At 69.2% G+C, this 57671-nt stretch carries 50 protein-coding genes and 2 tRNA genes (2 of these 52 only partly in view); 21 read left to right on the top strand and 31 right to left on the bottom strand.

Annotated features, from left to right (window positions below; translation table 11 throughout):
• Window positions 1–1193, top strand: the 3' portion of a protein-coding gene (locus BJ988_RS01270) for a potassium transporter TrkG (RefSeq protein ID WP_179656314.1). 175 nt of this gene lie to the left of the window's left edge; the window shows 1193 of its 1368 coding nt (coding positions 176–1368); its start codon lies off the left edge, out of view; the stop codon is at window positions 1191–1193.
• Window positions 1186–1866: a potassium channel family protein gene (locus BJ988_RS01265; protein ID WP_246321380.1), complete on the top strand. Its 681-nt coding sequence runs from the start codon at window positions 1186–1188 to the stop codon at window positions 1864–1866. Before BJ988_RS01270 ends, BJ988_RS01265 begins: the two co-directional genes overlap by 8 nt.
• A 17-nt stretch (window positions 1867–1883) precedes the next feature.
• Here the strand turns inward: BJ988_RS01265 and BJ988_RS01260 are convergent, their stop codons facing one another.
• The 6 genes from BJ988_RS01260 to BJ988_RS01235 all read right to left on the bottom strand — a co-directional run bounded on the left by BJ988_RS01260 (window position 1884) and on the right by BJ988_RS01235 (window position 9706).
• Window positions 1884–2570, bottom strand: coding sequence for a response regulator (locus BJ988_RS01260; protein ID WP_179656313.1), 687 nt, complete (start codon window positions 2568–2570; stop codon window positions 1884–1886).
• Window positions 2571–2649: 79 nt separating this feature from the next.
• Window positions 2650–5190, bottom strand: a complete 2541-nt coding sequence (locus BJ988_RS01255; protein WP_343051384.1) for a DUF4118 domain-containing protein — start codon at window positions 5188–5190, stop codon at window positions 2650–2652.
• Window positions 5191–5194: 4 nt separating this feature from the next.
• A complete protein-coding gene (kdpC, locus tag BJ988_RS01250; protein ID WP_179656312.1) occupies window positions 5195–5806 on the bottom strand; it encodes a potassium-transporting ATPase subunit KdpC in 612 nt (203 codons plus the stop codon).
• 2 nt (window positions 5807–5808) lie between these two features.
• Window positions 5809–7881 carry a potassium-transporting ATPase subunit KdpB gene (gene kdpB / locus BJ988_RS01245; RefSeq protein ID WP_179656311.1) on the bottom strand — a complete coding sequence of 691 codons (2073 nt, stop codon included), beginning with the start codon at window positions 7879–7881 and terminating at the stop codon, window positions 5809–5811.
• On the bottom strand, window positions 7878–9542 hold the full coding sequence (kdpA, locus tag BJ988_RS01240) for a potassium-transporting ATPase subunit KdpA (protein ID WP_179656310.1): 1665 nt from the start codon (window positions 9540–9542) through the stop codon (window positions 7878–7880). Before kdpA ends, kdpB begins: the two co-directional genes overlap by 4 nt.
• Complete coding sequence (locus BJ988_RS01235) at window positions 9539–9706, bottom strand: hypothetical protein (RefSeq protein ID WP_179656309.1); 168 nt, start codon at window positions 9704–9706, stop codon at window positions 9539–9541. Before BJ988_RS01235 ends, kdpA begins: the two co-directional genes overlap by 4 nt.
• Before the next feature lie 243 nt (window positions 9707–9949).
• Between BJ988_RS01235 and BJ988_RS01230 the strand changes: the two genes are divergently transcribed.
• Entirely contained in the window at window positions 9950–10498 is a 549-nt protein-coding gene (locus tag BJ988_RS01230) for a hypothetical protein (protein ID WP_179656308.1), read from the top strand.
• Window positions 10499–10504: 6 nt separating this feature from the next.
• Here BJ988_RS01230 and BJ988_RS01225 read toward each other — a convergent pair whose 3' ends face one another.
• Window positions 10505–11335 (bottom strand): acyl-CoA thioesterase, encoded by an 831-nt coding sequence (locus BJ988_RS01225; protein WP_179656307.1) that lies wholly within the window; start codon window positions 11333–11335, stop codon window positions 10505–10507.
• A 136-nt stretch (window positions 11336–11471) separates the two neighbouring features.
• Here BJ988_RS01225 and BJ988_RS01220 point away from each other — a divergent pair, with 136 nt between their 5' ends.
• Complete coding sequence (locus BJ988_RS01220; RefSeq protein WP_179656306.1) at window positions 11472–12686, top strand: acetyl-CoA C-acetyltransferase; 1215 nt, start codon at window positions 11472–11474, stop codon at window positions 12684–12686.
• Between the two features lie 54 nt (window positions 12687–12740).
• On the opposite strand, the gene BJ988_RS01215 is transcribed toward BJ988_RS01220, so the two are convergent.
• Window positions 12741–13199, bottom strand: a complete 459-nt coding sequence (locus BJ988_RS01215) for a MarR family winged helix-turn-helix transcriptional regulator (RefSeq protein WP_425490780.1) — start codon at window positions 13197–13199, stop codon at window positions 12741–12743.
• 239 nt (window positions 13200–13438) lie between these two features.
• Here BJ988_RS01215 and BJ988_RS01210 point away from each other — a divergent pair, with 239 nt between their 5' ends.
• Window positions 13439–14740: an MFS transporter gene (locus BJ988_RS01210; RefSeq protein WP_343051383.1), complete on the top strand. Its 1302-nt coding sequence runs from the start codon at window positions 13439–13441 to the stop codon at window positions 14738–14740.
• A 79-nt stretch (window positions 14741–14819) separates the two neighbouring features.
• Here BJ988_RS01210 and ettA read toward each other — a convergent pair whose 3' ends face one another.
• From ettA to BJ988_RS01180, 6 genes are all read right to left on the bottom strand, one after another.
• Complete coding sequence (gene ettA / locus BJ988_RS01205; protein ID WP_179656303.1) at window positions 14820–16502, bottom strand: energy-dependent translational throttle protein EttA; 1683 nt, start codon at window positions 16500–16502, stop codon at window positions 14820–14822.
• A gap of 81 nt (window positions 16503–16583) precedes the next feature.
• A complete protein-coding gene (locus BJ988_RS01200; RefSeq protein WP_179656302.1) occupies window positions 16584–17111 on the bottom strand; it encodes a single-stranded DNA-binding protein in 528 nt (175 codons plus the stop codon).
• A gap of 148 nt (window positions 17112–17259) precedes the next feature.
• A complete protein-coding gene (locus BJ988_RS01195; protein WP_425490911.1) occupies window positions 17260–18882 on the bottom strand; it encodes a GTP-binding protein in 1623 nt (540 codons plus the stop codon).
• 57 nt (window positions 18883–18939) lie between these two features.
• Entirely contained in the window at window positions 18940–20805 is a 1866-nt protein-coding gene (locus tag BJ988_RS01190; protein WP_179656300.1) for a dynamin family protein, read from the bottom strand.
• Window positions 20802–21968 (bottom strand): PrsW family intramembrane metalloprotease, encoded by a 1167-nt coding sequence (locus BJ988_RS01185; protein ID WP_179656299.1) that lies wholly within the window; start codon window positions 21966–21968, stop codon window positions 20802–20804. The genes BJ988_RS01190 and BJ988_RS01185 overlap by 4 nt, the downstream gene beginning before the upstream one ends.
• 10 nt (window positions 21969–21978) lie before the next feature.
• A complete protein-coding gene (locus BJ988_RS01180; protein WP_179656298.1) occupies window positions 21979–23469 on the bottom strand; it encodes a serine hydrolase domain-containing protein in 1491 nt (496 codons plus the stop codon).
• 119 nt (window positions 23470–23588) lie between these two features.
• Between BJ988_RS01180 and BJ988_RS01175 the strand changes: the two genes are divergently transcribed.
• Entirely contained in the window at window positions 23589–25013 is a 1425-nt protein-coding gene (locus BJ988_RS01175; protein ID WP_179656297.1) for an aminopeptidase P family protein, read from the top strand.
• A 16-nt stretch (window positions 25014–25029) separates the two neighbouring features.
• Window positions 25030–25860, top strand: coding sequence for an N-acetylmuramoyl-L-alanine amidase (locus BJ988_RS01170; protein WP_179656296.1), 831 nt, complete (start codon window positions 25030–25032; stop codon window positions 25858–25860).
• A 2-nt stretch (window positions 25861–25862) separates the two neighbouring features.
• Here BJ988_RS01170 and BJ988_RS01165 read toward each other — a convergent pair whose 3' ends face one another.
• Window positions 25863–27833 carry a chromosomal replication initiator protein DnaA gene (locus BJ988_RS01165; RefSeq protein WP_179656295.1) on the bottom strand — a complete coding sequence of 657 codons (1971 nt, stop codon included), beginning with the start codon at window positions 27831–27833 and terminating at the stop codon, window positions 25863–25865.
• A gap of 225 nt (window positions 27834–28058) precedes the next feature.
• Between BJ988_RS01165 and BJ988_RS01160 the strand changes: the two genes are divergently transcribed.
• Window positions 28059–28135, top strand: a tRNA-Arg gene (locus tag BJ988_RS01160).
• A 22-nt stretch (window positions 28136–28157) separates the two neighbouring features.
• Here the strand turns inward: BJ988_RS01160 and yczE are convergent.
• Entirely contained in the window at window positions 28158–28784 is a 627-nt protein-coding gene (yczE, locus tag BJ988_RS01155) for a membrane protein YczE (RefSeq protein ID WP_343051382.1), read from the bottom strand.
• A 78-nt stretch (window positions 28785–28862) separates the two neighbouring features.
• On the opposite strand from yczE, the gene yczR reads away from it, so the two are divergent.
• Window positions 28863–30293, top strand: a complete 1431-nt coding sequence (gene yczR / locus BJ988_RS01150) for a MocR-like transcription factor YczR (protein ID WP_179656294.1) — start codon at window positions 28863–28865, stop codon at window positions 30291–30293.
• Window positions 30294–30299: 6 nt separating this feature from the next.
• Here the strand turns inward: yczR and BJ988_RS01145 are convergent, their stop codons facing one another.
• Window positions 30300–31361, bottom strand: coding sequence for a DUF1152 domain-containing protein (locus tag BJ988_RS01145; RefSeq protein WP_179656293.1), 1062 nt, complete (start codon window positions 31359–31361; stop codon window positions 30300–30302).
• 66 nt (window positions 31362–31427) lie between these two features.
• Entirely contained in the window at window positions 31428–32723 is a 1296-nt protein-coding gene (locus BJ988_RS01140) for an HNH endonuclease (protein WP_179656292.1), read from the bottom strand.
• 506 nt (window positions 32724–33229) lie between these two features.
• Here BJ988_RS01140 and BJ988_RS01135 point away from each other — a divergent pair.
• Window positions 33230–34855, top strand: coding sequence for a long-chain fatty acid--CoA ligase (locus BJ988_RS01135; protein WP_179656291.1), 1626 nt, complete (start codon window positions 33230–33232; stop codon window positions 34853–34855).
• Window positions 34856–34867: 12 nt separating this feature from the next.
• Here the strand turns inward: BJ988_RS01135 and BJ988_RS01130 are convergent, their stop codons facing one another.
• The 3 genes from BJ988_RS01130 to BJ988_RS01120 form a co-directional block, all read right to left on the bottom strand.
• Complete coding sequence (locus tag BJ988_RS01130) at window positions 34868–37603, bottom strand: BTAD domain-containing putative transcriptional regulator (RefSeq protein ID WP_179656290.1); 2736 nt, start codon at window positions 37601–37603, stop codon at window positions 34868–34870.
• A gap of 134 nt (window positions 37604–37737) precedes the next feature.
• A complete protein-coding gene (locus BJ988_RS01125) occupies window positions 37738–38322 on the bottom strand; it encodes a hypothetical protein (protein WP_179656289.1) in 585 nt (194 codons plus the stop codon).
• A 262-nt stretch (window positions 38323–38584) separates the two neighbouring features.
• Window positions 38585–38965, bottom strand: coding sequence for an MmcQ/YjbR family DNA-binding protein (locus BJ988_RS01120; RefSeq protein ID WP_179656288.1), 381 nt, complete (start codon window positions 38963–38965; stop codon window positions 38585–38587).
• A gap of 76 nt (window positions 38966–39041) precedes the next feature.
• Here BJ988_RS01120 and BJ988_RS01115 point away from each other — a divergent pair, with 76 nt between their 5' ends.
• From BJ988_RS01115 to BJ988_RS01100, 4 genes are all read left to right on the top strand, one after another.
• Complete coding sequence (locus BJ988_RS01115; protein WP_179656287.1) at window positions 39042–39500, top strand: MarR family winged helix-turn-helix transcriptional regulator; 459 nt, start codon at window positions 39042–39044, stop codon at window positions 39498–39500.
• 2 nt (window positions 39501–39502) lie between these two features.
• Window positions 39503–39919 carry a hypothetical protein gene (locus tag BJ988_RS01110; RefSeq protein WP_179656286.1) on the top strand — a complete coding sequence of 139 codons (417 nt, stop codon included), beginning with the start codon at window positions 39503–39505 and terminating at the stop codon, window positions 39917–39919.
• 10 nt (window positions 39920–39929) lie between these two features.
• Window positions 39930–41507, top strand: a complete 1578-nt coding sequence (locus BJ988_RS01105; RefSeq protein ID WP_179656285.1) for a phytoene desaturase family protein — start codon at window positions 39930–39932, stop codon at window positions 41505–41507.
• A 99-nt stretch (window positions 41508–41606) separates the two neighbouring features.
• Window positions 41607–41679 (top strand) — tRNA-Lys (locus BJ988_RS01100).
• A 226-nt stretch (window positions 41680–41905) separates the two neighbouring features.
• On the opposite strand, the gene mftF is transcribed toward BJ988_RS01100, so the two are convergent.
• From mftF to mftA, 7 genes are read right to left on the bottom strand one after another with little or no spacing between them, the layout of a single operon-like run.
• Window positions 41906–43306, bottom strand: coding sequence for a mycofactocin biosynthesis glycosyltransferase MftF (mftF, locus tag BJ988_RS01095; protein WP_179656284.1), 1401 nt, complete (start codon window positions 43304–43306; stop codon window positions 41906–41908).
• On the bottom strand, window positions 43303–44073 hold the full coding sequence (locus BJ988_RS01090) for a mycofactocin-coupled SDR family oxidoreductase (protein WP_343051381.1): 771 nt from the start codon (window positions 44071–44073) through the stop codon (window positions 43303–43305). The genes mftF and BJ988_RS01090 overlap by 4 nt, the downstream gene beginning before the upstream one ends.
• Before the next feature lie 20 nt (window positions 44074–44093).
• Window positions 44094–44765 carry a mycofactocin biosynthesis peptidyl-dipeptidase MftE gene (mftE, locus tag BJ988_RS01085; protein WP_179656282.1) on the bottom strand — a complete coding sequence of 224 codons (672 nt, stop codon included), beginning with the start codon at window positions 44763–44765 and terminating at the stop codon, window positions 44094–44096.
• Window positions 44762–46012, bottom strand: coding sequence for a pre-mycofactocin synthase MftD (gene mftD / locus BJ988_RS01080; RefSeq protein WP_179656281.1), 1251 nt, complete (start codon window positions 46010–46012; stop codon window positions 44762–44764). Before mftD ends, mftE begins: the two co-directional genes overlap by 4 nt.
• A gap of 29 nt (window positions 46013–46041) precedes the next feature.
• Window positions 46042–47253 carry a mycofactocin radical SAM maturase gene (gene mftC, locus BJ988_RS01075; RefSeq protein WP_179656280.1) on the bottom strand — a complete coding sequence of 404 codons (1212 nt, stop codon included), beginning with the start codon at window positions 47251–47253 and terminating at the stop codon, window positions 46042–46044.
• Between the two features lie 10 nt (window positions 47254–47263).
• Window positions 47264–47527, bottom strand: coding sequence for a mycofactocin biosynthesis chaperone MftB (mftB, locus tag BJ988_RS01070; protein WP_343051379.1), 264 nt, complete (start codon window positions 47525–47527; stop codon window positions 47264–47266).
• Between the two features lie 11 nt (window positions 47528–47538).
• Window positions 47539–47637 carry a mycofactocin precursor MftA gene (gene mftA / locus BJ988_RS01065; protein WP_179656278.1) on the bottom strand — a complete coding sequence of 33 codons (99 nt, stop codon included), beginning with the start codon at window positions 47635–47637 and terminating at the stop codon, window positions 47539–47541.
• 126 nt (window positions 47638–47763) lie between these two features.
• Here mftA and mftR point away from each other — a divergent pair, with 126 nt between their 5' ends.
• The 6 genes from mftR (at window position 47764) to BJ988_RS01040 (ending at window position 54031) form a co-directional block, all read left to right on the top strand.
• On the top strand, window positions 47764–48372 hold the full coding sequence (gene mftR / locus BJ988_RS01060) for a mycofactocin system transcriptional regulator (protein WP_343051378.1): 609 nt from the start codon (window positions 47764–47766) through the stop codon (window positions 48370–48372).
• 457 nt (window positions 48373–48829) lie between these two features.
• Window positions 48830–49135, top strand: coding sequence for a hypothetical protein (locus BJ988_RS01055; protein ID WP_179656276.1), 306 nt, complete (start codon window positions 48830–48832; stop codon window positions 49133–49135).
• Window positions 49136–49406: 271 nt separating this feature from the next.
• Entirely contained in the window at window positions 49407–50507 is a 1101-nt protein-coding gene (locus tag BJ988_RS01050) for an ABC transporter substrate-binding protein (protein ID WP_179661272.1), read from the top strand.
• Between the two features lie 40 nt (window positions 50508–50547).
• Complete coding sequence (locus tag BJ988_RS30250) at window positions 50548–51534, top strand: branched-chain amino acid ABC transporter permease (protein ID WP_246321379.1); 987 nt, start codon at window positions 50548–50550, stop codon at window positions 51532–51534.
• Entirely contained in the window at window positions 51522–53324 is a 1803-nt protein-coding gene (locus BJ988_RS30245) for a branched-chain amino acid ABC transporter ATP-binding protein/permease (RefSeq protein WP_343051377.1), read from the top strand. The genes BJ988_RS30250 and BJ988_RS30245 overlap by 13 nt, the downstream gene beginning before the upstream one ends.
• Window positions 53321–54031 carry an ABC transporter ATP-binding protein gene (locus BJ988_RS01040; RefSeq protein WP_179656275.1) on the top strand — a complete coding sequence of 237 codons (711 nt, stop codon included), beginning with the start codon at window positions 53321–53323 and terminating at the stop codon, window positions 54029–54031. Before BJ988_RS30245 ends, BJ988_RS01040 begins: the two co-directional genes overlap by 4 nt.
• Before the next feature lie 82 nt (window positions 54032–54113).
• On the opposite strand, the gene BJ988_RS01035 is transcribed toward BJ988_RS01040, so the two are convergent.
• Window positions 54114–55118, bottom strand: coding sequence for an LLM class flavin-dependent oxidoreductase (locus BJ988_RS01035; RefSeq protein WP_179656274.1), 1005 nt, complete (start codon window positions 55116–55118; stop codon window positions 54114–54116).
• An 83-nt stretch (window positions 55119–55201) separates the two neighbouring features.
• Between BJ988_RS01035 and BJ988_RS01030 the strand changes: the two genes are divergently transcribed.
• On the top strand, window positions 55202–56458 hold the full coding sequence (locus BJ988_RS01030; RefSeq protein WP_179656273.1) for an FAS1-like dehydratase domain-containing protein: 1257 nt from the start codon (window positions 55202–55204) through the stop codon (window positions 56456–56458).
• 177 nt (window positions 56459–56635) lie between these two features.
• Here BJ988_RS01030 and BJ988_RS01025 read toward each other — a convergent pair whose 3' ends face one another.
• Both BJ988_RS01025 and BJ988_RS01020 read right to left on the bottom strand, forming a co-directional pair.
• Window positions 56636–57421: an enoyl-CoA hydratase/isomerase family protein gene (locus BJ988_RS01025; RefSeq protein ID WP_179656272.1), complete on the bottom strand. Its 786-nt coding sequence runs from the start codon at window positions 57419–57421 to the stop codon at window positions 56636–56638.
• 31 nt (window positions 57422–57452) lie between these two features.
• Window positions 57453–57671, bottom strand: partial view of an acyl-CoA dehydrogenase family protein gene (locus tag BJ988_RS01020; protein ID WP_179656271.1) — the final stretch only. It continues 939 nt past the right edge of the window; the window shows 219 of its 1158 coding nt (coding positions 940–1158); its start codon lies off the right edge, out of view — the gene reads right to left on this strand; its stop codon occupies window positions 57453–57455.

Genomic DNA, 57671 nt, shown 5'->3' with positions numbered 1-57671 from the left:
TCACCGCGACCAGCGCCGTCTGCGTCACCGGTCTGGCCGTCGTCGACACCCCTACCTACTGGTCCACCTTCGGCGAGGTCACCATCCTCGGGCTGATCCAGGTCGGCGGGATCGGGATCATGACCCTCGCCTCGATGCTGGCACTGGTCGTCTTCCGCCGGCTCGGGCTGCGGTTCCGCCTCACCGCCGCCGTGGAGCACACCAGCTCCGGCCTCGGTGACGTACGCAGCCTCATCAAGGGAGTCGTCGGCATCAGCCTGGTCATCGAGCTGATCATCGCGATCCCGCTGACGCTGCGGTTCTGGCTGGGCTACGGCGCCACCCTGGAACGGGCTGCCTACGACGGCGTCTTCCACTCGATCTCCGCCTTCAACAACGCCGGCTTCGCGCTGCGTTCGGACTCGCTGATGGGGTACGTCGCGGACCCCTGGATCTGCCTGCCGATCGCCGTCGCGGTGATCGCCGGCGGCCTCGGGTTCCCGGTGTGGCTGGAGCTGCTGCAGCGTACGAAGGTGCGGATGTGGAGCCTGCACACGAAGATGACCGTCACCGGCACCATCGGGCTGCTGATCATCGGCTCGGTGTTCTTCACCGCGGTCGAGTGGAAGAACCCCGACACCCTGGGCGCCCTGGACACCCCGGGAAAGCTGCTGGCCGGCTTCTTCCAGAGCACCATGACGCGTACGGCCGGGTTCAACAGCCTCGACTACGAGCAGATGCACGAAGGTACGCTGCTCGGCGCCGACGTGCTGATGCTCATCGGCGGAGGGTCGGCAGGCACGGCGGGTGGCCTCAAGATCACCACCTTCATGCTCCTCTTCTTCGTCATCGTCGCCGAGGTGCGCGGGCAGCGCGAGGTCGAGGCGTTCGACCGCCGCATCGACCCGCGGGCCATCCGCCAGGCGCTCACAGTCGCGCTGCTCTCCGTCGGCTTCGTGGTCTCCGGAACCATCGCGCTCCTCCATCTGGTCGATGCACCCACCCACCAGGTGCTCTTCGAGGCCGTCTCGGCCTTCGCCACCGTGGGCCTGTCGGCCAACCTCACCTATGACGTCCCCCCGGGCGGTCAGCTGATCCTGATCGCGATGATGTTCGTCGGCAGGATCGGCCCGATCACCCTCGTCTCCGCCTTGGCGCTCCGCGACCGCGAGCGTCTGCACCGCTTCCCGGAAGGACGGCCCCTCATTGGCTAGGACCAGATTGGACAAGAACGGCATCACTCGCGGCGGCGTCGCCGTGCTCGGCCTCGGCCGGTTCGGCAGCGCGCTCGCCCTCGAGCTCGTCGATGAGGGCGAGGAGGTGCTCGCCGCCGACCTGAACCCTCGGGCGGTGCAGGAGCACGCCGGCCGGCTGACCCACGTGGTCGAGGCCGACACCACGAGTGAGGACGCGATGCGCGGGCTCGGTCTCGGCGAGTTCGGCACCGTGGTCGTGAGCATCGGCACCGACATCGAGGCGAGCATCCTGACCGCATCGGTCGCGGTCCACCTCGGCGTACGCAACGTCTGGGCCAAGGCGATCAGCGAGCCCCATGCCCGGATCCTCGCTCAGATCGGGGTGGACAACGTCGTCCGCCCCGAGCACGACATGGGTCAGCGGGTCGCCCACCTCGTCCGTGGGCGGATGCTCGACTACATCGAGTTCGACGACGGGTACGTCTTCGTGAAGACCCGGCCGCCGGCCCTGCTGCACAACCGCAGTCTCACCGGCGTGGGCGTGCGCCAGACCTATGGCGTCACCGTCGTCGGGGTGAAACCGGCGGGCGGCACGTTCACCTACACGACCGCGGAGACAGTCATCCGCCCCGACGACCACATCGTCGTCTCCGGACCCCAGGACAAGGTCGAGGCCTTCGCCCGGCTCTAGTCGACCAGCGGGGCGATCTAAGCGCCCGGATCGAGGGTGTAGCCGACACCCGGCGTGGTGACCAGGTAACGCGGGCGGGAGGGGTCGTCCTCGAGCTTGCGGCGCAGCTGGGCGGCGTAGACCCGCAGATAGTGGGTCTCCTTGGCATAGGTCGGGCCCCACACCTCCTTGAGGATCTGCTCTCGCGGGACCAGCCGGCCGAGGTTGCGGGCGAGGAGCTCCAGGAACGACCACTCGGTCGGGGTGAGGCGGACGTCCTCCCCCGCCTTGTGGACGCGCTTGCGGGCGAAGTCGATCTCCAGGTCGCCGACGTTCACGACGGCGGCCGCGGGCGGTGCCGAGTCCTGGGACCGCCGGACGGCCGCTCGCAGACGGGCCATCAGCTCGTTCATCGCGAACGGCTTGGTCACATAGTCGTCCGCCCCGAGGTCCAGCGCCTCGATCTTGTCGTCGCCGTGCTGGCGAGCGGAGAGCACGACCACCGGCACCTGGGTCCAGCCGCGCAGTCCCTCGATCACCTCCGTGCCGTCCAGGTCCGGGAGACCGAGATCGAGCAGGACGACGTCCGGGTGGGTTGCCGCGGCGGCGGCGAGCGCCGAGCGCCCATCGGCCGCCGTCTCGACCTCCCAGCCGGCGGCACGCAGGTTGATGGCGAGCGCCCGAAGCAGGGCGGGTTCGTCGTCGACGACGAGCACGCGGCTCATCGGTCCACCTCCGTAGCGCAAGCGCCAGAGTACGGACGCGGACCGATGAGAGTTCCGATGCTCGCTCGCTGACGCTCGCTCATCGGCCCACCTCGGCACGCGGCACCGAGACGACCATGGTCAGGCCACCACCAGGGGTGTCCTCGGCGGACAACCTGATCCCGAGCGCCTCGCTCAGTCCCTTGGCCGCGGCGAGGCCGAGCCCCAACCCGTCCGCCGAGGTGTCGTCGAGGCGCTGGAAGGGCTCGAACATCCGCTCCCGCTGCTCCTCGGGAACACCCGGTCCGCGATCGACGACCATCACCTCCACAGTCTCCGGTGTCTCGTGCGCGAGGACGCGTACCGGCTCGCCGGGGCGCGGCCCTTGGCCGCTGGCCCGGACGGCGTTGCTCACCAGGTTGGCGACGACCCGCTCCAGCAACCCTGAGTCGGTGCGTACGAGAGGGGTCCCCTCGTCGACGTCGAACACGATCGATCCCGGAGGCAGGCCGGCGACCGCCAGCGGCAGCGACTCCTCCAGGCTGACGTCCCGCATCGCGGGGCGGACCAGGCCGGCCTCGACCCGGGAGAGGTCGAGGAGGTTTTCGATGAGCGCCTCCAGCTGGTCGGCTGAGGTGGCGGCCGACTCGACGAGCTCCTTACGATCCTGCTCGGCCAGTCGGCCCGTCAGCAGGCCGTCGAGGGAGGCGCGCATCGTCGCCAGCGGCGTACGCAGGTCGTGAGAGACCGCGCGAAGCAGCGAGGTCGAGGTCTTCTCGGCCCGCTCCAACGCCAGCGCACGGTCCGCCTGGTCGCGCAACCGGCGATACTCCAGCACCAGCGAGGTCTGGATGGCGAACGCCTCCAGCACACGCTGGTCCGCCGCTCGGAGCGGGTCGCCGCGCAGCACGATCACGTGGTCGTCGTCGACCCGGACCTGGGTGTCGCCGGATCCAGGCTCCGTCGCCGCGTCCTGGCCGACCTCGGCCAGCGTGTGCCAGCCCGACGCGCTCGCTCGCAGCAGGGCCACCGATTGCTGTCCGAAGCTCTCGCGCACCCGATGGACGATCGCCTCGGCGGTGTCCTGGCCGGTGAGCACCGATCTCGACAGGCCACCGATCGTCGAAGCCTCGGCGCGCGCCCGTGCCGCCTCCTCCGAACGTCGTGCCGCCTGGTCCACGACCCCCGCCACGGACAGCGCGATCGTCAGGAAGACGCCCAGCGCGAGGATGTTGTGCGGGCTCTGGACGGTCAGGTCGTGGTAGGGCTCGGTGAAGAAGAAGTTCAGCACCCCGGCACCGATCAGGGCGGCGACCACCGAGGCCCGCCTGCCTCCGATGAGTGCCACCGCCACGATCGCGCCGGTCATCAGCAGGCTGGCCACCGGGAGCTGAGCGTTACGCTCGGCCGCCGGCACCAGGTAGAGGCCACCGAACAGCGCGAACGGCAGCACGACCGCAGCGGCCCATCCCGCCAACCGCCGCGAACGGCCCAGCGCCGATCGTGGCCGCCGCAGGCGTAGGCCCGCTCCGGCATGCTCGTGGGTCACCAGGTGCACATCGATGCTCCCCGCCGCGGTCGCGATCCGGTCTCCGGTGCTGCCGGTGAACAAGCGTCGTACCCGGCCGTGCCGGGAGACACCGACGATGATCATCGTGGCGTTGGCACCGGCCGCGAAGTCGACGATCGCGGTGGCGGGATCGTCGCCGATGACGGTGTGGAAGGTGCCACCCAGAGACCGGGTGAGGCTCTGGCTCCGCGGAAGGTCACCGGCCGACCGCGTCAGCCCGTCAGCGGAGACGACGTGGACCGCGACCAGCTCGGAGCCCTTGGCCCGCTGGCAGAGCCGAGCCCCACGACGCAGCAGGGTCTCCGACTCGGGCCCACCGGTGACCGCCACCACGATGCGCTCCTTGGTGGGCCACGGATGCGAGATCTGGTGCTCACGCCGGTAGTCGCCGAGGGCGTCGTCGACCCGGTCCGCCAGCCACAGCAGCGCCAGCTCCCGCAGTGCGGTGAGGTTGCCGACCCGGAAGTACGAGGTCAGCGAAGCGTCGATGTTCTCCGGCTTGTAGACGTTGCCATGGGCCATCCTCCGCCGCAGCGCCTGCGGCGCCATGTCGACCAGATGGATCATGTCGGCGGTGCGGACGAGATCGTCGGGGACGGTCTCCCGCTGTCGTACGCCGGTGATCCGCTCGACCTCGTCGTTGAGCGACTCCAGGTGCTGGATGTTGACGGTCGTGATCACGTCGATCCCGGCCGCTCGGAGCTGCTCGATGTCCTGGGCCCGCTTGGTGTGCCGGCTGCCGGGCACGTTGGTGTGCGCGAGCTCGTCGACACAGACCACCTTCGGGTCGCGGGCGACCACCGCCTCCACGTCGAGCTCGGTGAAGGCCGTGCCGCGATAGTCGATCTCCCGGCGCGGGATCACCTCGAGCCCCTCGATCTGGCGCGCGGTGTTGCTGCGGTCGTGGGTCTCGACGAACCCGACCACCACATCCGTCCCCCGCGCCTGACGACGCTGCGCCTCACCGAGCATGGCGTACGTCTTGCCCACGCCCGGCGCGGCTCCGAGATAGACGGTCAGACGGCCCCGCGGTCGCTGCTGGGGCCGTCCGACCGTCGACGTGGTCTGCACGTCCCTATTCAACCTCTCCGCGCACCGCGATGTTGAGCTCGAGCACATTGACACGCGGCTCACCGAGGAACCCGAAGGTGCGGTCGTCGGTGTGCTCGGCCACCAGCGCCGCCACCGCGTCCTCCGAGAGCCCGTTGTCGCGGGCCACCCGGGACACCTGGAGGGCTGCGTAAGCCGGTGAGATGTCCGGGTCGATCCCGGATGCGGAGGCGGTGACGGCGTCGGCGGGAACCTGGTCGACCGAGACGCCTTCACGCGCGGCGACGTCGCGGCGGCGCTCCTTGATCGCGTCGACCAGGCCCGGGTCCTCGGGGCCGAGGTTGGAGCCGGCGGTGGCCAGCGTGTCCCACCCGTCGCCGGCCGCGCTGGGACGCGGGTAGAAGAGTCCCTCGTCGTCGTTGCGCTGCCCGATCAGGGCCGAGCCGACCGCCTCGGCAGGGTCGTGGGTGCGCACGCCGGCCTCGGTGACCAGGGAGCCGTCGGCACGCCAGCCGAAGGCGGTCTGGGCGACGCCGGTGACGACGAGCGGGTAGGCGATCCCGCACAGCAGGGTCGCGGCGATGAGCACGCGGAGCCCGGCGAGGGAGTGACGTAGCAATGCAAAGAGATCAGACATGTTCACAGTCCTGGGATGAGAGAGACGACGAGGTCGAGCAGCTTGATCCCGAGGAACGGCGCGATCAGACCGCCGACCCCGTAGAGCAGCAGGTTGCGGCGCAGCAGAGCCGAGGCCGAGGACGGCCGGTAGCTGACTCCGCGCAGGGCCAGCGGGATCAGCGCGATGATGATCAGCGCGTTGAAGACCACTGCGGAGACGATGGCCGACTCCGGCGAGGACAGCCGCATGATGTTGAGGACGTCCAGTGCGGGGAAGGCCCCGACGAACATCGCCGGCAGGATGGCGAAGTACTTGGCGACGTCGTTGGCCACCGAGAAGGTGGTCAGCGCGCCCCGGGTGATCAGCAGCTGCTTGCCGATCTCGACCACGTCGATCAGCTTGGTCGGGTCGGAGTCGAGGTCGACCATGTTGCCGGCCTCCTTGGCCGCGGTCGTCCCGGTGTTCATCGCGACACCGACGTCGGCCTGTGCAAGCGCGGGCGCGTCGTTGGTGCCGTCCCCGCACATCGCGACCATCCGGCCGCCGCGCTGCTCCTTACGGATCAGCGCCAGCTTGTCCTCCGGGGTGGCCTCGGCGAGGAAGTCGTCGACGCCCGCCTCCTTGGCGATGGCCGCGGCGGTGGCCGCGTTGTCGCCGGTGATCATCACCGTCTTGATGCCCATCGCGCGGAGCTCGTCGAAGCGCTCGCGGATGCCGTCCTTGACGACGTCCTTGAGGTGTACGACGCCCAGCACCCGCGCCGGGTCGCCGTCGCGGCGCTCGGCGATGACGAGCGGCGTGCCGCCGCTCTCGGCGATCTCCCCGACGATCTCGTCGGTCTCCGCGGGCACCTGGCCGCCGTTCTCCTTGACCCAGACAGCCACTGCGGACGCGGCGCCCTTGCGTACGTTCAGGCCAGGGCTGTCCAGTCCGGACATCCGGGTGGTGGCGGAGAACATCACCATCGTGGCCTCGGCCGGTCCGTCCATGGAGCGACCCACGAGCGTGAGGATGCTCCGCCCCTCCGGCGTCTGGTCGGAGAGGCTGGCCAGGACCGCCGCGTTCTCCGCGCCGGTCACCGTCACCCCGACGACCGGGACGATCTCGTACGCCTGCCGGTTTCCGTACGTGATCGTGCCGGTCTTGTCGAGCAGGAGGACGTCCACGTCCCCGGCCGCCTCGACCGCTCGGCCGGACATCGCGAGCACGTTGCGGCGTACGAGCCGGTCCATGCCGGCGATGCCGATCGCGCTCAGCAGAGCGCCGATGGTGGTCGGGATCAGGCAGACCAGCAGTGCGGTGAGGACCAGCCACGACTGGTGCGCTCCCGAGTAGTCGGCCAGGTAGTAGAGGCTCCCGCAGACTGCCACGAAGATGACGGTCAGGCTGCTCAGGAGCACGTTGAGCGCGATCTCGTTGGGGGTACGCTGCCGCTCCGAGCCCTCGACCAGGGCGATCATCCGGTCCACGAAGGAGTGGCCCGGGTCGGAGGTGATCCGGACGACGATCCGGTCCGAGAGGACCAGGGTGCCGCCGGTCACCGCGCTGCGGTCGCCGCCGGACTCGCGGATCACCGGAGCCGACTCGCCGGTCACGGCCGACTCGTCGACGCTGGCGACACCGTCGACGACGTCGCCGTCACCGGGGATCCGCTCGCCCGCCTCGACCACGACGACGTCGCCGACGCGCAGATCGGTGGAGACGACGAGCTCCTCGGCACCATCGGCTCCCCCACGCAGACGGCGGGCCGTGGTCTCGGTCTGGAGGGCACGCAGGCTGGCCGCCTGAGCCTTGCCGCGCCCCTCGGCTACCGACTCGGCCAGGGCACCGAAGACCACGGTGAGCCACAGCCATAAGGTGACCAGCCAGCCCATCGCCGATGGGTCTAGGACCGACATGACGGTCGTGGCAGCCGCACCGATCTCCACCACCAGCATGACCGGGGTGGCCACCAGCTGGCGGGGGTCGAGCTTGCGCAGCGCTACGGGCACCGCCTCGGCGACCTGCTTGGCCGTGAGCACCGAGGCCGCAGCCTCGACATGGCTGTGGTGCTCGGCGTGGTCTTCGGGGGTACGTACGGGGGTCTGGGTCATGACAGGGACTCCACGATCGGGCCCAGCATGAGAGCCGGGACGAAGGTCAGGCCGACCACGACCAGCGCGACGCCGGTCAGCAGGCCGACGAAGAGCGGGCGGTGGGTGGGCAGGGTGCCGGCGTTGGCCGGCAGCCGGTTGGCGGCCGCGAACCGGCCTGCCAGGGCGAGCACCAGGATCATCGGGACGAATCGGCCGAGCAGCATCAGCAGCCCGAGCAGCGTGTTCCAGAACGGGGTGCCCGAGCCGATCCCGGCGAAGGCGGAGCCGTTGTTGTTGGAAGCACTGGTGACGGCGTAGAGCGCCTCGGAGAGGCCGTGCGGTCCGTCGGTCGAGAGGCCGGCCAGCCCTGCCGGCGCGGTGAGCGCGATCGCGGCGCCGACGAGCACCAGGATCGGTGTGGCCAGGATGTAGATCGCGACCAGGACGATCTCGTCGCGGCTGATCTTCTTGCCGAGGTATTCAGGCGTACGTCCCACCATCAGGCCGCACAGGAAGACCGTGACCACGGCGAGCATGAGCATGCCGTAGAGCCCGGAGCCGACGCCGCCAGGAGCGATTTCGCCGAGCATCATCCCGAACAGCGCGACGCCGCCACCTGGAGCGGTCAGGCTCTCGTGCATGCCGTTGACAGCGCCTGTCGAGGTGCCGGTGGTGGCCGCGGCGAAGAGCGCCGTGGCGGCCTCACCGAAACGGGTCTCCTTGCCTTCCATCGCCGCTCCGGCGAGCTGCGGAGCGGTGCCGGGACCGGCCATCTCCGCCCAGGTCAGCAGGGTGATGCCGACGGTGAGCAGCGAAGCCATCGTCGCGAGGACCGCGCCACCTTGGCGCCTGTCCTCCACGATGCGACCGAACGCCCAGGCCATCGAGAAGGGCAGCACGAGGATCGCCCAGATCTCGAGGAGGTTGGTGAACGGGTTGGGGTTCTCGAACGGGTGGGCCGAGTTGGCGTTGTAGAACCCGCCGCCGTTGGTGCCGAGCTCCTTGATCGCCTCCTGACTGGCGACCGGACCACCGGTCAACGGCTGCGCTCCACCGGTCAGCGTGCTCATCTCGTGCAGTGGGTGCAGGTTCTGCACCACCCCGGCCGCGACCAGCACGATCGCGACCACGAAGGCCATCGGCAGGAGAACCCGGAGGGTCGTACGCACCAGGTCGACCCAGAAGTTGCCGATCCTTCCCTGGTTGCGTGACCGGGCCAGCCCGCGGGCGAAAGCCGCGGCGACCGAGAGACCGACCGCGGCGGAGACGAAGTTCTGCACCGCGAGCCCGGCCATCTGGATCAGGTGGCCGGCGGCGGCCTCGCCGGAGTACCACTGCCAGTTGGTGTTGGTCACGAACGAGACCGCGGTGTTCCACGCCCCGTCGCTGGGCAGCGGGTCGAATCCGCCGTCGAGCGGCAGCAGGTTCTGCAGCCGACCGAAACCGAAGAGGAAGAGGATCCCTGCCAACGAGAAGCCGAGCACGGACATCGCGTAGGAGCGCCAGTGCTGGTCGGCGTCGGCGTCCAACTTGAGGGCCTTGTAGGCCACCGTCTCGGCGCGTAGGTGCAGGGGGCTGGTGTAGACGTGGGCGAGGTAACGGCCCAGAAGCGGCACAGTGAGCGTCAGCGCCGCGACCAGGGTGACGATCTGCAGCACCGCGGCGAGCGTGGCGTTCATCGGGTGCAGCCTGCGTCGGCGCTCGGGACGGTTTCCTGATCGGCGACCTGAACGGAGCCAGGTTCGGTGGCCGGAGAACCCAGCCGACGGTTGATCAGCCCGACCAGCAGGGCCAGCCCGGCGAAGCACACGAGCGTGAGAAGGATGTAGATGAGGTCTGACACGCCCCCATTCCAGACCCGCAACGAGCCGGTGCGGCCGCCGTTGACGGATCCTTGACGCCCGCAGGGACGGCCTTGACGCGACCCTGACGTGTTGACCATCGTGGCGGTCGCCGGCTCTGGGCAGCTCGGGCCGGGCCAGGAAACACTGACAAAGGTCCCGTTACTCGACAACCGACGAAAGCACTGGGAGGCTACTGGCCTCAAGCAGAACATTATGTGGACCAGAGCGCTCTCGGAGGACGCATGCGGGCAATTCAGGGGGCCATCGCCGGAGTCGGGCTTGCCCTCGTCGCCGTCATCGCGGTGGCACTGCTCATCGGGAACCCGGGTTCGATGGGATCGAACCCCGCGGGCCAGCAGTCGAAGCAGGCGGCCGGGCCGCCGAGCCGGCTCGGCGACGGGCCGGCCGGTCCCGCCGAGCCCGTCGACGCCGCCAAGGACACCTCGGTGGGCACACTGCCGCCTCCTCCCGACGCCTCGCGCGCAACGCAGCTCATCTCTCGTGACCTGCTCGCGCCGCCCGACGCCGCGCCTGATTCACGGCGTGCCCGGACCCCGGCCGACGGCAAGACGCTGGCCGCGCGGAAGGCGCGTCCGGCGCAGAAGCCCGACGTCTCTGGCCAGGTCCCGGCGTTTCCCGAGGACTTCACGTTCACCCGTGACGGCTGGGAGTGGGACGCGTGGAACGGCACGGATGCTCGCTCCGACGACGGCGACGACTGCCGACGTGACCACCGCCGCGACCGCCAGCATGACTGTGACGATCACGACTGGAGCGGCTGGCGCGACTGAGGTCCGCTACAGCACGCTCTCGACGGCCGCACGCACCTCCGGGCTGGGCTCGACGGACTTCCCCGACTCCAGGTCGTAGAAGACGAGCGTGACCTGCCCGCGGGCGAGGCGGACGTCCCCGTCGGCGATCTCGGACTCGATCGTCATCGACTTGGTGCCCAACCGGGAGACGTAGCTCCACACGTCGTACGGCTCCGAGCGGGCGAGGACCGGGGCGTGGTAGCTGACGTCGGTCTGGGCGACCACGACGGAGGGCCAGTCCTTGAGCTCTTTGTGCGACCTGAGCCGCTTCATCAGCGCCAGCCGCGACTCCTGGAAGTACTCGAAGTACTTCACGTTGTTCACGTGCCCATAGGCGTCGACGTCGGAGAAGCGGACGAAGAGCGGGAAGTGTCCCTCCTCCAGCCGCTTCGGCTCGCCCAGCGCGAGCGGCTTCGGCGGCGTCTTCTCGAGGTAGGGCTCCAGGTTGGCCTTCTCCTCCGGCTTGAGCCGGCGCGGCGACTCGGTGGTGAAGACGTACGGAGCCAGGACCGTGCTCGCTCGCAGGAAGACTTTGCGGGTGCCGTCGGGCTGGTCCCGGAAGATCTCGTAGGCCATGGTGAAGCTCGCCGCGCGGATCTCGGTCACCCACGACTCGACGTAGACCGGCTTGAAGTCGAAGAGCAGCGGCTCGACGTAGGTGACCTGGTGGCTGACGACCACGACACCCTCGGCCAGGCCCTGGGTCTGCGGGCTCCGAGCATGCGTGCGCAGCATGTCCACGCGCGCCTCTTGAAGGTAGTCGACGTAGACGACGTTGTTGACGTGGCCGAGCATGTCGAGGTCGGCCCAACGCATGGGGCATTCATAGAGGTGGCGCACGTGGTCGATCCTTCCAGACGATCTTGGGCACTGGGCCTGGTCACCCAGCACAGTCCGGGCGAGTATGGTGTCGACCACAGTCCTACCTACTCTTCAGTAACCGGGAGTCTTCATGCCTGAGGCAGTCATCGTCGCCGCCGCCCGCACTCCGATCGGGCGAGCCAACAAGGGATCTCTGAAGGACTTCCGTCCCGACGATCTCGCCGCACTCATCACCAAGGAAGCCGTCGGGAAGGTCGAGGGTCTCGACCCCAACGACATCGACGACCTGCTGCTCGGGTGCGGCCTGCCTGGTGGCGAGTCCGGCAACAACATGGGCCGCGTGGTCTCCGTGCTCAACGGCTGGGACAAGGTGCCCGGCGCGACCATCACCCGCTACTGCTCCTCCTCCGTGCAGACCTCGCGGATGGCGCTGCACGCGATCAAGGCCGGCGAGGCCGACATCATCGTCTCGGCCGGTGTCGAGACCGTCTCCCGCTTCGTCAAGGGCACCTCCGACCACCTGCCCGACACCGTCAACCACCTTTTCGACGACGCCCAGTCGCGGACCACCGCGACCGCCGCGTCCAACGAGAAGTGGCATGACCCGCGCGAGGACGGGCTGCTGCCCGACGTCTACATCGCGATGGGTCACACCGCGGAGAACCTCGCCACCTCGCGCGGCATCTCGCGCCAGGAGATGGACGAGTTCGGCGTACGCTCCCAGAACCTCGCCGAGAAGGCCATCGCCGACGGCTTCTGGGCCCGCGAGATCACCCCGGTGACCACGCCTGACGGCACCGTCGTCTCGGCCGATGACGGCCCGCGCGCGGGCGTGACGCTGGAGGCCATCTCCGGCCTCAAGCCGGTCTTCCGCGAGGACGGCACCGTCACCGCCGGCAACTGCTGCGCCCTCAACGACGGCGCCGCCGCGGTCGTGGTCATGTCCGACGCCAAGGCCGCCGAGCTCGGCGTCACCCCGCTGGCCCGGATCGTGTCCACCGGCGTCTCCGGCCTCTCCCCCGAGATCATGGGCCTCGGCCCGGTCGAGGCGACCAAGAACGCGCTCAAGTACGCCGGCATGTCGATCGGCGACATCGACCTGGTCGAGATCAACGAGGCCTTCGCGGCCCAGGTGATCCCGTCCTACCAGGACCTCGGCATCGACATCGACCGCCTCAACATCAACGGCGGCGCCATCGCCGTCGGTCACCCCTTCGGGATGACCGGCGCTCGCCTGCAGAACACCATGCTCAACAGCCTCGACTGGCACGACAAGACCACGGGTCTGATCACCATGTGCGTCGGCGGCGGCCAGGGCATGGCGATGATCCTCGAGCGCATCTGACACACCCCCTCGACTCGGCGCGTCTGCCCCAGGCAGGCGCGCCGAGTCGGCGTTTCAGCGCATCTCGATGCCGGGGCGGTCGCAGATGAGGTAGTCCGAGACGGCGTTCATCACACGCCCCAGGGCCGCGAAGTCCTCGTCGCTGACCAGATCGACGAGGTACTCGCGTACGCCGCTGACGTGGACCGGGGCCGCCTCCCGCAACACCTCGAAGCCGCGGTCACTGAGGGCGGCGACGACACCGCGGCCGTCGTCGGTCGAGTTGCGGCGTTCGACGAGCCCGGACCGTTCCATCCGGGTGATCGTGTGGGTGATCCGGGAGCGCGAGTGTGCCAGCGAGTCGGCGAGCTGGGCCATCCGCATGGCGCCGTCGTTCTCGGAGAGTCGTACGAGGATCTCGTACTCGGACAGCGAGATGTCGAAGCCGGCGCGCAGATCGGCGTCCAGGCGGTCGTCGAGCAGGGTCATCCCCATCATGAGCGCACGCCAGGAGCGCTGCTGCTCTTCGTCCAACCACCGAGTTTCATCACCCACGGGGCATTACGTTAGCCCGGTCTCGGGGCCAAACCATGCACTGGCACCCCAAAAACGGCACGAAATGGTCACCGAAAGTTCGATCGGGACCCGGGACGCCAGACCCGGATGGGTTGGGACCAAGGGCAGAAGCTTACCGGGACCTAGAGCCCGGCCGGCGATGTCGGCGCAGTGAGAAACCATTCGCCACCGGTGCAGGTAAAGGCGAAGATTGGGCAGTGTCCAATCCCCCCGCTCTCGGCCTCCGCGATTTCATAGCCGCACTTCCACGCGAGGGCCGCTGGCTCCTGGCGACGGTCGCGATCCAGCTCCTCGGCCGCGGCATGACGCTGCCGTTCACGATCATCTACCTCCATGAGGTACGCGGCTTCGACCTCGGCCTCGCCGGAAGCCTGATGGGTCTGATCGCCATCGTCGGCCTCGTGGTCACCGGGCCGGCAGGCACCCTGATCGACAAGTACGGTGCCCGCCCGGTGATCCTCGGCGGCCTGGTCTGCGCGATCGCAGGCGACATCGTGCTCGCCTTCGCCGACACCCCGATCCTCGCCGCCGCGGCCCTCGGTCTTCTCGGTGTCCAGGCCGGGGTCTCCTGGCCGGCCGCCAACGCCTTGGTCGCCACGGTGGTCGAGGGCGAGCTCAGACAGCGCTACTACGGGGTGAACTTCGCCCTGATCAACCTCGGCATCGGCGTCGGCGGCGTCATCGGCGGACTCTTCATCGACGTGTCCCGGCCCGAGACGTTCACCTACGCCTTCCTCGGCAACGCCGCCACCTTCGTGCTCCCGGCGCTCGTCCTGCTCGGCCCGCTGCGTCACGTGCACGGCCGCGCCGCGCGCCCCGCTGTCGACGCGCCTGATGCGACCTCCTCGTACGCCAAGATCCTGCGTCGCCCTGAGGTCATGTGGCTGGTGGCGATCGGCATCCTGCTCTCGACACTCGGCTACGGTCAGATCGAGAGCGGGTTCCCGGCCTACTCGCGTCAGATCGCCGAGGTCTCGACCCGGGTCGTCGGGTTCGCGTTCGTGGTCAACTGTGCGGTCATCGTGCTCGCCCAGTTCTGGGTGATGAATCGGGTCAGCGGCCGACGGCGCACCCGGGTCCTCGTCGCCACCGCGGGCATCTGGGGCGTGGCCTGGGTGGTGTTCGGGTCGACCGGCCTGGTGCCGGGCTCCGTGGCGGCCATCGTCGGCGTGATCGCCTTCCAGGGGCTCTTCTTCGCCCTCGGCGAGACGCTGATGCAGTCGGTCTTCCCCGCTCTGACCAACGACATGGCTCCCGACCATCTGCGCGGGCGCTACAACGCGATCAACTCGGCCTCGTTCCAGACCGGGGCGATCATCGGCCCGGTCCTAGCCGGTTTCCTGCTCGAGCACGGCCAGTCGACGGTGTTCATCGCGCTGATGGTGGTCGGCTGCGTCGGCATCGTCGCGGCCTCGATGCGGCTCGAGCGCCGGATCACCCCAGCCGTGAACGGGTTGCGTCCCCCGCTGATCCCCGAGTCGGCTCAGGCCAACGCCTGATCCCGCCGAGTCGGCTCGTCATGACGAGCCGACTCGGCGGGATCTCTGGTCAGAACGCGCCGGCTCGGCGCGGGACGGGTCAGTCGCGGGTGAGGCGACGGTGGGTGACGCGGTGGGGGCGGGCGGCATCCTGGCCGAGACGCTCGATCTTGTTGGCCTCGTAGGACTCGAAGTTGCCCTCGAACCAGAACCACTCGCCCTCCTTCTCCTCCGTGCCCTCCCAGGCGAGGATGTGGGTGGCGATGCGGTCGAGGAACCACCGGTCGTGGGAGGTGACCACGGCACAGCCCGGGTAGTCGAGCAGCGCGTCCTCCAGGGCGGAGAGCGTCTCGACGTCGAGGTCGTTGGTCGGCTCGTCGAGCAGCAGCATGTTGCCGCCCTGCTTCAGGGTCAGCGCGAGGTTGAGGCGGTTGCGCTCACCACCGGAGAGCACGCCGGCCTTCTTCTGCTGGTCGGGACCCTTGAAGCCGAAGGAGGCGACGTAGGCCCGCGAGTTCATCTCGAAGTTGGCGACCTTGATGAAGTCCAGACCGTCGGAGACGACCTCCCAGACGTTCTTGTTGGGGTCGATGCCACCGCGGCTCTGGTCGACATAGGAGATCTTCACCGTCTGGCCGACCTTGAGCTCACCCGCGTCGGGCTGCTCGGAGCCGGTGATCATCCGGAACAGGGTGGTCTTGCCGACACCGTTGGGGCCGACGATGCCGACGATGCCGGCGCGCGGGAGCGAGAAGGAGATGTCGTCCCACAGGGTGCGGCCCTCGAAGCCCTTGACCAGGCCCTTGGCCTCCATCACCACGTCGCCCAGGCGCGGGCCAGGCGGGATGTTGATGTCGGCGGTGTCGATCTTGCGAGCCTTGTCAGCCTCGGCGGCGAGCTCCTCGTAGCGAGCCAGACGCGACTTCGACTTGGTCTGGCGGGCCTTGGCGTTGGAGCGGACCCACTCCAGCTCCTTCTCGAGCATCCGGGCGCGCCTGGCGTCCTTGAGGCCCTCGACCTTGAGGCGGTCCTTCTTCGTCTCCAGGTAGGTGGAGTAGTTGCCCTCGTAGCCGTGGACCGCGCCGCGGTCGACCTCGGCGATCCACTCGGCGACGTTGTCGAGGAAGTACCGGTCGTGGGTGACGGCCAGCACAGCGCCCTTGTAGGACTTGAGGTGACCCTCCAGCCACTGCACCGACTCGGCGTCGAGGTGGTTGGTGGGCTCGTCGAGCAGCAGCAGGTCGGGCTCCTGCAGGAGCAGCTTGCACAGCGCGACCCGGCGCCGCTCACCACCGGAGAGGTTGTCGACGATCGCGTCACCCGGAGGGCAGCGCAGCGCGTCCATCGCCTGCTCCAGCTTGGAGTCGATGTCCCAGGCGTTGATGTCGTCCAGGTAGGTCTGGAGCTCACCGGTCTCGGCCATCAGGGCGTCCTGGTCGGCGTCGGGGTCGCCCATCTCCATGTAGGCGTCCTCGAGGCGCTTCATCTTCGTCTTGATCTCGCCGACGGCCTCCTCGACGTTCTCGAGGACGGTCTTGCCCTCGGTCAGCGGGGGCTCCTGCTGGAGCATCCCGACCGTCGCGTCCTGGTCGCGGACGATGTCGCCGTTGTTGGGGTGGTCGAGCCCGGCCATCAGCTTGAGCAGCGAGGACTTACCCATACCGTTCGGGCCGACGACGCCGATCTTGGCACCGTGCAGGAATGATTGGGTGACGTTGTCGAGAACGACCTTGTCGCCGTGGGCCTTGCGCACATTGCGCAGGGAGAGGATGTAGTCGGCCATGGGGCCCACCCTAATGAGGTTGAGGTGCACCGGTACAACCGGCGCACCCCGCCTCAGGGTCCGGCGCTCACCCGACTCACCTCACGCCGCCACGGTGGTCTCCGTCTCGGCGGGTGCCTCGACATCCTCGGGCGTCGTCGGCTTCTGGTCCCACGGGTCCGCGCCCGGGGCGCGCCAGTCCGAGAGGGGGTCACGCGGGGCATCCTCGTCGCGGGGTTCCGGCGCCGGCGCAGCCGCCGCCGCCAGCGAACGCGGGTTGCGCGACAGGCTGCTCATCCCGCGGTTGAGGTCGTGGCCGACCACGTTCGCCTCGACCTCGAAGGTGTTGACCTCGAGCCCGTCCTTGTTGACGTAGCTCCGGGCCGTCAGCCGGCCTTGGACGACCACGGGGTCGCCCTTGCGCAGCGAGCGCCCGACGTTCTCTCCCAGGTGACGCCAGGCACTCACCGAGAACCACTGCGTCACGCCGTCGCTCCACTCCCCCGTCGACCGGTTGAGCTTCCGCGGGGTGCACGCCATCCGGAAGTTCGCCACCGAGACGTCACCGACGCTCCGCACGACAGGATCGGCGCCGACGTGGCCACGCAGGGTGATGGTCGCTTCGTTCATCGTTGTCTCCTCAGTGTTCGCGCCCGCCTGGTGCGGGCCTCGGAGACAACCCTGCGCTCGACCGCCGACAGTTTCGGACGGCGTACGTCCGCCTGTGGACAACCCCGGATCGAACCGTCCCTGTGGACAGTGATCGGCCCGGCGTGCGTCAGCGCAACGCCTTGGCCACCCCGTGCCGGAGAGCGCTGTAGGCCGCGAGCTCGGTCTCGATCGGATCGACGACGAGCTCACGCGAGACGTCGGCGACCGCCGTACGCAGGCGCGCATCGGCCGCACGCGCCCGCCGCCGAGCGGTGCCGATCACCATCAGATGACACACGAACCACAGCACCAGGCCGAGCCCGACACCCCCGATGAACAGGACATACGGCAGCTCGACCCCGGCAACAGATGGCGTCACCTCGCCGACCTGCGCGGCCCCGGAGAGAAGCAGCGCCAGCGACCACACCAGCCCGATGCCAGCGACGATGATCAGGAGCCACTGGAGCATCTTGACCAGCCCGGTCCACATCGGCAGCCGCTCGGCGTTCAGGTCGACGTCTCCGACGGAGGCGTCGAGACGGTCGGCGAGGTCGTCCATCCGCGAGACCGATGCCCGCCGGATCGCGTCGCGCCACGGCGAGGCGAGGCCGGCGCCGGCCTCGTCGGCCAGCTGACGCACCTCGGTGTCGACTCGCGCTCGCTCGACGGCGGTGGTCTGCGGCAGCGAGGTCCGAGCGCGCCCGGCCAGCTGGGTCGCCTCCTCGCCGAGCGCCAGATGGAGCCGTCTCAACGGATCCGGCTTCAGCCGAGAGACCCAGGAGACCAGCGGCCAGCCCGTGGCCGCGCGGGCCCGGGTGCGTACGGACCGCTCGACCGCGTCCACCACCGTCGGCACCCCGGCAGCCTCGGCGATGGCGTCCTCGAGCGCCTCCACCCGCGGCTTGGCGAGCGAGCGCGGCTTGGCGTCACCGGACGCCTTGGCGAGCTTGACCGCAGCGGTCTTGATGTCGGCCGAGAGCCGCGACTTGTTGGCTCGCTTGGCCGCGGCCCGCTGAGCGATCTCCGTCTTGAGCTGCGGGATCCCCCAGCCGAGCTTGGCCGAGACCGGGATCACCGGGACGTTGCGCAGGCCGTCCTGATCGAGCAGGCGGCGTACGTCACCCAGCATCGCCTCACGGCGGTCCTCCGGGACGCGGTCGATGTGGTTGAGCACCACGACCATGATCTCGGAATGGGTGCGGAGCGGCTGCAGGTAGCGGTCATGGATCGCCGCGTCGGCGTACTTCTGCGGGTCGAGCACCCACACCAGCATGTCGGCGAGCTCGACCAGCCGGTCGACCTCGAGATGGTGGGAGACCTCGGTGGAGTCGTGGTCAGGAAGGTCCAGCAGCACCACGCCGTCGAGCTCGTGTCCCTCACGACGGGTGTCGAGCATCGAGTCGCGGGTCGTCTGGTGGCGCTCGGGGATACCCAGCCACTGGAGCAGCTCCTGAGCGCCCTCGGAACCCCACACGCAAGCAGTCGCCCACGACGTGGTGGGCCGACGGACTCCGACGGCGGAGAGCTCCAGCCCGGTCAGGGCGTTGAACGTGGAGGACTTGCCCGACCCGGTCGCTCCGGCGACTCCGACGACCGTGTGGTCGGCGGACAGCTTGAGCCGTCCCTGAGCCTTGTTGACCACGGTGCGCGCGTCCTCGACGATCCCATCGTCGAGGCGTCCCGTCGCAGCGGTGGTCGCAGAGTTCAGTCCTTCCAGTCGATCGCCGAGATCTCCACCCCGGCTGACCAGGTTCTTTGCACCTTCGAGCAAGCCGCTCAATGATCCCCCTTCAATCGCTGACAAGTCTCAGTCATCGCTGCGCTGGCTGGCGAACCGAGCGTCGCCTACCTTCCGCGCGGCGTGCCGCAGCCGCTCCGGTGCGCCGTGGTCGATCTGCAGTGCGTCGACCTGACCGGTGTAGCGAGCACGCTCCTCGTCGACAAGGCCCACGATGCGTTCCTCCAGCGCCTTGCGTGCCCGGAACGCGAGCCCGCGCACGGCCTGGTCGCCGAAGACCGCCTCCAGAAGCTTCTGGCCGATCAGGAGGGTGCCGCCGGCGATGCCCACCTCGGCACCGACGAGCGCCCCTCCGGTCGAGGCGAAGACGACCACCATCAGCGCGACGCCGAGGCCGTTGACACCGTAGGAGAGGAACTTCGCGGTCGTACGCTTGTCCTGCCCCTCGCTGCGCACCATCTCGAGCACGTCCTGCTGCCAGTCGCGCACCGCGCGTTCGGCCTTGGGCCGCAGCGCACGCGAGGCCCGGCCGAGGTCGGCGGGTCCGGCCGCAAGCAGCCCGCGCCCTGCCGGACTCATCTGCCAGGCGGCCTCCGCGTTCTCGGCGGCAGCCTCGCACTGCTCCAGGATCAGCATCTCCAGACCGCCCTGCACGGCCGCGGTCACCCGCTCGGCCTGCTGCGGCTTGCCCTTGATCGAGCCGAGGATCTTGTCGCGGATCATCCCGACCCGGGTCTCCAGCGCCTTGAGGATCTCGCCGGTGCCGACGAACTCCTGCCAGCGCGCGAGCACCTCGCCACGCAGCAACGTCCCGTCGGCGGTCGCCGCCATGATCGACTTGAGCGCGTTGTCGTAGGCCATGTCGGCATCCGTACGCAGCCGCTGCGCAGCCTCGCCCTGACCGTCCGCGGTGTCGGCGATCGGGTGGACCTCCAGGGTCAGCGCCCGCACCGCACCGTCGAGCGTCTGGGTGACGACCTGGTGACGCGCGGTGGCGTCGTCGGCGAGCATGTCGAGCCAGGCACGCACCTCGGCGACGTGCTCGCTCGGCAGCAGCCCGTGCTCGGAGACCTCACCCTCGTGGACGATGAAGAGCGGAGAGTCCTTGAGCCCGCGCGAGGCGAGCATCCGGGCCAGATGGCCGGCGACGGTCTGGACGGCGTCGGGCGGGGTCCGGTCGAGCACCACCGCCACCGCGGTGGATCGGTTGGCGGCCAGCTGGAGGAACTCCCAGGGCACCTGGTCGGCGTAGCGCGCGGCCGAGGTGACGAACACCCACAGGTCGGCTGCGGCGAGCAGCTCGGCCGCGAGCACCCGGTTGGCCTCCTCGACGGAGTCCACGTCGGGCGCGTCCAGGACGGCGAGTCCGGGGTGGAGCAGGTCGCTGGCGACCAGCTGCAGCGCTCCGGGGTCGTTGGTCGGGTGCTGGACCCGCTCCAGCTCCGGCAGCAGCCGGTCCTGCCCGAACCACCGGGCGTCGTCGGGGTTGTGCACCAGGACGGGCGAGCGGGTCGTCGGTCGCAGCAGCCCGGGCGTGGTCACCTTGGTCCCGACCAGCGAGTTCACCAGCGTCGACTTGCCGGCCCCCGTGGAGCCGCCGACGACCGCGAGCAGCGGCGCGTCGATGGTCATCATCCGCGGGATCACGTAGTTCTCGAGCTGCTCGACCATGTTCTGCCGGGTGGCGCGCTGCTCCTCGGCGCCGGGCAGGTCCAGCGGCAGGGTGACCTCGGTGAGCGCCTGGTGGAGCTGGACGAGCGCGGTCACCATGCGGTTGCTCTCGCCGCCGGACGCCAGGAGCTCGGCCTTGGTGGCCTCGAACTCGGTCGTCGGCTGCTCGGCGAGCATCCCTGCGGTCCGCGCCTCGTAGGCCGTGGGCCCAGCCTCCGGAGCATTCTCCGGAGCGACGCCGTCGGGTGTCTGTTCCTCTGTCATCCGCTCATCACCTTTCCGTTCGGAAATGCGATGTGTGGACGTACCTCACTGATTCGGTCAACGTATGCCCTCCCCCGGGCGGCGAAGTCTGGCGGCGGGTTGCCGCGCAGGAATCGCCAGTGCAAGTATCCGAGCTCGATCGCAGCCTGCTGGTATTCACGCATGACCGCAACCCCTCGAGCGCCTCCGTGCGCCGCCGCGAACTTCCGCGCCTGCTCCCTGCGCCGCAGATCGACCACCCAGTCGATGTCGGTGTAGGGAATCAGCCCGCGTTGGGCGGCGTCGGTCAGCGACCGTGTCAGCACGATGCGCTCCGACTTTCGCCGCCAGACCGCGAAGATCACCATCGAGACGAACGCGGGCACCATCACCACGACGTACGCCAGCAGGAACCCGGCCCCGTCATAGAGCAGTGTCGAGCCGTTCCAGGTCCCGTGGGCGAGCACGCCTGCGGCGAAGCCCAGCAGCGGCGCGACGACCTTCAGCCAGCGCTTGCGAGTCACCACCGCGACGCCGATGCCGATGCCGATGAAGGCGGTGAAGAGCGGGTGGGCGAAGGGGCTGAACAGGCAGCGCATCACGAAGACGGCGGTGAACTCGCCGAGGTGTCCAGTGGAGCTGTCGCCCATGCCGGGCGTGCCGTTGTAGGTGCCGCCGAGGTAGAGGATGTTCTCGGTGAACGCGAAGCCGATGCCGACCATGCCGGCGTAGACGATCCCGTCGAGCACGCCGTCGAGAAGGTGGCGGCGCCAGACCAGCAGCACGAGGAGGAACAGCCCCTTGGCCGCCTCCTCGGTGACCGGCGCCACGATCGCCAGCTGCGTCGCCTGGCTCCATCCGGCGACCAGCGCCCCGACGCTCTGCACGATCAACGCGGCCGCGACGGCGACGAAGGCGCCCCACCCCAGACCGAGGGCGAGCAGCGACTTCGGCTCGGGCTCGTAGCGATCGAGCCACAGGAAGGCGTAGACCAGCGGAACGACCGGGATGGCTGCGAAGAGAACGCCCAGGATCGCGCCGGTCGGGGCAAGATGGTCATCGACGACGCTGGTGCTCAGCAGAACGATCCCGAGAACCGGCAAAGAGGTCAGCACAACGAGCACGCCCACCACGATGGTGAACGTGCGGTTGCTTTTCGTCGGATCCTTCGGGATCGCCCCCATGCGCGCCAGACTATCGGGCGGATGCCTCCTCGTTGGGAAGGGACGCCGGTCGAGACGTTCTTCGCCCCATCAGCCGAGCGACGATCAGGGCGATGCCGACCGCTGCTCCGGCGAGCAGAAGGATCATCGCGGCCGGGTGGAGTCCGAGCACGTCGGCCGGGACAGCACTGTTGTCCTGCAAGGTGGTGGCGACCCCGAACAGCAGCACCACGACCGCCGGCGCGATCAGCTGTGGCAGCAACCGAAGAACGTAACGCCACAGCGGCCATGCCGCTCGGCGTTTCGCCCACGCGGGAGCCCTTCGCAGCCCGATGACGCCCATGCCGACCGTGAGGATGGTCAGTACGCCGAGACCGAGGTCGACCAGAGTCGCGACGGGGGCGTTGGTGCCGGGCTCATGGCCCTCGGTGATCTCGATGATGCCGTCGCTGATGCTCCACGGGTGACCGGTCACGATCGTCGAGCTGTTCAGGATCACCATCACGCCATAGCCGCTGCTCGGCACCAGGTGCTGTTGCGCACTGACGGTCACGTCGGTGCCGCCGTGCCCGAGCCGCGCGGGCTCGACCCCGGCGGCGGAACCGACCCAGCCGAGGCCGGCCCGTGCCGACCCAGCGCCCGGCTGCACCGTGTGCGACTCCCGGACCAGGTCCTCCGAGAGCAGGCGCCGGCCGTCCGGACCGACACCGCCGCGCTGCTGCATCGCCAGCCACTGCGCCATGTCGTGAGCTGTCGTCACCATGCCGCCCGCTCCAGCGACCATCGCCTCCATCTCGGACCACTTCCACCCCCGCCCGTACGCCAGCACGTGTCCATCCGCGAGCCCCGCGACACGCTCGTTGCTGGTCGTCGTGCTGACCGTGTCGTCCATCCGCAGCGGCTCGAAGACGTTCGCCTGCAGGTAGTCGTCGAAGTCGGTCCCGCTGACCACCTCGACCAACCTGGCGGCGGTCCAGAAGTTGCCGTTGCTGTAGCGGTAACGCGTCCCGGGGTCGGCCGTCAGCGCCCACTCCCGCTGACGCGCGACCCCCTCCTCCAGCGTGTCCGCCGGCGGGATGATCGTCGGGGTGGCATGACCCGAGGTGTGGCTGAGCAGCTGCCGGACCGTGATCTCGGCAGCCCGCGCGTCCGCCATCTCGAACTCCGGCAGATAGCGCCTCACCGGCTGATCGAGCTCCACCTTCCCATGGTCGACGAGCTGCATCACGGCAAACGCCGTGATCGACTTCGAGACCGATGCGATCCGCATCTTCGTCGTCGGCGTCACCTGCCGGCCCTCCGAGGTCTCCCCGAATCCACGCTCGTGGACGAGATCGCCGTCGCGCACCACGGCGATCTCGGCCCCCGGCAGCCCGTGCCGGTCGAGGTAGGAGCTGACGAAGTCGTCGATCCTCTCGGTGTCCAACGCCGTGGGCTGGGCGATGGCTGGACCGGCGCTCATCAGCGACGTCAGGACAAGCACCAGAGCGGTGACGGAGAGGAGGCTGTGCACGCGAGACATGCATTCATCATGGGGCTGGGCGAGGTGTCTGCGTACCTGCCTTACGGAAGGTACGCACACTGACGAAAGTCGGTATCAGCCGTGCGCGAGGGCATTCGGCCACGGCGTACGATTCCGCTATGACGGAAAACGGCGCCCCCTCCCCTGCAGAAGACCACACCGAGAGCCACGACCAGCCGGTTCCGGAGGCTTGGTCGAAGTTCATGAGGGAGGGCTGGGACGACCGCGAGGCCGAGGTGCCCGAGCATCCGATCACGCCGTGGGCGGCCGCGCGCCGCGAGCGGCTCGCAGGCATCTTCCCGGGCGCGCGCCTGGTCGTCCCGGCCGGCACCTACAAGGTCCGCGCCAACGACACCGACTACCGCTTCCGCGCCGACACCGCTCATGTCCACCTCACCGGCAACCAGACCTCCGACGCCGTCGTCGTGATCGAGCCCGACGGCACCTCGGTGCTGTACGCCCGCCCGCGCAGCGGTCGCGACTCCGACGAGTTCTTCCGCGACCGTCAGTACGGCGCGCTCTGGGCCGGCGCGCGCCCGTCGGCCCGTGAGCTCTCCGACTCGCTGGGGATCGAGGTACGCCACGTCGACCAGCTCGAGTCCGAGCTCGCCGGCAACACCCCGACCCGGGTCCTCCGTGGCGTCTCGGCCGACGTCGACAAGCTGGTCGCCCCGGCCGAGAGCTCGCGTGACGAGGAGTTCGCCAAGGCGCTCTCCGAGCTGCGTCTGATCAAGGACGAGTGGGAGCTCGGCGAGCTGCAGGAGGCCTGCGACATCACTGTGCGCGGCTTCACCGACGCGGTCAGCGAGTGGGACCAGGTGCTGAAGCACGGCGAGCGCTGGATCGAGGGCACCTTCTTCCGCCGCGCCCGCGCCGAGGGGAACGACCTCGGCTACGACTCGATCGTCGGCGGCGGGTCCCACGCCACCACGCTGCACTGGATCGACAACAACGGCCCGATCGTCCCGGGCGAGATGGTGCTGCTCGACATGGGTGTCGAGGGCCACAACCTCTACACCGCCGACATCACCCGCACGCTTCCCATCTCCGGGAAGTTCACGCCGCTTCAGCGCAACCTCTACGAGCTCGTCTACAAGGCCCAGCAGGCCGGCATCGAGGCGATCCGTCCAGGCGTCACCTTCCGAGCAGGCCACTTCGCCGCGATGGAGATCCTCGCCCACGGCCTCGACGACCTCGGGCTGCTCCCTGTCTCCGTCGACGAGGCGCTCTCCGAGGACAACAAGACCTACTCCCGCTGGACCCTCCACGGTGTCTCGCACATGCTCGGTCTCGACGTCCACGACTGCGCCTCGGCTTCGAAGGAGACCTACATCGAGGGCCCGCTGCAGGAGGGCATGGTCCTCACCGTCGAGCCTGGCCTCTACTTCCAGAAGGAGGACAAGCTCGTCCCCGAGGAGCTGCGCGGCATCGGCATCCGCATCGAGGACGACATCGTCGTCACCAAGGACGGCTCGGTGAACATGTCCAAGGGCCTTCCACGGACCGCCGACGACGTCGAGGCGTGGATGGGTCAGCACCTCTGAGAGGCGAGTGCCCCGGATGGCTGTGACCGAAGCCGTACGCCGGAGGGCATCTCTCGCGGCCGTCGCGCTGCTTGTGCTGCCGGTGGCCGCGTGCAGCGCCGGTCGTGCCCCGACCTCGGGACCCGCCTCGTCCGCGGGTCCCGGGGCAGCGCCGTCCGCGTCGGCCTCCGGGTCGGTGTCGACCGAGAACGTCTTCGCGGGGGCCGTGGTCGGGATCGACCCGGGACACAACGGCGGCAACGCGGGCGCGCCCGAGGTGATCAACGAGCCGGTGTGGAACGGGCGCTCGCAGAGCCCGTGCAACACCACCGGCACCGCGACCGACGACGGCTACCCGGAGACCGACTTCACCTGGGCGGTGGCCACGAAGCTCGCCGCCGACCTGCGGGCCTCCGGCGCGAAGGTGGTCATGACCCGGGACAGCAACGACGGGGTCGGGCCGTGCATCGACAAGCGGGCCAAGATCATCAACGACGCGAAGGCCGACGTCGCGATCGACATCCATGCCGATGGCGCTGCCACCTCGGAGCGCGGCTACTCGCTGCTGGTCCCGGTGCCCTCGGGCACCAACGACGAGGTCGTCCAGCCCTCGCGACGCTACGCCCGGATGCTCCGTACCGAGTTGCGGAAGACCGGGATGCCGTTGGCCTCCTACCTCGGCGAGGGCGGGTTCGTGGAGCGCGACGACCTCGCCGGCCTCAATCTGACCACCGTGCCGCAGGTGCTGCTCGAGACGGGCAACATGCGCAACGCCCAGGACGCGCGCCTGCTGAAGTCCGACCGGTTCCAGGCGAGGGTGGCCGCCGCCATCAAACGGGCGATGGCGGCGTACCTCCGCTCACGCTGAGACTAGAGCTTTCTCCACTCGACCGGCTCGAGGTTGTACTCCTCGGCGATCGGCCCCCACGCCTTGGCGGCCGCCTTCTTCGAGTCGTGGCTGGCCTGGCTCAGCTCGGTCGCCTTCGCCAGCTTGCCCTTGCCACCGAAGCACTCACCGTCGGCGTTGACCTTGCGCTTCTCGCCCCAGGCCGCGAAGGCGAGGTCGGCGTTCTGCGAAGTCAGCCATGCGGACTCGAGGTTCTTGACGAGCTTCCGCGACCCCGGGAGGACGGCGGTGTCGATCTTGGCGACCTTCGTCGCCAGCGTCTTCCGGGACGCCGCGGCGTCCTCGAAGGTCTTGATCGCCTCGTCGATGTTCTCGCACGCCTGGAGGTCGGCCTGGGCGGCGCCGATGGCCGCCTTGTCCTTGGCCGAGGTCTTGATGAGCTCGTCGATCTTCCCGGCCTCGGCCGCCGGACCGCTTTCGGCCGTGGTGGCGCCCTGGGTGCTGCCGGTCTTCGCGTTGGCGTCGCCGTCGTTGACCAGGCCGATGACGAAGGCGATGATCGCGACCACGACCGCCACCACGAGGACGATCAGGCCCCAGCGCTTCAGGTTGAACCCACCGGGCCCCTTGCCCTGACGCTGCGGCTCGTAGTGGGCGTCGTAGGCGTTGCCGTAGGGGTCGTAGCCCTGAGGCGCCATCGGAGGCGGCGCCGGGGTGCTGGGTCCGCCGCCGACCGGCGGCTGGCCCACGAGGGTGGCGTCGGCGTAGACGTTCTGAGCGTAGGGGTCCTCGTACGGTTGACCGAACGGCTCCTCGGCCCTGTCCTGCGGCTGCCCGAAGGACTGGTCGTAACCCTGGTCGTACCCCTGATCGTAGGCAGGCTCATAGGGCTGGTCGTAGCCCTGGGACCACTGGTTCTGGTCCGGCTCGAGCTGCGGCGCGAGCGGGGCGTAGGCGGGATCACCGTACGCCGCAGGCTGCGGAGCCTGGCCGGCCTGGCCGGCCTGGTCGTCCTCGTAGCGTGCCTCGGCCGCCGGAGCGTCGAACTGCTGCGGCGGCGCGAACTGCTCGAACTCATCGCGCGGACGGGTGCCGCCAGGGGCGTCGTCGGCGGCGTCGAACCGAGGACTCATCGCGACCTGGGTCTCGTCCGGACGGGGCGGCTCGGGCTGGCGATGATGCTCGACCGGCGGCATCGCCTCGTGGGTCTCGCCGGAGAGCGGGCCGCTCATCTGCGGCCCTGGCTCGACAAAGGTCGGGTGCTCCGCGCTCTGGTGGTGCGCCGCGGCCGGACGAGCGGGCAGCGGGGGCATGGCCATCGGCTCGGGGCTCTGCAGCTGAGGCTCCGGCACCTGCTGAGCCGGCATCTGGCGCTCAGGCATGTGGCGCTCGGGCATCGGCTCGGGCATCGGCGGTTCGGGCATCGGCTGCTCGGGCGCTGACGGCTCGGCCATGCGCTCGCCCATCGGCGACGGTGCGGCTGCCTGCGGCGCAGGCTCCTCCGGGGTCGGCTCAGGCTCTTCCGCGGCGCGCTTGCGCTTCGGCAGGAAGAGCGACTGCGACTGGGTGGCGAGCTCCGGCTCGAACTTGGGCGTGCGCGCCGCCAGCCCGAACAGGCTGCCACTGTCCGTACCTGCCGGCGGCGGGGCCATGCCACCGCCGAAGGCCGGCTGCTCACCGCTGGGCGCGGTCATGTTCAGCTGGGGCGCCATCGAGGCCCCCGGCGTACGCCTGACCTGCCCGAGCGGCAACGGTGCCGGCTCGGCGTCGGCCTCAGGCGCGGGCGTAGCAGCTTCCTGGCCACGCCTCGGCAACGACAGACCACCCTGCTCAGGATCGGCACCCCGCTGCGGCAGTCGCGGCGGGGCGACCGGCTCCGGTGCACCCTGCGACGGCGGCTGATGAGCGCTTCTGACGGGGGTCCCACAACCTGTGCAGAAGCGCATACCGGTGACGGCTGCACCGCACGAGGTGCACATGGACTCCATAGTCATGTCCGGGGACCTTACCGATGATCCGGCCCAGTCTCGAACCCTCGTGGTCCGACAACTGGACACCTACGTCGACAGTGTGGGGACAGTGCGCCCAAATACCCCCCACACCTTGGTAACACTCCGGTCAGTGTTTCGGATTGCGATGCACACATGGGATACGGGGACCAGTAAGATCGGGTGCGGCCTGCGCAAACCCACCTCGGACGGGGTGCTCCCGCGGGCCACGCCTCCGTAGCTCAGCTGGATAGAGCATCGGCCTTCTAATCCGACGGTCACAGGTTCGAATCCTGTCGGGGGCGCCACAATAAACCCGTGTGGGTAAAATCATGCGCCCGCGCGTGTTTCCGCTTCAGCGGCGTCGACGATGACCGGCCGCCCGGCGTACGCGGTCCGGAAGAACGGCAGGGTCCGGTGCACCATCGGACCGATCAGCAGCGCCTCGGCGACCGTCCCGACGCCGACGAGGCCACCCAGGAGCCAGCCGATCGCGAGCACGGTGATCTCGACGCCCCCGCGGCACAGCCAGACCGGGGCGCCGGTGCGCTCGTGCAGGCCGGTCATCAGGCCGTCACGCGGGCCCGGGCCGAGGCCGGGGGCGATGTAGATGCCGGTCGCCGCGGCGAGCAGAAGCAGGCCGGCACTGAACAGCGCGACCTGAGCCAACAGGTCCGTGGGCTGAGGCAGCACGCGAAGGCCGATCTCCGCCGAGGCGCCGACGAGCACCACGTTCAGCACGGTGCCGACCCCAGGTTTCTGGCGCAGCGGGATCCAGAGCAGCAGAACGAATAGCCCGATCAGGCTGGTCATCGCCCCGAAGGAGATCCCGGTGATCTCGACGAGTCCGGAGGCCAGCGCGTTCCAGGGGGCCAGGCCGAGCGAACCCTGGACGAGCATGGCGACTGCGATGCCGTAGAGGAAGAGGCCAGTTATCAACCAGGAGAGCGACTTCACAGAGAGATCCTTCACGATTGCAGAGCCAATCACGGGTCCAATCAAAGGTAAAGGTGCCAATTGGCGTAAGGTGGCCTCATGCCTCGCGGAAGAATCGGTGCCACAGCCCTCGCTGGCCTGCTCGGTCAGTGGCAAGGTGACGGCCCGGCGTACGAGAACCTCGCCGAGCGGATCCAGCTGCTGCTGATCGACGGGCGGCTCTCCGCCGACGTGCGACTGCCCTCCGAGCGCGAGCTCTCCGAGCGGCTGATGCTGAGCCGTACGACGATCACCGCCGCCTACCGTCGGCTGCGGGAGCGCGGCTACGCGCTGAGCGTCCAGGGCTCGGGCACCACGACGAAGCTTCCGCCCACCGCGCCCGACTCCTTCACCGAGGGCGGCGAGATCGACCTGGTCAGGGCCACCCTGCCCGCCACCCGGCGGCTCCCGGAGGCCGCCGTCGAGGCGACCCGGCGGCTGGCCGATCACATGGCCGGACCCGGCTACACGCTATGGGGCATCGAGGAGCTCCGCGCTGAGATCGCGGCGCGCTACACCGTGCGCGGCCTGCCGACCGATCCCGACCAGATCATGGTGACCACCGGCGGCCAGAGCGCGATCGCCCTGCTCGCCCGCACCGTGATCAGCCGCGGCGACCGGGCCTACGCCGAGAGCCCGTCCTACCCCAACGCGTACGACGCCCTGAGCCTCGCCGGAGCCCGGATCATCACGAGCCCGGTGACCACCGACGCCGGTTGGGACATGCCCGCGATGGAGGCGGCCATCGCCCGGACCACCCCCGTGATGGCGTACGTCATGCCCGACTTCCACAACCCGACGTCTCGCTCGATGTCGACCGAGGACCGGCTCCGCCTGCTGCACGCTGCAGCGAAGGTCGACACCCTTGTGGTGGTCGACGACACCACCGCCGAGCTGGACATCGACCGCAGCCAGACCTTCCCGCCGCTCGCCGCGATGGCGGACGAGCAGCAGGCCCGGGTCGTTCACATCGGCTCGGCGAGCAAGATGCTGTGGGGCGGGCTGCGGATCGGCTGGATCCGGGCCGACCCGGTGCTGCTGACCCAGATCGCCAGCGGACGCTCCGCCACCGACCTCGGCACCCCGATCTGGGAGCAGCTGGTCACCACCATCCTGTTCCAGCATCTCCCCGAGATCCTCGAGGAGCGCGCCGCGCAGCTCGCCGCCGGCCGGGCCGCGCTCTACCACGCGATGCGCCAGCACCTTCCCGACTGGGAGCTGCCGCCGCGTCTCGACGGCGGGCTCTCCGCCTGGGTCGGTCTCCCCGCTCCGGTGAGCTCGCAGCTCACCCTCGCCGCCAGGCCGCACGGGCTGCTCGTCACCGCCGGTCCTCGGTTCGGGGTCGACGGGGCGTACGAGCGTCACCTGCGACTGGCGATCACGCCCCGTCCCGAGCTCGTCCGCCGTGGTGTCGAGATCCTCGCCGAGGTCTGGCCCCGCGCCGCCTCCGCCCCTGCGCTGACCCTCACCACCGCCGAGGCCGTGGTCTGACCACCGTCAGCCGCGTGCCATGGCATCCAGCGCCCACAGCCCCAGGCCCTCGAAGCGCGCCGACTCGTAGCTCGGTACGTCCCCACTGGTTGCATCCAGGAGCCGGCGGGTCGTGATGTGTGAGGCGCCGCGGGCAAGGCCGGCTCTGGCGAGCTCGGCGGCCGCGAGCGGCGGTGGCTGCTCCTCGCGGCGCTGCCGCGCCCGTCGCCGCTCGTAGTCGAGCTCGTCGACGGCGATGGTTCGGATGATCGACTCGGCGCTCCCCAGGCTGCGGGTGTCCCTCAGCGCGCGGGCGAGCGGAAAGTCGTGAGGGTCCAGGTCCTCGACGAGCCACACCGCGGCGCTCTCCTCGGTCACCGGAACCGGCGCGTGCCCCCGCCTCATCTCCACGGCACCCCGTAGGCCGTACGCAGCGGCCGCTGCCAGCGTTGTCGCCTCGGTGGGGTGCCAGCTGAGCGGTTCGCGGAACCTGTCCACATCCGCCGCCACGAGTGCTCCCGCACGCTTCCCGCCGACGTCGCGCAGGATCGCCGTCACCTGCTCCGCCGACAGCTCCCCGTCCACACCGGGACCGAGCACGGCGAGCCGGACCGGAAGATCCACGTCGAGGGCCGCGGCCAGCGTCAGCGAGTCGGCCAACGGGCTCAGCAGTCCGGCCTCGTCGCCACGAGCGACGATGTCACCGCCGACATCGACAACGGTGAGAGCGTCCACGCCCAAGGCCCGGGCGAAGTGGGTGAGCTGCCGTCCCAGCCCGATCGCCCCACCCGCGAAGTCGTGCAGCACAAGACGCGCATCGACGTCACCGGCCAACCGCGGCAAGACGGACCGACCGGAAGGAAGCGTGTCCGCCGAGGTCGATATCTCGGCACGTACGCCGTCGATCAGGCGTAATCCGATGAAGTCACCCCGCGAGCGCGGCCCCGGCACCGGGTCGATCCGAAGCCGCTCCCAAGCGCAGGTCGAGACGAGAGCCCTGCTCCCTGCGTCGGGTTCGAGAACCCTGCGCGCCAAGAGCGCGCCGAGGGCATCACCCCCACCACCGGACGCGACGTAGAGAGTGCTCACGCTGTCGATTGTGGCCGCTGAGAATCGATGGCGCCACCGTCGTAGCTCACTCAGCGGTCCCTGATGCTAAGCAGCGAGGTCATGGTCGAGGAGTACGTCGCGCAGCATGAACTCCGCCCGGGACAGTAGTGGTGGGTCTGGTCGCCAGGTGTCGGGTGGTGGGCTGGTGTAGATGTGCCCGGTGGGCGTGATGGTGATGATGCTGCCGTCAGGTCCGGGTCTGGCTTGCCAACCGAGGGCTTCTTTCGCCTGGTTGCATCTCTCACAGAGACCTTGAAGATTTTCGGCGTTGGTGGTGCCGCCGTCTGCGTGGCGTTCGACGTGGTCGACGTTGCGGATCGGGGCGTCACAGCCGTTGGTGCGACAGATCCCGCCGTCGCGGGCGGCGATGAACTCAGCCAGGCCTTCAGGTGCTTTGCGGGAGCGGGACTCCATCGCGACCAGCTGCCCGGCCGGGTCGGTGAACAAGCGACGGACGAAGACCTCGGCATCGGCGAGCGACTCACGCGCCCAAGCAGCAGGGACAGGTCCGTAGCTCTCCACCATCGCGGGCTGGTCGCTGTCAGCAGCCAACGCGTCGGCGGTCATCACGATCTTGACCTCGATCCGAGGCTTCGCATCGACGCCGTCACGTCCGGCGACACGGTCTACCAGGGTGTCGGCCATGACCTGTCCGCGGGTCCGTTCATCCCCAGCAGCTTGGGCAGCCTTGGCCGCCTGATCGAGTGCGGCGTAGACGGCAACGCCGTCCTTGACCGGGAGCAGCGCACCCAGCCAGGTCATCGTGTCCGGTGCCGGTCGCACGCTGACTCGGCGGTCTTTCTCTGCGTTCGCGGCTCGGTTGACGACGGATTCCTGGTCGAGGGTGATGGCGAGCTTCTTGGCGGCGTTCTCGAGCTGTCGCAGTCCCATCGTCACCACAGCAGGCGGTTCGCCGTCGGGGCTGGGCGCGCAGAGCTGGTAGTCGATGACCCGCCGGTCCTCCATCGAGAGGCAGGCGGCTTCGCGGGCGAGGATCGTGGCCTGCCACTGCGAGAACAGGCCCGCCTTCATCAGAGCGAAGGTGTGGGGCATCTCCGCGAGAAGGATCTTCGCCAGCCCGAGCAGTGTGGCGCCCTTGGCCGGTGAGACGCGCCTCGCCAGCGCGATCTGCGAGGCCACGCCTTCGCCGAGCTTGCGGGCGGGGATCCCGGCCTCGGCCTGCCGGGCGCGGGTGGCTTCCTCGAGGCGTACCGCTGCTTCTGCCTGCGCGGCCTCAGCCACACACTTGATCTCTTCGAGACGAGAGATCCAGTCGACCAGCTCGCCCTCGGACGCGCCCAGGGGCGGCCCGGTGAGGAGCTGGTCGACGGTCTCGTTCATACGCCTCATTATATGTGAAAGAGTCGTCTGTGGCTACCTGTTTTTGCTGGTCAGAACCGATTTACGCAGTCAGCGAACAAGCAACCTGAACCCCGCGCCACACCCTCGCCGCCGCCCCGATAATGGCGAAATCTTTCTCGATCAGGTGCCGAGTCAAGGATGGCCGAAGGCCACCGCGAAGCGGCGGGCGAAGCCCGTCCTTGACGCGGCGGCTGATCGAGAAACACTCGAGAAAGGGTCGGCGGCGAACCTGGAGACGAAGAAACAGTCGCTCAGCGAGGTTTCCCCGACGAGAACCGTGTTGGTCTCGACACGCCTCCGCCTAGCGGCTCCGGCGGCTCGACCAGCGGGGCGAGGTCTCGACCAGCGGGGCGAGGTCTCGACCAGCGGGGCGAGGTCTCGACCAGCGGGGCGAGGTCTCGACAAGCTCGACCACCGATGCCCACCGAACAAGAAGTTCACCCGAACTCGTTGTGACCCGCGCCACGTTGGGTCACGATGTGCCCATGCTAGGACTGATCCAGGACGCACCGCTGACCATCGAAACGATCATCCGGCGCGCCGAGCGCGTCTTCCCGACGCGGGAGATCGTCACCAAGACCGCCACAGGTCTGGAGCGCAACACGTTCAAGGACCTCGCCGTGGAGGTGCGAAAGCAGGCCGGAGTGCTCGACCGGCTGGGCATCTCCGAGGGCGGCCGGGTGGCGAGCTTCGCGTGGAACACCCTTCGCCACCTGGCGCTCTACTACTCCGTCCCGTGCACCGGCCGGGTGCTGCACACCGGCAACATCCGCTACTTCCCCGAGCAGCTCGTCTACACGTTCAACCACGCCGAGGACGAGGCTGTCTTCGTGGATCGGTCGCTGCTCGGTCTCCTGGCCCCGCTCCTTCCCCAGCTGACCACGCTCAAGCACGTGATCGTGATGGACGACGGGGCGCCGACACCGTTCCCCGACGACCCCCGGGTCGTCTCCTACGAGGAGCTGATGGCCGACGCCGAGGAGGTGGCGATCGACGGCCGGGTCACCGACGAGCGCGCCGCCGCCGGGATCTGCTACACCTCCGGCACCACCGGCAATCCGAAGGGTGTCCTCTACTCGCACCGCTCCCAGTACCTGCACGCCCTGGCCTCCCTGGCCGGCAGCCTCTTCGGCACCAACGACCGAGACCGCGTACTGCCGGTCGTGCCGTTCTTCCACGCCAACGGCTGGGGCTTCGCCCACTCTTCGCTGCTGGCGGGGTCCAACCTGATCCTGCCCGGGCCCGACCTCTCGCCCGCCGGCATCATCAAGCTCCTCGAGGCCGAGAAGGTGACGATCGCCGCCGGCGTACCCACGATCTGGATGGGCATGGTCCCGCTCCTGAAGGACGCCGACCTCTCCTCGCTGCGCGTGGTGATCTGCGGCGGGTCCGCGGTGCCGAAGTCGCTCTCGGAGGCCTGGCGCGAGGCGATCGGTCTGCCGATCACCCAGGCGTGGGGCATGACCGAGATGTCGCCGCTCGGCAGCGTCTTCAACGAGCGGGCCGAGATCGCCGGCCTGTCCGAGGAGGAGAAGGCGGACTACCGTACGTCGCCGGGCATCCCGGCCGTCGGTGTCGAGCTCCGCATCGTGGAGCCCGGGACCACCGACGAGCTCCCCTGGGACGGTGAGACGACCGGCGAGCTCGAGTGCCGTGGCCCGTGGATCGCGTCGGGCTACTACAAGGTCGACGCGCCGAGCTCCTTCTCTCCTGACGGCTGGCTGCGCACCGGTGACATCGCCGCGATCGACCCGCTCGGCTACGTACGCATCGTCGACCGCACCAAGGACCTGGTGAAGTCCGGTGGCGAGTGGATCTCGACCGTCGCGATCGAGAACCTGATCATGGGCCACCCGAGCATCGCCGAGGCCGCGGTCGTCGCGGTGCCGCATCCCAAGTGGGGTGAGCGGCCGCTGGCGTTCGCGGTGGTCAAGGAGGGCGAGTCGATCACCAAGGAAGAGCTGCTCGGCTACCTCGCCGAGAGCCTCGGCAAGTGGCAGGTGCCGGACGACGTGGTCTTCATCGACGAGGTGCCCAAGACCTCGGTCGGCAAGTTCTCCAAGAAGACCCTGCGCGAGGAGCACTCCGACTACAAGCTGCCCACGGCCTAGCTGGAGGCACGCTCAGCCCAGCTGCGCGAGGATCGAGTCGCTCTCTTCCCTCGCGCAGCGGGCATCCTCGTGCTTGCCCAGCGCGGCACGGGTCTCAGCCAGGTGGCCGAGCGCATCGGCGAGCCCGGGCAGGTCACCGGCGGCACGCAGCTTGGTCACCGCCTCCTCGAAGTGCCCGGCCGCCTCGTCGACCGCGCCGAGCCGCTGGTGGATCCAACCGATGGTGGCGATGACGTTGCCCTCGCTGCGATAGCCCGGCGCGACCCGGCGCAGCTCCGCGAGAGCGGCCTCGCAGTGGCGGAGCCCGGCCTCGTACTCGCCGTCGAGGGCTGCATAGAGACCCAGCCGGCCGGTCGTCCAGGCCGCACGGATCGGATCGCCGGCGCGAGCGAAGACCTCCGCCGCCCGAGCCGCGTACACCGCTGCGCCGGCATGATCACCGGAGGCCGTGGCCAGTGTGGCCAGCCGGTGCAGGGTCTTGCCCTCTGCCGCCAGGTCGGCGGACTCCGTCGCCAGGTCGAGGGCCCGACCGAGGTGGTCGAGGGCGTCGTCGACGCGCCCCAGGCGCCCGCAGGCCGCGCCCGCGGCGCGGTGCACGACGCCGAGTCCGGCCGGGTCGCCGCCCTGCGAGACCCGGTGGCGCACACCCGGCAGCGCGGCCTCGGCCAGGGAGGCGAGCTCGATCCAGCGCCCTTGGAGGTCGAGCAGGCGCTCGAGGGCGCCGATGAGCAGGACGATCCGGTCGGAGGCGATGCCTCGGGCGACAGCGCCGTCGATCACCCGCGCCAGCACGGGCAGCTGCATGGCGAACCACGCCAACGCCGCACCGCTGTCGCCGACGACCTCGATCGTGACCCCGGGACGCATCGGCTCGGTGGCGACGAGATGGTTCTGATGGGGGTCGTAGGCGCTGTGCACCGACCGTGCACTGAAGACATAGTGGTCGATCATCCGCAGCTCGGCCTCCTCACGCAGCGAGGCCGGCTCGCCCGCGGCGAGGTCGGCGGCGTACTCCCGCAGCAGGTCGTGCAGCACGAACCGGCCGGGGGCGACCTCGGTCACCAGGTTGGCCTCGGTGAGCTCGTCGAGCAGGCGCCGAGCCGCCGCTCGGGAGATCCCGGCAAGGCTGGCGGCGGCCAGGACGGTGAACGACGGCCCGGGATGCAGGCCGATCAGCCGAAACAGGTGGGCAGCCGGCTCGGACAGGTGCCGGACCGACCACGAGAAGGTCGCCCGGAGGTCACCGCGACCGCCGCCGAACCCGTCCAGGCGGGACTCACCGAGCTCGTCGGCCAGGTCGGCGAGAGCGTAGGCCGGGCGAGTCGCCGCCCGCGCGGCCACGACCGACAGCGCCAGCGGCAACGAGGCACACAGCGAGATGATCCGATCCACCGCCTCCGGCTCGTCCAGGAGCCGCTCCTTGCCGAGCCTCCCGGCCAGCAGCTCATAGGCCTCTTCGTCGTCGAGCAAGCCGAGCTCCATCGGTCGCGCCCCAGCTTCGGCGACCAGCCCGGAGAGCCTGTTCCGGCTGGTCACCAGGGTCATACACCCAGGACTGCCGGGGAGGAGCGAGCGGACCTGCTCGCTGTCACGGGCGTTGTCGAGCACCAGCAGCACGCGCTTGCCGGCGAGCCTGCTGCGCAGCAGCCCGGCGCGGCCGTCGATGTCCTGAGGCTGGCGGGTTCGCTCCACCCCGAACGCCTCGAGCACCACCCCGAGTGCGTCCAGAGGGTCAAGCGCGTCGTGAGGGTCGAAGCCGCGCAGGTTCACGAACACCTGTCCGTCCGGGAAGCGCGGAGCGGCCCGGTGCGCCCAGTACAACGCGAGCGTGGTCTTGCCGATCCCTGCGGTGCCCGCGATCGCGGAGATCACCACTGCCCGTCCGCCCCCGTCGATCCGCTCGGCGACCAGCTGGTCCAGCGCGGTCAGATGGTCCTCGCGCCCGGCGAAGGTCGTGACGACCGGCGGCAGCTGCCGCGGCACGACTCCCTCGTGGGTCCGCGCCGACCCGGGCTCGGGATCGTCTCCGTCGAGGATCCGCAGGTGCAGGTCGCGTACGTCCTTGGACGGCTCGACCCCGAGCTCATCTCGGAGGACCCGGAAGAGCCGCTGGTAGGCGGCCAAGGCCTCGGCCGTGCGGCCCGACTGCCACAGTGCCGTCATCAGCAGCAGCCACAGGCGCTCCCGGAGCGGATTCGCCCGGACGACCGGAGCCAGGTCACCCACCACCGCGGCCTGCCGGCCGAGCGCCAGGTCGGCGGCGGCTCTGGACTCGACGGCGACCAGACGCAGCTCGTCGAGCCGGGCGGCTTCGGTCGCGATCATCGGCGACTCCCCGACCGCTCCGTAGGCACCCCCGGCCCAGAGTCCTAGGGCTGCATCGAGGAGCATGCTGGCCCGCTCGTGGTCCCCGGCCTCTGCGGAGACACGGCCCTGCTCGACCAGCTCCTCGAAGCGGGCCTGGTCGATGTCCGCTCCGACCAGCGCGTAGCCGTTCGCTCGGCGCTGCAGCTGGCGGCGATCCTCGCCGAGTGCCCGACGCAGGTCGCGAACACGCTGGTGGAGGAGGTTCACCCCCGTCGCCGGGGGTGAACCCCTCCACAGCTCATCGACCAACAGGTCGGAGGAGACCGGTGCTCCACGCGCGGCGGCCAGAAGCGCAAGCAGCGTACGCCGCGTGCGCGACAGCCTCTGCGCCGTGCCGTCGCCATCGACCAGCTCGACGGCACCAAGGACCCGGACCCGCACCACACCTCCTGTTGACTGCGCAGCAATACGCCCGAGACGCTCTCATCGTCTCATCACCGCACAGATGGTGACGCGTAATGCCGCCAGAAGGTTGCCTGGAGGTTGGTACTTGATCCAGATTCAGGGCTACAGCCCTACGGGATCCGCCACAGGCCGCTCTCGCCGCCCTTGTCGACCTGGAACTCGACCTGTTTGATGTTCACGCCTTCGGGGACGACGAACGGCACCAGAGCCGTTCGCTGATCCTGCGGCTGCAGCCCGAACGGGTTCGGGAACATCTCGCCGCCGTCCACCGAGGCCGTGCCGGGCAGGCTCTTGTACTTCTTGCCCGCGGCATCGATGACCGTCGTACCCGCCGCCGGCGAGTCGTCGAAGACCCGCGCCCCAGCGTTGGCGATCTGGACCTCGACGGCCATCACGCGCATTCCCGGCGGGGTCTTGGTCCCGTCGGTGAACGACGTCTCGAAGACGTCCTGCACGATCACCCGCAGCAGGATTCCCGGCGCCTTGCCCTTGATGGTTCCCTCAGCCGTCAACCCGAGCTGTTGGTTCTGCTCGATCCTTTCGGTGCTGTCGACGGTGATCACCTTCTTCTCCATCGCGGGGTTCTCGCCATGATTGTTGCTGTAGAACCCGTAGTCGATGGAACTGTCCGAACCGCAGCCGACCCCGGCCGCCGCGACGGCTCCCCCGAGGATCAGCATGGCCAAGCGTCGCACACGCACTCCTTATGAAATTTGTTGCCACGGAAAGGAAACTGTTCCTCCTGATTTACCATGGCAACATGCCCGAGCGCGAGCCGTCGGCCTAGGGCCTAAGGTCCCAATCCGGGCCCAACTCTTCAAGACTATTTCCACAGCGCGGAGCAGCGGGCGAGCGCTGGAAACGCCGGTGTCACGAGAAACCAGGGCGTGACCAGCGAAAGCGTCTCGATCAGGCGTACGTCGGCGACGACCACCGCGCGACGAGCACGTGCGGGCCCTACTCCGACCGCACGGTCGGACGCTCGACGAGATCAGCCAGCTTCGCCGGGGCCTGGATGCAGTAGGAGTCGGTGAGGAGCTCGGTGACCTCGTCCCAGTCGGTCTCGTCGTCGAGGATCATCCCGACGACATTGCCGCCCCAGCCGGCCTTGAAGTAGGGATGACCCAGGTGTTCGAAGGCCACCACCTCGTCAGGCTCACCGCGGAACATGATCCGGAAGAGCTGGTCCTCACCACCGAAGACGTGCGCGACCGACGCCTTGCCGACCTGCCAGCGCACACCTACCCAGGCGTCCTCCTCGATGCACTTCGGGAACGCGGTGAGGATCTCCCTCAACCGCGCCACCATCGCTCGGGGCACCTCAGGACGCTCAGCCATGAGGCTGATCCTGCCAGGGACCACCGACAGCGATAATTGATATACATGGTTACTATCAACATGTACTGTTTCTTCCATGAGCAAGCACACGATCGGGTACGTCGCGTGGCGCCTGGCCATGCGTCTACGGGTGTCGATGGACAGGGCGCTCGCGCCCCTCGGTCTCACCCACGCGCAGTACTCCCTCATCGCCTCCCTCCACGGCCTCCGTGCCGCGGGGGCCCCGACCCAGAAGCAGCTGGCCGACCTCACCGGACTCGAGCCGATGTACGTCTCCAAGCTCGCCCGCCAGCTCGAGGCGAAGGGCTGGGTCGAGCGCGTCCGAGACACCAAGGACACCCGGGCCGTACGCCTCGCCATCACCCCCGAGGGCACCGAGGTGACCCGCGAGGCGATCGCGGTGACCAGCCGGTTGCTCGACCAGCTCACCGCACCGCTCGGTGGCCGCGACAGCCGTCGCGCCGCCGAGGCGCAAGCAGCGCTCGAGGCGATGCTCGCCGCACCCATCGACACCGATCCCACACCTGGAGACTGATCATGACCACTCCCCCCGTCACCGGCGCCAACCTGGGCCTTGCCTACTTCGCCATCCGCAAGAACCTCCTCGACGTGCTCGGCGACTTCGACCTGACCTTCGAGCAGGCGCTCATGATCAACTACCTGCGCCAAGGTGATGTCGCACGCGCCGATCTCGTCGCGACGACCGCCGACAACATCAAGAGCTCCACGGCCGAGATCGAGTCACACCTCGAGGCCGCGATCGAGCGAGGCCTGATCGCCGAGGGCCTCACGCTCACCGCAGCGGGAGCCCGCATCCAGCAGCAGGTCACAGAACGCTCTGCGCCTGTGACCAAGGCGCTCTTCGCCGATCTCCCGCCCGAGGATCTCGCCGCGACCGGCCGGATCCTGACGACCCTCACCGAACGCGCCAACGCCGCCTTGTCCGCCTCCTAGGATCGGGGCCATGGCGCACCAGAAGTACGACGTAGTAGTAGCCGGCGGCGGACACAACGGTCTCACCGCCGCGGCCTACCTGAGCCGGGCGGGCCTCTCGGTCCTGGTGCTGGAGCGACTCGACCACGTCGGTGGCGCGGCAATCTCCGCGCAGGCGTTCGAGGGCTTCCCGACCCGGCTCTCGCGCTACTCGTACCTGGTCTCGCTGCTCCCCGAGCAGATCCATCAGGATCTCGGCCTCGACATCGAGTTCGCGTCGCGGCAGACCGCGTCGTACTCGCCCTTCCTCGACGGCTCGCGGGCCACCGGCCTGCTCGTGGAGACGCCTGAGGGCGAAGCCACCGCCGCGAGCTTCCGCGCGGTCACCGGGTCGGATGAGGAGTACGCCGCGTGGCAGTCGTTCTACGACGAGGTCGCCGACCTCGCCCGGGTCGTCGCCCCCACCCTGACCTCGCCGCTGCCCACGGGAGATGTGATCAGGTCACAGGTGGGCGGGCCGATCTGGCGTGACCTCGTCGAGCGTCCTCTGGGCGAGGCGATCGAGCGGCGGTTCAGCGACGACCTGGTTCGCGGCGTGGTCGCGACCGACGCCCTGATCGGCACCTTCGCCGGGCTCGGCGAGACCAGCCTGATCCAGAACCGCTGCTTCCTCTACCACCTGATCGGCAACGGGACCGGCGAGTGGCGGGTCCCGGTCGGCGGCATGGGCGCGGTCACCGGGGCGATCACCAAGGCTGCGTACGCAGGTGGCGCTCAGGTCCTCACCGGCGCGACCGTCACCTCGATCCGCGGCGGTGCGGTCGGCGAGGGGGCTGAGGTCGCCTGGACCGACGCCTCGGGATCTCACACCGTGACGGCCGATTACGTGCTCTCCGGCCTGGCCCCGTACGTCCTCGACGGCCTCCTCGGCCGCACGCCTTCCGTCTCGACCAAGCCGGTGGGTGCCCAGCTCAAGATCAACATGCTCCTCGAGCGCCTCCCCCGCCTGCGCTCCGGCGAGGACCCGAAGGTCGCCTTCGCCGGCACCCTCCACCTCGGTGAGTCCTACTCGGAGCTCGAGAAGGCGTACGCCGAGGCCGCCGCCGGCTCGGTGCCGACCGAGATGCCGGGCGAGGTCTACTGCCACTCGCTGACCGACCCCTCCATCCTCGGCGACGTTCCGCCCGGCACCCAGACCCTCACCTATTTCGGCCTGCATGCCCCGGCCACCCTCTTCGAGGACCCGGCCACGCGCGAGGAGCGCAAGGCGCAGGCGGTCGAGCGCGCCATCGCCTCCCTCGACCGGCACCTGCTCGACCCGATCGCCTCCGTCGTCGCGCGGACTGAGGATGGGGCGCCGTGCATCGAGGCCAAGATCCCCCAGGAGATCGAGGCCGACCTGGCCATGCCCGGCGGCCACATCTTCCACGGCGACCTCGCCTGGCCCTGGGCCCCCGACGACGCCGATCTGACCACCCCCGCCGCCCGCTGGGGCGTCGCCACCGACCTCGGCACCGTGCTCTTGTGTGGCTCGGGTGCCGTACGCGGCGGTGCCGTCTCCGGCTTGGGCGGCCACAACGCCGCCCAGGCCGTCCTCGAGCTCCGCTGACCACGCCGTTCACCCCAGCGAAGCCTCGATTTGGGGCCGATCCGAGCCCGCTGCTAGTGTTCTTCTCGTCGCCGAGCGCGCAAGCAGCTCGCGGGACGTGCGCCATTAGCTCAATTGGTAGAGCAGCTGACTCTTAATCAGCGGGTTGTAGGTTCAAGTCCTACATGGCGTACTCGGCAAAATATCGCCTCTGACCTGGTCAAACTGGGTTGGAGGCGATTCTCAATTTTACGCCGCGGGAACACCATGGGAACACCCGTGCCCATCGTGAAATTTTGCTTCCCTGACGTCGAAGCCCGCTTGTCACGGGCGAGACCCGCTGACGTGCTCCGGTACCTGAGCCAGCAGGATCTCCAGCCCGTCATCCGACTGGGCGAGCGCGAGCTTCTCCGCGCCGGTCACCGGCCCGAGAGGGACCTCACGAGACGCGGGGTCAGGCACCGTACCGACCGGCTCCTCAGGGCACCGAGCCACAGTCCCGCACCGTAGGCGAGGTCGTCGAGGCGGCGGCCGAGGAGGGTCGTGGGGCGGACGTCGGTCTCGTGGAGGGCGACGACGGTGTCGACGACGAGCGCGGCGAGCACCATCCGGCGAGCGGTACGGCTGAGCAGGCAGGCGAGCAGCGTGAGCGGCCACCAGTGGCGCAGCAGGAGGGCCGACTCCTGGCGCAGCGACCAGCCGAGTCCCCGGACGGCAAGGCGGGAGGCGAGGGCGTCGCGGCCGGGGATCTCGGGGAGGGCGTTCGCGACGACGTGGCTGCCCCACGCCACCGAGGCCAGCGCGGCCGGCGCTGACCACCAGCGGCCGGCCAGGACGGCGGCTCCGGCTGCGGCCATGGCCGGGGAGAGCACCGCGGGGGCGATCGCGTCGCCGTGCCTGCGGCCGAGCTCGGCGCCGCCGGTGCCGTAGGTGAGCTTGCGGCCGAGCCAGGCGCGCACGGTGCCGCGTACCTCGTGGCGGGCCTCGAGGCCGGGCTCGTAGCGGACCGCGTGGCCGGCCTCGACGAGCCGCCAGACCAGGTCGACGTCCTCCCCGACGCGCAGGTCGCCGGCGAAGCCACCGACCTCCCGCAGGGTCGCGACGCGGCCGACCAGGCAGGCCGAGGGGAGCCAGCCGACGGCTGCGCCTGGGCGGACCGAGCAGGCTCTGGTGCCCAGCGACAGCGAGGAGGCGGCCACGTCGTAGCGCTCGAACCAGGCCGGGCGAGCCTTGTCGGTGTGACCGCACACCCGCGGCCCGGCCAGCGCGACCCGCGGGTCCGCCAGCTGTGCCGCCAGCCGGGTCAGCATCTCCGGATCGGCCAGGACGTCGGAGTCGACGAAGGCGACGTACGCGGTCGCCACCCGGGCGAGCCCGGCGTTGCGGGCCCCGGCGGGTCCCAGGTTGTCGCTCAGCGGGAGCAGGTTGGCGCCGTGGCGGCGTACGACCTCGGCGACGGCCTCCGGATCGCGGGAGGCGTCGTCGACGACGATGACGTGGCTGCCTCGCAGGGCGGTCAGGCAGCGGTCCAGGTGGTCGGGGCGGTCGCGGGCGGGTACGACGACGGTGAGGTCGGCGGGGTCGACGGGCTCCAGGCCCCCGGGGTCGGCGAGGTTGCCGTCGAGCAGGCGCCGGACGACGAGGTCGGAGGCGGCGTCACGGACCTGCACCTGCCGGTCCACGACACGGTCGGCCGCAGCGGGTGCCAGGCGCACGGACCGCAGCGGCGAGCCTCCCACCAGCACCAGCCCGTCTCCGGAGCTGGGCAGGAGGCGTACGTCGTCGCGGATCCGCACCGTGAACCCGGGCGGCAGCATCATCCGCCGAAGCCTCCGTCGGCGGCGACGACCGAGCCGTTGAGCACCGCACCGGCGGGCGAGCAGGCGTGCACGACCGTGGCGGCGACCTCGTCCGGCGTGAGCCGGCGGCGCAGGAGCTGGTGTGCGGCAAGGTCGTCGGGGCCGACAGCGTAGAGGTCGGCGGTCGCTGCGAGCATCGCGGTGTCGGTCGAGCCCGGCGAGACGGCGCAAGCGGTCACCCCGGTGCCGGCCAGGTCGGCGGCCAGCCCCTTCACCAGCCCGACGACGGCGTGCTTCGCGGTGGTGTAGGCGGCGAGGTGGAACAGCCCGTGGGCGCCCGCGGCGGAGGCGAGCGCGACGAACCGGCAGCCGCTCGGGTCGGGGCCGGCGAGCATCGCGGGGACGGCGGCGGCCGCGGTGTTCCACACCCCGGCGACGTCGATCTGCCACAGCAGGTCCAGCGAGGCGTCCTCCCACAGCGGGCGTCCGCCGGCGATCACCGCCGCGGCGGCGACCGCGACGTCGAGCCGCCCCCAGCGATCCTTCGCGACGTCGACGGCGCCGGACTGCGCCGCCGGATCTCGTACGTCACCCATGACCGGTTCCACCCACCCGGCCGGCAGCGAGGCGACGAGCGCGTCCAGGTCGGCCCGGGTCGCCTGCGGATAGCTGGCCGACGAGTCCGTGCCCGCACACCAGTCGACCGCGACGACGTGTACGCCCGCTTCGACCAGGCCGCGCACGGTCGCCGCGCCGATCCCCCGAGCGGCGCCGGTCACCAGCGCCACGCGACCTGTCTCGGCGGGAGTCACCCCGCCACCGCACCGATCCGGAGACGGTCGTAGGCGGCGAGGACCATCTCGGAGAGGATCCGCTTCCCGATCTCCGCGGTGGCACCGGTCGGGTCGCCGAGGACCCCGTTGGCCGAGACAGCCTCCACGCCCCCGGCCCGCATCCGCGGCAGCAGCTCGCGCAGCGGACGGGTGTTGCCTCGGGCGGCATTGCGCAGGCGCACCCGTTCAGGAGCGAGGTGCAGCATCAGCGAGGTCTCGGTGAGGCCGGCGTGGGGGTCGGCGTACGGCACCTGGCACGGCACCCAGGCGACGTCACGCCCCTCGGCACGGAGCGTCCTGACCGCGGCCTGGACCCCCTCGAGGTTGCCGCCGTGGCCGTTGACGAAGACCACCCGGGAGGCCCAGGTGGTCAGCGACCGGCCGAGCTCTACGACCAGCGCGGCCAGCGCCTCGGTGCCGATCGAGATAGTGCCGGGGAAGGACTGGTGCTCCCCGCTGGCGCCGACCGGCACGGCCGGAGCGACCGAGGCACCGGTGAGCGGGGCGAGCTCGTCGGCGACCGCGGTCGCGATCACGGTGTCCACGTCCAGGGGCAGGTGCGGGCCGTGCTGCTCGGTGGAGCCCAGCGGCACCAGGACGGTGCCGCCGGGCACGATCTCCGGCCACGGGCGGTCGGCGAGGCTCACGGCCGGTCCGATGGTCGGTCCGATGGTCGGCCCAGGGCGAGCTCGAAGCCGTCGGGGATCACCAGGTCGGCCGGGGTGAGGTCGTGGACGGAGGCCTTGCCCATGCCGAGGACTGCGGAGTCGAGGCCGTTGCGGAGGATGTCGAGGACGTTCTCGACGCCGGCCTGGCCGTTGGCGCCCAGGCCCCACAGGTAGGCGCGGCCGACCATCACCGCGCGGGCGCCCAGGGCGAGGGCCTTGGCGACGTCGGAGCCGCGGCGTACGCCGCCGTCGAGGAGCACCTCGATCTGGTCGCCCACCGCGGCGGCGATCGGCGGCAGCACCCGGATCGTGGCCGGGGTGCCGTCGAGGTTGTTGCCGCCGTGGTTGGAGACCGAGATCGCGTCCACACCCGCATCGACCGCACGCAGGGCGTCGTCGACGCGGCAGACGCCCTTGAGCATGAACGGCTTGCCCCCACTCAGTTCCTTCCAGGTACGCACCATCCAGGCCACGTCGTCCCACGACGGCGGCGGGGTGGTCATCCACTCGTAGTAGGCACCGAAGAACGTGGGCGGCTCCCCCAGGCTGCCGTCGTCGGCGATCGGCGCCAGGTTGGGAGCGGTCAGGTCCGGGATGCCGCCGCTGCGGGCGTACGCCGCCAGCCACTTCCCCCGGCTCATCACCTGGGGCGCGAACCTGAGCATCGCGGAGAGGTCGACCTTCTCCGGGATCTCCGGGCTGCCCCAGTCACGGCCCATCGAGAAGGACCAGTCGAGGGTGGCGATCAGCGCCTTCGCCCCCGCGGTGTGGGCTCGGCGCATCCGGCGGATCATCACCTCCCGGTCACCGGTCCAGTACATCTGGAAGAACGTCGCCGGGTTGGCCGCCACGACCTCCTCGACCGACTTCGAGGCGAAGTTCGACAACCCCATCACCGTCCCCCGCGCCGCCGCCGCACGCGCCACCGCGACCTCACCGTCGGGATGCACAGCCTGTACGCCGGTGGGCGAGATGATCACCGGGAACCCGATCTCCTGGCCGAGCACGGTGGTCGACAGTTCGCGCTTGTCGTGATGGCCGGCGACGTGCGGAGCGAGCCCGAGGTCGGCGAAGGCCTGTTGGTTGTCCGCAATCGTCTGGCCGCGCTCGGAGCCGGCCAGCAGGGCTGCGTACACGGGCTTCGGCAGGCGCTTGCGGGCACGCTCCTGCGCCACCGCGACGGACTCGAACCACGGATTCTGCTTCCACGGGTTCTTCCAAGGCATCTTCGATCTCGCTTCTATGGTCAAGAGGTTCAGTTGGGAGCGAAGCCGGCCAATGGCGACTCCGCGCACGCGCTCACCGGCGGGGCAACATCGGCATCAGGCCGGCGTCGGGAGAGGGTGAGCAGCACCGGTGCGTTGCGGCTGGGGGCACCGCGGGAGTGGTCCTGGCTCGCCGCCGGAACGCTGCGGGCACCCGCCAGCGCGGACTCGCCGTATCCCTGGACGCACTCGGGATCTGGCCCATCCAACGGCAGCCCGGTGAAGAACTTCGCGGCCATGCAACCGCCACGACAGGAGTCGTAGTGGGCGCACCCGGAGCAGGCGCCACCGGTCTGCGGCTCGCGCAGCTCCTGGAAGAGCGTCGAGGTCTGCCACACCTTCTGGAACCCGCCGTCGGTGAGCACGTTGCCGGCCAGGAACTGGTCGTGGATCGCGAACGGGCAGGCGTAGACGTCGCCGACCGGGTCGATCAGGCACACCACCCGGCCGGCACCGCACAGGTTCAGTCCCGGCAGCGCTCCGCTGCCGTCCTCCGGCCCGAAGGCGGCCAGGTGGAAGAAGGAGTCCCCCGTCAGCACGTTGTCACCGTTGGCGACCAGCCACTCGTACAGCTCTCGCTGCTGCTCGGGCAACGGGTGCAGCTCGTCCCACACATCGGCACCGCGGCCCGAGGGACGCAGCCGGGTCAGCCGCAGCGTCGCTCCGAACCGGTCAGCGATCGCCTTGAACTCGTCGAACTGCCCGATGTTCTCCCGGGTGCAGACCACGCTCACCTTGGCGTCGCGGAAGCCCGCCTCGTGCAGGTTGCGCAACGCGGTGATCGCGGTGTCGTAGGACCCCGTTCCCCGCACCCGGTCATTGACCTCGGCGGTCGCGCCGTCGAGCGAGATCTGGACGTCCACATAGTCGCTGGCCGCCAGCCACCGTGCCCGCTCCGGGGTGAGCCGGACACCGTTGGTGGAGAACTTCACCCCGACGTCGTGGGCGACGGCATATTCGACCAGGTGCCAGAAGTCGGGACGCACGGTCGGTTCACCGCCGCCGATGTTCACATAGAACACCTGCATCCGCTGCAGCTCGTCGATCACCGCCTCGCACTGCTCCGTGGACAGCTCACGCGGATCACGCCGGCCGCTGCTCGAGAGACAGTGCGCACACTCCAGGTTGCACGCGTACGTCAGCTCCCAAGTCAGGCAGATCGGCGCATCCAGGCCGAGCTCGAAGTGCTCCACCAGCTTCATCACAGTCTCCTCACGCCACGGGGCGGATCATGTCGGTCTTGGCCAGGCCGGAGAGCGTAGCGACGTACGCAGCGTGCTGCCCCTCCGGCACCCCGGATGCCACGAGCGCACCGCGCACATCCGGGTGCGACCCCAGAGAACGCACGACCGCCACCAGCTCAGGGCGCTTGAGGAAGGTCAACTTCCGGTTCCCGAAGTGGTAGGCCAACGCCCCGAACGGCTCGGGCCGTAGCGCCACCGACGGCGACAGCACCCACGCACTGTCCAGACTCACGGCATTCATGCTCAGTAGACGCCGCACATGCCGTCGATCGAGACCTCCTCGATCAACGACTCTTCGGTCAAGGCCTCGTCCACGACCTGGTTGGTCTCCTCAGGATTCATGACAGTTCTCCTTCATCTCGGTTCGACGTGACACGCAACACGTTAATGACACTCAGGGCCAAAAAGATAGAGGCTCCCCGCAGCATGCGATTCTTTTGCCCAAATCGCTGCTGTAGATTGCGGCAGGTGCCCACCAGCCCCGCTCCCGCGACGCGGCGCTCGCTGCGCGGACGACCCGCCGCGACCTCGCACGCGGAGATCGAGCAGGCCGCCTTCCAGCTCTTCATGTCCAAGGGCTTCGAGGCCACCACCCTCGACGACATCGGCGCCGCGATCGGGGTCGGCAGGCGCACCATCACCCGCTACTACCCCTCCAAGAACGACATCCCCTGGGGCAAGTTCGACCGCACGCTCGACGGCTTCCGCGAGATCCTGCGGGCCATGCCCGCCGACCTCCCGCTGCACGACTCGGTCCACCAGGGCGTGCTCGCCTTCAACGACTTCCCCACCGACGCCAGCCCCAGCCACCGCGACCGGATGCGCCTGATCCTGACCACGCCGGCACTGCAGGCCCACTCGGTGCTCCGCTATGCGAGCTGGCGCGAGGTCATCGCCGCGTACGTCGCCGAGCGCACCAGGACCCGCCCCGACGACCTGCTCCCCCAGACCGTCGGCCAGGTCTCCCTCGCCCTCGCGCTGACCGCCTACCAGGCGTGGCTCGCCGACGAGAGCGCCTCGCTCCCCCGGCTGCTCGACACCACGATGACCCACCTGCGGTACTACCTCACGAACTAACCGAGGGCGCTGTCCAGCCAGTTCAGATGCCCCATACCTCACCTCAAGACGAACAATGCAGCGAGGCCCTCGACGCTCCAAGCCCCTCTACTCCGGGACGACCTTCCACGCGAAGGGCCCGAAGAAGGGCATGGTGAACACTCCAACTGCGCTGGCACAAAGCCCGCCGGCTCGCCGGCAGCCCAACGCACCACTTCCACAACTTGCGCCACACCGGCTTGACCAACGCCGCGATCGCCGACGCAACGTTGGCTGACCTCATGGCCCTCGCCTGCCAAACGACGGCCACCGCATGCAGGATCTCGCTGCCGGGTTGTCCGTCCATCCTGGCTGGTTTCCCTGCATAGACCAATCCACCCAAGTGACCGACATCCAGCGATCGCCGTTTGCGACGGCAACCGCCTCTCGGCGGGCGACATGCCCTACGGCCCAGAGCTTGGCCGGATCGGATCCATGGTTGCCCAAGGACCCGAACGCGATCCTGTCTCCCACAACCGCGGGAGATGCCGCGTTCTCCTGCGACTTCCCCAACTACATGAGCGGCTTCGACGCTCCCTCCGACATCACGTACAAGACCATGGAGTCCACCAGCAAGGAGTTCAAGCTGCACGAACTGTCCGGCATCTACGACCCGGCCACCCCGACCTCAGCGCCTTCGCTCAAGCCGGCGGAAACTCACGCTCTGGAGCGGAGCGGCCGACCCCGGAGCTTCCCCGTTGATGACGCTCAACTACTACGACCAGGTGCGTCGCACCCTCGGTGAGGACGCCACCCCTTCCCACACCCGCTGGTACGTCGGCAACATCCGCCTCTCGTCCCACCCCAATGGCCAACACAGCAACCGGACCGGACACGAGCGCCCCTCACCCGATAGTCGCGAGGGACGCTCGACGGCGTGTTTGCCAAGCCAGGATCGCGACCGTATCACCGACAGGCCGTCAGCAAGCTGCCACGCAGCCGAGGCACGCCCCCGGTGATCCCTGGATGAAGCGCCATTGACAGATGCAGAACCGCGTTCTACATTCATCTAACTCATTGAACTAAGTGTCCTGGGTCACACTCCGTGCCCTGCCTTCCGGCGCGTCCTTGACGAGGGCGGCGCGCACATCTCCCAGCCCGAGAGTCGCGAAGCCGCGGAGGCGAGCGTGAAGTACGCAAACAGCTACCTCGGTGGCATCGGTGGTCATCCGATCGAGCTGAAGATCTGCAAGGGCAAGGAAGACGCCGCCTCGGCCGCTGACTGTGCCAACCAGTTCGTCGAGGCCAAGGTTGCAGCCGTGGTGGTGACCAACACCGGCCAAGGCGATGCCATGGCCCCGATCATCACCAAGGCCGGGATTCCCTACACGTCCTACAGCGGCGCCAGCGGCTCCGAGCTCGCCTCGCCCAACTCGTTCCTGTGGACCGCCGGATTCCCGGCGGTTCTGGCAACGATGGCCAGCCACGCGGCGAGTGAGGGTCACAAGTCCGTGACGCTCTACGTCACCGACAACGCGGCCGCCCTCGGTGGCGCCAAGGCGATGGGCGAGCCGGCCTTCAAGGCCGCCGGCGTAGAACTGAAGCTCGTTCCGGTGCCGCTGGGGACGCCGGATGCCACCCCGCAGGTGTCCGCGGGCCTGAAGGACAAGCCCGGAGCGATCGGCGTCGTCGGTGACGCGACCATGTGCGCCTCGGTCCTCAAGCCGCTGAAGACGCTCGGGACCGATGTCGAGAAGATGGTGATCAACTACTGCACCGAGGACTCGGTCCTTGACGCTATCGGCAAGGACGGCGTCGAGGGGGCCACGATGATCACTTCCACCGACGCCACCTCCAGCGACGACGAGGTCGTGGTCTACAAGGCGATCCTCGGAAAGTACGCACCAGACGTGAACCCGATCGGCGCTGCTTCAGCTGGCTACCAGTCGATGATGGGCTTCATCCGCGCGGCCGAGGGCGTCCAGGGCGAGGTGACTCCCGAGAGCCTGATCACCGCGATCAGCTCGGCCAAGGACGTGCCGCTCCCGCTGGGTGCCGGCCTGACCTTCTCCTGTGACGGCAAGCAGATGCCGGGCCTCACTGGTCCGTGCTCGGCCAAGGCCATCGTCGGAACGGTCAAGGACGGCTCGGTCGCTGAGTACGCGCCGGCCTCCTGACGACTGACTCACCGAAACAGACGAGAGAGCGATCGATTCCATGACTGAGCACATCGTCTTCTTGCTGCTGGGCCTCGGAAACGGTGCGGTCTACGCCGCATTGGGCATGGCCCTGGTGGTCACCTTCCGAAGCTCGGGAGTCGTGAACTTCAGCACGGGCGCAATTGCCCTCTACGTCGCCTACACCTACGCATTCCTCCGGAACGGGGAGCTCCTCCTCCCCGTTCCAGGGCTGCCCACCTCCATCGATCTCGGCGCGGACCTGACCGTCGGCGCGGCAATGACGATCTCCCTGGTGATTGCCGCGGTCCTCGGACTGCTCCTCTACGTGCTCGTCTTCCGCCCCCTTCGCAACACCTCGGCAGTCGCCAAGGCCGTCGCCAGCGTCGGCCTGATGCTGCTGATCCAGGCTCTCCTCGCGGCGAGGGTCGGCACCACCGCGATCTCGGTCCAGCCGTTCCTTCCCGACGCCGTCTACGACATCGGTGAGAGCAGCGTGCCGGCCGACAGACTCTGGTTCGCCGGCATCATCGTCGTACTCGGCATCGCTCTCACCCTCTACATCCGACTGACCCGCTTCGGGCTCGCCACCCGCGCCGTGGCCGAGACCGAGCGCGGCGCGATCGTCACCGGTCTGTCCCCCGACCGAATCGCGGCAGTCAACTGGGCCATCAGCACCGTGGTCGCCGGCCTGAGCGGCATCCTGATCGCACCGATCGTCACCATGACCCCGGGCTCCTACACGCTGTTCATCGTCCCCGCGCTGGCCGCCGCCATGGTCGGTGGGTTCAGCAAGCTCGGACCTGCCATCATCGCCGGTCTCGCCATCGGCATGGTCCAGTCCGAGATGACGCGCTTGCAGACCACCATCGACGGCTGGCCGACCTCCGGGTCCCCCGAGCTCGTGCCACTCGTGCTCATTCTGATCCTGCTGATCACCAGCGGTCAGCGCCTCCCGCAGCGCGGCGACGTCAGCCTGAAGTCCCTGGGCCGCGCACCCCGCCCCCGCAGCCTGTGGCAGCCCTGATCGTCTGCGTCCCCATCGCGGTGGTCGTCCTGGTCGCAACTGACGGAGGCTGGCGCGCCGCGGTGATCTCGACCTTCATCCTTGCCATCATCTCGCTCTCCCAGGTGGTGGTGACCGGGTACGCCGGCCAGGTCTCGCTCGCCCAGCTCCCGATCGCCGGCGCAGCGGCCTTCCTGCTCAGCGTCTTCTCCTCCGACTTGAGCATGCCCTTCCCGCTTGCCCCAGTACTGGCCGCCGTTCTAGCCACGGTGCTGGGCGTCGTGGTCGGGCTACCTGCCCTGCGGATCCGTGGACTGGCCGTGGCAGTCGTCACCCTGGCCCTCGCGGTCGCCCTCGAAGCCTTCTGGTTCCGCAACCCTGATCTGAACGGCGGCGTCGACGGCGCCCCGATCGCGAACCCGGAGCTCTTCGGGATCGACCTGGGCATCGGCGCCGGTGAGGGATACCCGCGCCTGACCTTCGGCTTCGCCTGCCTGCTCATCCTCGTGGTCGTCGCCGTCGGTGTCGCCTGGCTGCGCCGCAGCCGGCTCGGCGCTTCCATGCTGGCGGTTCGCGCCAACGAGCGCTCCGCCGCTGCCGCCGGCATCGACGTACGTCGCGTCAAGCTCGCTGCGTTCGCCATCGCCGCATTCATCGCAGCCGTCGGCGGCTGCCTGCTCGGCTACCAGCAGAATGTGGCCTCGTCGTCGACATATGCAGCCCTGGCCGGCATCGGTCTCTTCGCAACCGCCTACCTCTGCGGCGTCACCTCGGTCTCTGGCGGCATCCTGGCTGGCGTGGCGGGGGCCGGAGGCCTCATGTTCTTGGCCATGGAGCGGTGGCTCCACCTCGGCGACTACTACGCGATGTTCAGCGGGCTGATGCTCGTCCTCGTCGTCATCCAGAACCCGGAGGGCATCGTCGGGCCGCTGCACGAGAAGATCCGGATCTGGCGCAACCGCAAGTCTGCTCCCCTCCCCTCGGAGCTGACTGCCGAAGCACCTCCCGAGATGGCGACGCTGACACGCAGCGAACCCGGCGAGGAGATCCTGCACCTGAACGGGATCGGTGTCCGATACGGGGCAGTCGTCGCGGTCGACGACGTCACACTCGCCGTTCGGGAAGGAGAGATCCTCGGACTGATCGGCCCCAACGGCGCTGGGAAGACCACGTTCATCGACGGCATCAGCGGATATGCTTCTGCGGACGGCACCGTCTCACTCAACGGCGAGTCCCTCGACGGGCTACCCCCGCACCGACGCAGTCGCGCCGGCCTGGGCCGCACCTTCCAGGGCATCGAGCTCTATGAGGACCTCACCGTCGAGGAGAACGTCGTCGTCGGCACCACTGCGGCAGCTGACCGTCCGACGAGCGAGGATCTGGACCAGCTCTACAGGCTCCTTGGGTTGGGATCGGTCGCCAAGCGGCCGGTCGCCGAGCTCTCCCAGGGGCGGCGCCAGCTCGTCTCCGTGGCACGAGCGCTCGCAGGGCGACCGCGTGTCGTGCTCCTCGATGAGCCTGCCGCTGGTCTCGACAGCGACGAGAGCCTGTGGCTGGGCGAGCGGCTCCAGGCAATGCGTGACTCCGGTGTGACGGTCGTGATGATCGAGCACGACATGGGCCTGGTCCTCGAGATCTGCGACAAGATCGCGGTGCTCGACCTCGGCCGCCTGATCGCATTCGGCACTCCGGATGAGATCAAGGGCAACCCCGAGGTCGTCCGCGCCTATCTCGGTAGCACCCATAACAAGGTCGACCCCGACGATGTCGACAGCAGCGACGACACGATGACGAAGGAACCAGTCTCATGAGCGCAGTCCTCGAATGCACCGGCCTTCACGCGGGCTACACCGAGGCCGCCGTGGTTCGGGAGGTGAGCCTTTCGGTCAACGCCGGTGAAGTGCTGGCACTCCTGGGTCCCAACGGCGCAGGAAAGACCACCACCCTGCTGGCGCTGTCCGGAATGCTGCGCTGCAGCAAGGGCACCGTGACCGTCGGCGGGGTCGCGCTAGGCGACGGCAAGTCCCGCAGGGCTGCGCGGGCGGGGATCGTCCTGGTTCCCGATGATCGCGCCCTGTTCAAGACCCTGACCGTCACGGAGAATCTCAAGCTCGCCGCGAAGGACAGGAAGCGGGGCGACGAGGTGCTCGACCTCTTCCCCCGACTCAAGGAACGACTCAAGGTCAACGCCGGGAACCTCTCCGGTGGTGAGCAGCAGATGCTCGCCATCGGCCGGGCACTGGTCCAGAATCCCAAGGTTCTGCTCGTCGACGAGCTGAGCATGGGTCTGGCGCCCGTCATCGTCCAGGACCTGCTGCCGATCATCCGCAGGGTCGCCGACGAGCTCGACACCGCCGTGGTGCTCGTCGAACAGCACGTCAGCCTCGCGCTGCAGATGGCCGACCATGCCGTGGTCCTCGCGCACGGCTCCGAGGTCCTGAGTGGGTCGGCACAGGAGCTCCTCGACCAACCCGAACGGATCGAGGCCGCCTACCTCGGTGGCCACAAGGCCGCCTGAGCCTGCCGACGGGGCCCGAGACACGGGATGGACGCACAACGCGTGCGTCCCCTCCCGTGTCTCGGGCCGAGCGAAAGTGGAGTCAGCCCCGGTCGTTGACCAGCGCAAGGCTGGACCGCGCGTACGCCGCCCGGCGCCGGTCGCTGACGAGGAACGACGGCGGCGCCAGGTAGGTCACATCCTTGGCCAGGCTGCCCTCCTTGTCGCGGCGGGCGAACTGCGCCCGGGCGTCCTCGGTCGTGCCGCACACAGTGATCGCCTCGAGCATGTCGTCGGTGACCGCGTTGGTGAGGCCCTCGATGTCGCCCACCTTGAACGCGGCCCGGAGCTCCTCGACCTGAGCGGTCCAACCGTGGTGCTCGACGTATGGGTCGTAGGTCTTCACCGTGAGGTAGAAGCCGACCATCCGTCGCGCGTCCTTGATCGCCCGCTCGGAATCGTCGTCGTCGATCGAGGTGATCAGCCAGCCGTGCTCGAGGGCCTTGGCGTCACGCTCGGCCTGCGCCTCGCCACGCTCGACCGCGGGGCGGACGACCTCGTCCCACCAGCGTGCGGTGAACAGCCCGTGTCCGATCACGCCGTCGGCGGCCCGAGCAGCGGCGGCGGCCATCCCCTTGTTGAAGCCGGCAAATAGGATCGGCACCTCGAGGCGCCCCAGCACGGGCGCCTGGACCTTGGCGTCGACCTTGTAGAACTCGCCGGCGTATCTGACCGGGGAGCCGTTCTCGGCTTGGAGCCAGGCCCGGATGGCGCCCGCGAGGTCCCTCATCCGAGCGACCGGACGATCCGCCTCGACGCCGAACCAGTCCCTGTTGATGGTGTAGGCGCCGGAGCCCAGGCCGATGAAGATTCGGCCAGGTGCCTTCTTGGACAGGGACCGGGCGGCAGCCGCGTGGGCGTAGGGAGTCCGCGCGAAGGCGTACGCGATGCCTGTGCCCACCAAGGCGTTCTCGGTCTTGTCGACCATGTCAGCCAGGGTCGAGTAGGCCTCCAGGTCCACGAACTCGCCGGTGCAGAACGCAGTCACACCCGCTTCCTCGGCCTCAGCCGCCACCTCCGCGCCCGGCCAGGGTAGCCCGAACCTCATATCCGCCTCCTGTCGACATTGCGTACAATCATCTAACTATTTGTAGTATATGCTGGGGAGCATCCAGACGCTAGGAGGAACCAGTGAGCACCACCGAACAGAGCGCACAGTCCGCGAACACCTTCGGGGTCCTGACGGACGCGGCCTTCGAACGGTCACGGCTGCGCAACGGCGTGCCCCAACGACCCTTCCCCCCGCACAACACCGAGGTCACCCCGGACGGCACCCGTCACTTCGCCTATGGCTACGGCGACGACAATCCGCTCTTCTGCGATCCCGCGTACGCGGCGACCAGCCGGTGGGGCACCATTATTGCTCCCCCGAACTTCGTCTACACCATGGGTGAGGACGCCGCGCCACCGGCGGATGCAGAGACCAAGGCGATCCTCAAGGGCGACCCGTTCGCCGGGCTCGGCTCCTACCAGGCGGTGATGGAGTTCGAGTGGTTCCGTCCGCTCAAGCTCGGAGACCGTTGCCAGGTCCTCCGGGCACAGGTCGGAGTGCAGGAGAAGCCGAGCAAGTTCGGCGGCCGTACCGCTCACGTGACCAACGACTTCCTCTACGCCAACGGCGACGGCGAGGTCGTGGCGATCCAGCGCGGCACGTGGATCAACGCCGAGCGGCACACCTCGCACGAGCGCGCCAAGGCGAAGGAGCCGATCTCCTTTGACCCCTACACCGACGAGCAGCTGGCCGAGGTCGACGCGGCGTACGACGCCGAGACCCGCCGTGGCTCCGTGACCCGCTGGTTCGACGACGTCGAGATCGGCGACGAGCTCCAGCCCCGTGCGAAGGGCCCGCTCACAGTCACCGACATCGTGGTCTGGCACCTGGGGTGGGGCATGCAGCTCACTCCTCCCGGCACCTTCGGCATCTCCAGGAAGATCCGCAAGAAGGCACCCGGCCTCTACCCTGCCAATCAGCGCAACATCCCCGACACCGTGCAGCGCCTCCACTGGGAGATCGAGAGAGCACACGAGCTCGGCATCCCGATGAATTACGACTACGGCGCAATGCGTGAGACGTGGCTGACCCACCTGATCACCGAGTGGATGGGTGACGACGCTTGGCTGTGGAAGCTCAGCTGTCAGCACCGAAAGTTCAACTACATCGGTGACACCACCTGGGTCCGCGGCAAGGTCGTCGACAAGGTCCAGGTCGAGGGGCGCAACGAGGTGCACCTCGAGATCAGCTGCGGCAACCAGCGCGGCGAGACCACCACGCCCGGGACCGCGGTCGTGCTGCTCCCGAGCAAGGACGCCCCGCTGGAGCTGCCCACTCCCCCGGCCGACACGCTCCAGGGAGTGCTCGATCACGAGGTGGCTCGCTTCGGACAGTGAGCCCCTCTTCATTGGAACTCCTAGCTGGATGAAGGTCCCGGCCGCCACTGGTGGCCGGGACCTTCGAACTGCCTGCTGCTTGCCGCCCCGCGCACGACTCGGGCCCAACATAGATGACGTGGGGTCCGGTAGATTTTCTCCAGACACTGAACGTGCGCGACGCGTCAGCACGACGCGTCAGCGCAGGGTCCACTTCGGCTTCACGAAGCCGTCGCGTGAGACCTGTGCGGTCCCAATCGGGTTGCCGATGGTGGTGTAGGCGAGACCGATCGCCTGAGCGGTCCCCCGGTCCAGGTCGAGCGTCTCCCAGACAGCCTTGACGGTCCCCTGCACGGCGGCCGGGGGCTTCGCAGCAATGATCCGCGCGAGGCCGTCCGCCCGTTCCCACAGATCGGCATACGGCACCAGCTCGGAGAGCAGGCCGATCTCCCGCGCCCGGGCAGCCGACATCCGTTCGTCCAGGCCGATCAGCGCCCAGCGGAGCGCCTCGCCCAACGGGATCCTTCGGGCCAGACCGATCGGCTCCAGGGCCGAGGTCATCCCGTAGCTCACGTGCGGGTCGAAGAAGGTGGCATCATCGGCACCGATCACGATGTCGCACTCGTTGAGCCAGTAGAACGCACCCCCGGCGACCATGCCGTGCACAGCTGCGATGACCGGCTTCCAGACACCGTTCTGCCGCGGACCGAGGCCCTGGCCAGGGTCATCCTGGCTCCAGACGTTCTCGGCCATCTCGATGCCCTGCGAAACATCCACACCGGTACAGAAAGCCCGCTCCCCAGCGGCGCGCAGGACGCAGACACGGATGTCTTCGTCGCGACGCACCCGGCTCCAGATGTCGCTGAACTCGTCAATCATCGTCTGGTTGAAGCTGTTCATCACCTCGGGGCGATTCAGCGTGATCGTGGCGACATGGTCGACCACCTCGAACAGCACTGTCTCGTAGGCCGTGGGTTCACTCATGTATTGACTCTCCTCGATTGCGGGGCTCGCGTCAGCGGGGCATGCCGAGCGCGCGCTCGGCAACGACGTTCTTGAGCACTTCGTTGGCCCCACCGGCGATCGTGTAGGCGCGCGCGTAGAGGAACGCGTCCTGCCACCAGCCGTCCTGTGCAACGTCTGCATCACCTTCTGCCGCGATGCCGCCTGCGCCTTGGAGCTCGATCCCGAGCTCGGTCATGGCGAGGTTGGTCTCGCTGAAGAAGATCTTGAC

It is taken from the genome of Nocardioides panzhihuensis (assembly GCF_013408335.1).
In the GTDB taxonomy this organism is placed as follows: domain Bacteria; phylum Actinomycetota; class Actinomycetes; order Propionibacteriales; family Nocardioidaceae; genus Nocardioides; species Nocardioides panzhihuensis.
Note: the sequence above shows the minus strand (reverse complement) of the source record. Positions and strands in the feature narration are given on the sequence as shown.

Coding starts and splice junctions, on each gene's coding strand:
- BJ988_RS01260 (WP_179656313.1), bottom strand. CDS start 2,570: ATGAGCCGCGTGCTCGTCGTCGACGACGAACCCGCCCTGCTTCGGGCG.
- kdpC (WP_179656312.1), bottom strand. CDS start 5,806: ATGTCTGATCTCTTTGCATTGCTACGTCACTCCCTCGCCGGGCTCCGC.
- kdpB (WP_179656311.1), bottom strand. CDS start 7,881: ATGACCCAGACCCCCGTACGTACCCCCGAAGACCACGCCGAGCACCAC.
- kdpA (WP_179656310.1), bottom strand. CDS start 9,542: ATGAACGCCACGCTCGCCGCGGTGCTGCAGATCGTCACCCTGGTCGCG.
- BJ988_RS01230 (WP_179656308.1), top strand. CDS start 9,950: ATGCGGGCAATTCAGGGGGCCATCGCCGGAGTCGGGCTTGCCCTCGTC.
- BJ988_RS01225 (WP_179656307.1), bottom strand. CDS start 11,335: ATGCGTTGGGCCGACCTCGACATGCTCGGCCACGTCAACAACGTCGTC.
- BJ988_RS01220 (WP_179656306.1), top strand. CDS start 11,472: ATGCCTGAGGCAGTCATCGTCGCCGCCGCCCGCACTCCGATCGGGCGA.
- ettA (WP_179656303.1), bottom strand. CDS start 16,502: ATGGCCGACTACATCCTCTCCCTGCGCAATGTGCGCAAGGCCCACGGC.
- BJ988_RS01200 (WP_179656302.1), bottom strand. CDS start 17,111: ATGAACGAAGCGACCATCACCCTGCGTGGCCACGTCGGCGCCGATCCT.
- BJ988_RS01190 (WP_179656300.1), bottom strand. CDS start 20,805: ATGACAGAGGAACAGACACCCGACGGCGTCGCTCCGGAGAATGCTCCG.
- BJ988_RS01185 (WP_179656299.1), bottom strand. CDS start 21,968: ATGGGGGCGATCCCGAAGGATCCGACGAAAAGCAACCGCACGTTCACC.
- BJ988_RS01180 (WP_179656298.1), bottom strand. CDS start 23,469: ATGTCTCGCGTGCACAGCCTCCTCTCCGTCACCGCTCTGGTGCTTGTC.
- BJ988_RS01175 (WP_179656297.1), top strand. CDS start 23,589: ATGACGGAAAACGGCGCCCCCTCCCCTGCAGAAGACCACACCGAGAGC.
- BJ988_RS01170 (WP_179656296.1), top strand. CDS start 25,030: ATGGCTGTGACCGAAGCCGTACGCCGGAGGGCATCTCTCGCGGCCGTC.
- BJ988_RS01165 (WP_179656295.1), bottom strand. CDS start 27,833: ATGACTATGGAGTCCATGTGCACCTCGTGCGGTGCAGCCGTCACCGGT.
- yczR (WP_179656294.1), top strand. CDS start 28,863: ATGCCTCGCGGAAGAATCGGTGCCACAGCCCTCGCTGGCCTGCTCGGT.
- BJ988_RS01140 (WP_179656292.1), bottom strand. CDS start 32,723: ATGAACGAGACCGTCGACCAGCTCCTCACCGGGCCGCCCCTGGGCGCG.
- BJ988_RS01135 (WP_179656291.1), top strand. CDS start 33,230: ATGCTAGGACTGATCCAGGACGCACCGCTGACCATCGAAACGATCATC.
- BJ988_RS01120 (WP_179656288.1), bottom strand. CDS start 38,965: ATGGCTGAGCGTCCTGAGGTGCCCCGAGCGATGGTGGCGCGGTTGAGG.
- BJ988_RS01115 (WP_179656287.1), top strand. CDS start 39,042: ATGAGCAAGCACACGATCGGGTACGTCGCGTGGCGCCTGGCCATGCGT.
- BJ988_RS01110 (WP_179656286.1), top strand. CDS start 39,503: ATGACCACTCCCCCCGTCACCGGCGCCAACCTGGGCCTTGCCTACTTC.
- BJ988_RS01105 (WP_179656285.1), top strand. CDS start 39,930: ATGGCGCACCAGAAGTACGACGTAGTAGTAGCCGGCGGCGGACACAAC.
- mftF (WP_179656284.1), bottom strand. CDS start 43,306: ATGATGCTGCCGCCCGGGTTCACGGTGCGGATCCGCGACGACGTACGC.
- mftD (WP_179656281.1), bottom strand. CDS start 46,012: ATGCCTTGGAAGAACCCGTGGAAGCAGAATCCGTGGTTCGAGTCCGTC.
- mftC (WP_179656280.1), bottom strand. CDS start 47,253: ATGAAGCTGGTGGAGCACTTCGAGCTCGGCCTGGATGCGCCGATCTGC.
- mftA (WP_179656278.1), bottom strand. CDS start 47,637: ATGAATCCTGAGGAGACCAACCAGGTCGTGGACGAGGCCTTGACCGAA.
- BJ988_RS30250 (WP_246321379.1), top strand. CDS start 50,548: ATGACTGAGCACATCGTCTTCTTGCTGCTGGGCCTCGGAAACGGTGCG.
- BJ988_RS01040 (WP_179656275.1), top strand. CDS start 53,321: ATGAGCGCAGTCCTCGAATGCACCGGCCTTCACGCGGGCTACACCGAG.
- BJ988_RS01035 (WP_179656274.1), bottom strand. CDS start 55,118: ATGAGGTTCGGGCTACCCTGGCCGGGCGCGGAGGTGGCGGCTGAGGCC.
- BJ988_RS01025 (WP_179656272.1), bottom strand. CDS start 57,421: ATGAGTGAACCCACGGCCTACGAGACAGTGCTGTTCGAGGTGGTCGAC.